Annotated in this window: 42 protein-coding genes (1 of these 42 cut by a window edge); 8 read left to right on the top strand and 34 right to left on the bottom strand. The window is 60.4% G+C overall.

All coding sequences use genetic code 11. The features are described from left to right. The 3 genes from CQR48_RS09265 to CQR48_RS01060 all read right to left on the bottom strand — a co-directional run. On the bottom strand, positions 1–354 hold a 354-nt coding region (locus CQR48_RS09265), incomplete at its 3' end, for a type IV pilin protein (protein ID WP_244898866.1). Between the two features lie 371 nt (positions 355–725). Further along, positions 726–1,169: a type IV pilin protein gene (locus CQR48_RS01065; protein ID WP_101451680.1), complete on the bottom strand. Its 444-nt coding sequence runs from the start codon at positions 1,167–1,169 to the stop codon at positions 726–728. A gap of 416 nt (positions 1,170–1,585) precedes the next feature. Continuing rightward, positions 1,586–2,026 carry a type IV pilin protein gene (locus CQR48_RS01060; protein ID WP_101451679.1) on the bottom strand — a complete coding sequence of 147 codons (441 nt, stop codon included), beginning with the start codon at positions 2,024–2,026 and terminating at the stop codon, positions 1,586–1,588. Positions 2,027–2,360: 334 nt separating this feature from the next. Here CQR48_RS01060 and CQR48_RS01055 point away from each other — a divergent pair, with 334 nt between their 5' ends. Continuing rightward, on the top strand, positions 2,361–2,774 hold the full coding sequence (locus tag CQR48_RS01055) for a YbaK/EbsC family protein (RefSeq protein ID WP_101451678.1): 414 nt from the start codon (positions 2,361–2,363) through the stop codon (positions 2,772–2,774). A gap of 181 nt (positions 2,775–2,955) precedes the next feature. Here CQR48_RS01055 and CQR48_RS01050 read toward each other — a convergent pair whose 3' ends face one another. The 10 genes from CQR48_RS01050 to CQR48_RS01005 form a co-directional block, all read right to left on the bottom strand. Further along, entirely contained in the window at positions 2,956–3,660 is a 705-nt protein-coding gene (locus CQR48_RS01050) for an ABC transporter ATP-binding protein (RefSeq protein ID WP_029576101.1), read from the bottom strand. Then, positions 3,653–4,510, bottom strand: coding sequence for an ABC transporter ATP-binding protein (locus CQR48_RS01045; RefSeq protein WP_101451677.1), 858 nt, complete (start codon positions 4,508–4,510; stop codon positions 3,653–3,655). The genes CQR48_RS01050 and CQR48_RS01045 overlap by 8 nt, the downstream gene beginning before the upstream one ends. Before the next feature lies 1 nt (position 4,511). After that, a complete protein-coding gene (locus CQR48_RS01040; protein ID WP_101451676.1) occupies positions 4,512–5,627 on the bottom strand; it encodes a branched-chain amino acid ABC transporter permease in 1,116 nt (371 codons plus the stop codon). A 2-nt stretch (positions 5,628–5,629) separates the two neighbouring features. Next, a complete protein-coding gene (locus CQR48_RS01035; protein WP_015449691.1) occupies positions 5,630–6,553 on the bottom strand; it encodes a branched-chain amino acid ABC transporter permease in 924 nt (307 codons plus the stop codon). A 293-nt stretch (positions 6,554–6,846) separates the two neighbouring features. Then, a complete protein-coding gene (locus tag CQR48_RS01030; protein WP_101451675.1) occupies positions 6,847–8,043 on the bottom strand; it encodes an ABC transporter substrate-binding protein in 1,197 nt (398 codons plus the stop codon). A 1,632-nt stretch (positions 8,044–9,675) separates the two neighbouring features. Next, positions 9,676–11,109 (bottom strand): Fic family protein, encoded by a 1,434-nt coding sequence (locus tag CQR48_RS01025; protein ID WP_101451674.1) that lies wholly within the window; start codon positions 11,107–11,109, stop codon positions 9,676–9,678. A 681-nt stretch (positions 11,110–11,790) separates the two neighbouring features. Next, positions 11,791–13,665, bottom strand: coding sequence for an ABC transporter ATP-binding protein (locus CQR48_RS01020; RefSeq protein WP_180334494.1), 1,875 nt, complete (start codon positions 13,663–13,665; stop codon positions 11,791–11,793). Positions 13,666–13,755: 90 nt separating this feature from the next. After that, positions 13,756–15,651: an ABC transporter ATP-binding protein gene (locus CQR48_RS01015; RefSeq protein ID WP_101451672.1), complete on the bottom strand. Its 1,896-nt coding sequence runs from the start codon at positions 15,649–15,651 to the stop codon at positions 13,756–13,758. Positions 15,652–15,867: 216 nt separating this feature from the next. After that, the gene (locus CQR48_RS01010) at positions 15,868–16,497 is read right to left on the bottom strand and encodes a MarR family winged helix-turn-helix transcriptional regulator (protein WP_015449684.1); all 630 of its coding nucleotides are present in this window, start codon (positions 16,495–16,497) and stop codon (positions 15,868–15,870) included. A gap of 1,045 nt (positions 16,498–17,542) precedes the next feature. Beyond that, on the bottom strand, positions 17,543–17,893 hold the full coding sequence (locus CQR48_RS01005) for a winged helix-turn-helix transcriptional regulator (RefSeq protein WP_244898865.1): 351 nt from the start codon (positions 17,891–17,893) through the stop codon (positions 17,543–17,545). Positions 17,894–18,133: 240 nt separating this feature from the next. Here CQR48_RS01005 and CQR48_RS01000 point away from each other — a divergent pair, with 240 nt between their 5' ends. Continuing rightward, entirely contained in the window at positions 18,134–18,709 is a 576-nt protein-coding gene (locus CQR48_RS01000) for an NADPH-dependent F420 reductase (protein ID WP_101451670.1), read from the top strand. Positions 18,710–18,878: 169 nt separating this feature from the next. Here CQR48_RS01000 and CQR48_RS00995 read toward each other — a convergent pair whose 3' ends face one another. The 4 genes from CQR48_RS00995 to CQR48_RS00980 form a co-directional block, all read right to left on the bottom strand. Beyond that, entirely contained in the window at positions 18,879–20,138 is a 1,260-nt protein-coding gene (locus CQR48_RS00995; protein WP_101451696.1) for an OFA family MFS transporter, read from the bottom strand. A gap of 538 nt (positions 20,139–20,676) precedes the next feature. Then, a complete protein-coding gene (locus CQR48_RS00990) occupies positions 20,677–21,681 on the bottom strand; it encodes an aldo/keto reductase (RefSeq protein WP_244898871.1) in 1,005 nt (334 codons plus the stop codon). A 264-nt stretch (positions 21,682–21,945) separates the two neighbouring features. Beyond that, positions 21,946–22,419 carry a PhzA/PhzB family protein gene (locus CQR48_RS00985; RefSeq protein ID WP_015449679.1) on the bottom strand — a complete coding sequence of 158 codons (474 nt, stop codon included), beginning with the start codon at positions 22,417–22,419 and terminating at the stop codon, positions 21,946–21,948. A 43-nt stretch (positions 22,420–22,462) separates the two neighbouring features. Further along, a complete protein-coding gene (locus CQR48_RS00980) occupies positions 22,463–23,647 on the bottom strand; it encodes an acyltransferase family protein (RefSeq protein ID WP_101451669.1) in 1,185 nt (394 codons plus the stop codon). Positions 23,648–24,289: 642 nt separating this feature from the next. On the opposite strand from CQR48_RS00980, the gene thiS reads away from it, so the two are divergent. The 3 genes from thiS (at position 24,290) to CQR48_RS00965 (ending at position 26,429) form a co-directional block, all read left to right on the top strand. Next, positions 24,290–24,484 carry a sulfur carrier protein ThiS gene (thiS, locus tag CQR48_RS00975; protein WP_044092658.1) on the top strand — a complete coding sequence of 65 codons (195 nt, stop codon included), beginning with the start codon at positions 24,290–24,292 and terminating at the stop codon, positions 24,482–24,484. Between the two features lie 238 nt (positions 24,485–24,722). Beyond that, complete coding sequence (gene thiF / locus CQR48_RS00970; RefSeq protein WP_029576120.1) at positions 24,723–25,436, top strand: sulfur carrier protein ThiS adenylyltransferase ThiF; 714 nt, start codon at positions 24,723–24,725, stop codon at positions 25,434–25,436. A 90-nt stretch (positions 25,437–25,526) separates the two neighbouring features. Then, complete coding sequence (locus CQR48_RS00965; RefSeq protein WP_101451668.1) at positions 25,527–26,429, top strand: thiazole synthase; 903 nt, start codon at positions 25,527–25,529, stop codon at positions 26,427–26,429. 895 nt (positions 26,430–27,324) lie between these two features. Here the strand turns inward: CQR48_RS00965 and CQR48_RS00960 are convergent. The 13 genes from CQR48_RS00960 to CQR48_RS00900 form a co-directional block, all read right to left on the bottom strand. Continuing rightward, complete coding sequence (locus CQR48_RS00960) at positions 27,325–28,968, bottom strand: amino acid permease (protein ID WP_244898864.1); 1,644 nt, start codon at positions 28,966–28,968, stop codon at positions 27,325–27,327. A 101-nt stretch (positions 28,969–29,069) separates the two neighbouring features. Further along, positions 29,070–29,387, bottom strand: a complete 318-nt coding sequence (locus CQR48_RS00955; protein WP_143252442.1) for a hypothetical protein — start codon at positions 29,385–29,387, stop codon at positions 29,070–29,072. Next, positions 29,374–29,898, bottom strand: a complete 525-nt coding sequence (locus CQR48_RS09425) for a helix-turn-helix domain-containing protein (RefSeq protein ID WP_101451666.1) — start codon at positions 29,896–29,898, stop codon at positions 29,374–29,376. Before CQR48_RS09425 ends, CQR48_RS00955 begins: the two co-directional genes overlap by 14 nt. 123 nt (positions 29,899–30,021) lie before the next feature. Then, positions 30,022–30,318, bottom strand: coding sequence for a hypothetical protein (locus CQR48_RS00945; protein ID WP_101451665.1), 297 nt, complete (start codon positions 30,316–30,318; stop codon positions 30,022–30,024). 15 nt (positions 30,319–30,333) lie between these two features. Further along, a complete protein-coding gene (locus CQR48_RS09075; RefSeq protein WP_180334481.1) occupies positions 30,334–30,471 on the bottom strand; it encodes a hypothetical protein in 138 nt (45 codons plus the stop codon). A gap of 43 nt (positions 30,472–30,514) precedes the next feature. Next, positions 30,515–30,916 carry a phage distal tail protein gene (locus CQR48_RS00940; protein WP_101451664.1) on the bottom strand — a complete coding sequence of 134 codons (402 nt, stop codon included), beginning with the start codon at positions 30,914–30,916 and terminating at the stop codon, positions 30,515–30,517. Positions 30,917–31,121: 205 nt separating this feature from the next. Continuing rightward, positions 31,122–31,886, bottom strand: a complete 765-nt coding sequence (locus CQR48_RS00935) for a hypothetical protein (RefSeq protein ID WP_218971653.1) — start codon at positions 31,884–31,886, stop codon at positions 31,122–31,124. A 3-nt stretch (positions 31,887–31,889) separates the two neighbouring features. Further along, complete coding sequence (locus CQR48_RS00930) at positions 31,890–32,267, bottom strand: hypothetical protein (RefSeq protein WP_101451663.1); 378 nt, start codon at positions 32,265–32,267, stop codon at positions 31,890–31,892. A gap of 223 nt (positions 32,268–32,490) precedes the next feature. Then, complete coding sequence (locus tag CQR48_RS00925; RefSeq protein WP_101451662.1) at positions 32,491–34,107, bottom strand: coiled-coil domain-containing protein; 1,617 nt, start codon at positions 34,105–34,107, stop codon at positions 32,491–32,493. After that, positions 34,104–35,153, bottom strand: coding sequence for a hypothetical protein (locus CQR48_RS00920; protein ID WP_143252441.1), 1,050 nt, complete (start codon positions 35,151–35,153; stop codon positions 34,104–34,106). Before CQR48_RS00920 ends, CQR48_RS00925 begins: the two co-directional genes overlap by 4 nt. 3 nt (positions 35,154–35,156) lie before the next feature. Beyond that, entirely contained in the window at positions 35,157–37,982 is a 2,826-nt protein-coding gene (locus tag CQR48_RS00915) for a DEAD/DEAH box helicase family protein (RefSeq protein WP_244898862.1), read from the bottom strand. Positions 37,983–37,986: 4 nt separating this feature from the next. After that, a complete protein-coding gene (locus CQR48_RS00910) occupies positions 37,987–38,190 on the bottom strand; it encodes a YlcI/YnfO family protein (protein WP_101451659.1) in 204 nt (67 codons plus the stop codon). Between the two features lie 1,157 nt (positions 38,191–39,347). Further along, complete coding sequence (locus CQR48_RS00900; RefSeq protein WP_143252440.1) at positions 39,348–40,343, bottom strand: hypothetical protein; 996 nt, start codon at positions 40,341–40,343, stop codon at positions 39,348–39,350. Between the two features lie 434 nt (positions 40,344–40,777). Between CQR48_RS00900 and CQR48_RS00890 the strand changes: the two genes are divergently transcribed. Further along, complete coding sequence (locus CQR48_RS00890) at positions 40,778–41,530, top strand: EcsC family protein (RefSeq protein ID WP_101451655.1); 753 nt, start codon at positions 40,778–40,780, stop codon at positions 41,528–41,530. A gap of 35 nt (positions 41,531–41,565) precedes the next feature. Here the strand turns inward: CQR48_RS00890 and CQR48_RS09070 are convergent, their stop codons facing one another. The 4 genes from CQR48_RS09070 to CQR48_RS00870 form a co-directional block, all read right to left on the bottom strand. Then, entirely contained in the window at positions 41,566–41,712 is a 147-nt protein-coding gene (locus CQR48_RS09070) for a hypothetical protein (RefSeq protein WP_180334480.1), read from the bottom strand. Between the two features lie 154 nt (positions 41,713–41,866). Then, the gene (locus CQR48_RS09220; RefSeq protein WP_218971652.1) at positions 41,867–42,031 is read right to left on the bottom strand and encodes a hypothetical protein; all 165 of its coding nucleotides are present in this window, start codon (positions 42,029–42,031) and stop codon (positions 41,867–41,869) included. 145 nt (positions 42,032–42,176) lie between these two features. After that, positions 42,177–43,196 carry an RNase H family protein gene (locus CQR48_RS00875; RefSeq protein WP_101451652.1) on the bottom strand — a complete coding sequence of 340 codons (1,020 nt, stop codon included), beginning with the start codon at positions 43,194–43,196 and terminating at the stop codon, positions 42,177–42,179. Beyond that, complete coding sequence (locus tag CQR48_RS00870; protein WP_101451651.1) at positions 43,193–44,401, bottom strand: hypothetical protein; 1,209 nt, start codon at positions 44,399–44,401, stop codon at positions 43,193–43,195. Before CQR48_RS00870 ends, CQR48_RS00875 begins: the two co-directional genes overlap by 4 nt. Positions 44,402–44,835: 434 nt before the next feature. Here CQR48_RS00870 and CQR48_RS08970 point away from each other — a divergent pair, with 434 nt between their 5' ends. Both CQR48_RS08970 and CQR48_RS00855 read left to right on the top strand, forming a co-directional pair. Further along, positions 44,836–45,240, top strand: coding sequence for a hypothetical protein (locus CQR48_RS08970; RefSeq protein ID WP_143252439.1), 405 nt, complete (start codon positions 44,836–44,838; stop codon positions 45,238–45,240). Between the two features lie 88 nt (positions 45,241–45,328). Next, positions 45,329–45,424: the start of a hypothetical protein gene (locus CQR48_RS00855; RefSeq protein ID WP_101451648.1), read on the top strand. It continues 597 nt past the right edge of the window; the window shows 96 of its 693 coding nt (coding positions 1–96); it begins with the start codon at positions 45,329–45,331; its stop codon lies beyond the right edge, outside the window.

Genomic DNA, 45,424 nt, shown 5'->3' with positions numbered 1-45,424 from the left:
CAGTCCGTTGTCCTTAGAAACAGTGATTGTCTCACCCGTTGTACCCCCAGTAGCCAACTCACCGGTGGTAGCATTGACGCTAATGACGCAAGACGGTGCGTTGCATGTCAGACCGCCGGTTGGGATCTTAATCTTGCCGTTGTTCTCAGTGGAAATGGTCTCCAGTGCGAGCGATGCGTTCTTCACATCGGACTGGACCGAGGAACGCCACGCGGACTTACGCTGGTTCAGGTAGATCGGGACGGCCACAGCGGCGAGGATGCCGATGATGATGACCACGACGAGCAGCTCCACGAGGGTGAAGCCCTTCTCGCCCTTCTTACGACGGTTCAGCGCGTTCTGAACACTCTTCATGATTCTCTCCTTACAATAAGGTCCTTCAACCTCTGCCTGTTCGTCAACGAACCTGCAAAGTAACTCCATCATACACCCTGACAATGCAAACGATTGCCGTTTCCTCACATCAAACGTTTGACGAAACGCTGCTTCCACTATGCGCGGCGTGTCGTGATGCTGGCGGGCAGCATACATATTTCGCCGGCGACCTTACTTGGCGACTGAGTCCGGCAACCGGATTCGGCGGCAATGCCGGTGACTGCAAAAGCCGACTAAATACAGTTTGGCCCAGCACGCCATAACACGTGCGGGGCCAAACCTCGGAATAAGGAGTGCTAGTCAGCGATACACATGTACCTCACATGGCTGCCGGACCAGCGGTATCAAAGTCAGGACAAAGAGCCGGTCGCGGAGTCGTAAGTCACATCGGGGTCACTGGCCGATCCACCAAGGTTGGTGTTCCAACCCTTGATTTCATAGGTGTTATCGCTCTTGAAATCAACGCTGATATGGTTGTCCTTGCTCACCGTGAACTCTTCGCCGGTGGCAGTAGAGCCATCCATAATTTGCGTCTTCGTCGTAGCATTCGGAATGTCTGTGAAGTTCTTGATCTGCCCATTCGCATTCGTTGAAGCAGTTTCAATGGCCAGCGATGCGTTCTTCACATCAGACTGCACCGAGGAACGCCACGCGGACTTACGCTGGTTCAGGTAGATCGGGACGGCCACCGCGGCGAGGATGCCGATGATGATGACCACAACGAGCAGCTCCACCAGGGTGAAGCCCTTCTCGCCCTTCTTACGACGGTTCAGCGCGTTCTGAACACTCTTCATTTTGCTCTCCCTAGAACAATTTCTCTTCTTGTCTTGGGCAATCCGCCATAGGATAACTCAAGATATAACTAAATATACTCCCATTGCCAGCTCGATACGAGCTAGAAACCCGCTGAATTGCCAATGGCATTTGTTAGACGAAACCCCTCGATACGGCAGAGGCACGGTCTCCCACAGCCACATAAGCTTACGAACGGTAGCGAATCGGTTGCCGATGCTACCGCTCGGCACTCGTGTTGCATGAAATGACTTGGCCTGCTCGCTATGCGGCGCACAGGCCAAGTCATATTTTCGGTTATTGATTACCTTGAATGAGAAATTGGATTTTGCGATGAATCTCTCGCAAAAAACCAACTCTCAATAAGGGTTTTACTTATGCGACAAACTGCCGCACACTCCAACCCAACTGAGGATTATCAGTTGTTGTTGGACAGCGTGCCACTGTCAGAGGAGTACGTCACATTCGGGCTGCCAGCACTTCCACCAAGATTCGTGTTCCACCCTTCGATGGTGTACTTGTTATTAGTCGCATCAATAGTAATCTTGAGATGGTTGTCCTTCGAGACTGTAATCGTCTCTGAGCCTACCGTGCAGTGCGGATTCGTGCAGTCAGTCTGGGCCCAGTTAGCGTCCAACGCTCCGTTGTGCTCGGTGGAAAGGGTCTCGAGTGCGAGCGACGCGTTCTTCACATCGGACTGGACCGAGGAACGCCACGCGGACTTACGCTGGTTCAGGTAAATCGGCACAGCCACAGCGGCCAGAATGCCGATGATGATGACCACGACGAGCAGCTCCACCAGCGTGAAGCCCTTCTCGCCCTTCTTACGACGATTCAGTGCGTTCTGAACACTCTTCATAATCTCTCCTTACAATAAGGTTCTTCGTTCTTCACTGGCTCACCAACGAACCTGCAAAGTAGTTCCATCATACACCCTTTGCATGCAAACGATTGCTTCTACCCCCTAAGTCAAACGTTTGACGAATTGAAAATCTTCACAAATAACGGATTCGCCGGCGTGTCTACAACAACATTCCGTTCACCGTGACTTTACACGACAGGCCAATTTTCGGCATACAACAGTATGTATGCAAACGGTTGCAGGCACGGGGGTATGCTCGGCCATCGCGCCGCACCCGACCGGCCACGCACCCAAGCACCCGGCACCACACAACCACAGACAAGGAGCAGGCATGTCTTTCGACAACGCGCACGACTATTTGGCATCACACGGGTACGGCGATCGAATCATCGTGCTGGAAGCCGCCAGCGGCACTGTCGCCGAAGCGGCACAGGCGCTCGGCACGCAACCCGAACGCATCGCGAAATCCTTGTCGTTCCTGCTTGACGGTCAGCCAATCATCATCGTCACCAAAGGCACCGCGCGCGTCGACAACCGCAAGTACAAGGCCACTTTCCACAGCAAGGCGAGCATGATCCCCTTCGGCATCAAGGACGGCGTGCGCGTCTACCTCGACCGCAGCCTGCGCGAATTCGACACCGTCTACCCCGCGGGCGGCGACGACCACAGCGCGGTGAAACTCACGCCTGACGAACTCTACGACGTCTCCGGCGCCGACGACTGGGTTGACGTGTGCAAGCAGTAGCGCGACGTGGTGCGACCGGGCAGTCACGCCACGGACAGAATCGGCAACCCCAACCGACCTCAACCGACCAAATACCCAAACAACCCCCAAACAACAGCAAAGGGGAGTAACCGGAACCCACGTTAGGATCCCCGTCACTCCCCCTCACACGCCTGCGCCTACCATCAAGCGCAAACGGCACTCACGCACCGAGATACGCCTTGCGCACCTTCTCGTCATGGAGCAGATCGCTGGCCTTGCCTTCCATGGTGATGCGGCCAGTTTCCAGCACATACGCGCGGTCGGCAATCGACAGAGCCATTTTCGCATTCTGCTCGACCAGCAACACAGTGATGCCTTCATCGTGCAGCTTTTCGATGATGCGGAAAATCTCCTTGACCAGCTTCGGCGACAAGCCCATCGACGGTTCGTCCATCAGAATGGTGTTCGGTCGGCTCATCATCGCCCTGCCCATCGCGACCATTTGCTGTTCACCGCCGGAAAGCGTGCCCGCCAGCTGGCGACGACGCTCCTTGAGCCGCGGGAAATACGTGTACACCTTGTCCAGATCCTCAGCCACATGCGAGGTGTCCTTGAGGCTGTACGCGCCCATCTCCAGGTTCTCCTGCACGCTCATGCGGGTGAACACGTGGCGGCCTTCAGGCACGTGCGCCATGCCGAGGGTCACAATCCTGTTCGCCTTGGTTTTCAGCAGGTCCTGACCGTTGAACATGATGCTGCCGGATTTGGCCGGCACCAGCCCGGTGATGGTGTGCAGGGTCGTGGTCTTGCCGGCGCCGTTCGCACCGATCAGCGACACGATCTCGCCGTCATCCACGTGCAGGCTGATGTCCTTGACCGCGTCGATGGCACCGTAGGATACGCTCAGGTTCTTGATATCAAGCATCGTGCTCCTCCTTGCCATCAGCCGCGTTACCGTCCGCAGCCGCATCGCCCTCAGCCTCATCAGCTGCGTCATCCTCATCCTCGTCACTGCCGAGGTAAGCGGAAATCACGCGCGGATTGTGCGCAATCTCCTCAGGCAGGCCGGATGCGATCGTGCGCCCGTAATCAAGCACCTGGATGCGCTGGCACACGTTCATCACGAGGCTCATATCATGCTCGATCAGCAGAATCGCAATGCCAAACCGGTCGCGAATCGTGTTGATGCATTCGAGCAGATCCTCGGTCTCGGTCGGGTTCATACCGGCAGCCGGCTCGTCAAGCAGCAGCAGCTTCATGCCGGTCGCAAGCGCACGCGCGATTTCGAGCTTGCGCTGGGCGCCGTACGGCAGGTTCGCCGCCTGCGTCTGGGCGAGGCCTTCGAGCTTGAAAATCCGCAGCAAATCAATGGCTTTCTGGTGCATCTCGCGTTCCTCGCGCCAGAAACGCGGGGTGCGGAAGATCGCGCCGCCCATATGGTAGCTGAAGGATTCGTTGAACGCGACAAGCACGTTCTCCTCGACGGTCATCTGCTTGAACAAGCGGATGTTCTGGAAGGTTCGGGCGATGCCGGCGCGCACGACCTGGTAGGTCTTCTTGCCGTTCATTTTCTCGCCGTCCAGCCAGAATTCGCCGTCGGTGGGCTTGTACACGCCGGTGAGCAGGTTGAACACGGTCGTCTTGCCGGCGCCGTTCGGGCCGATCAGGCCTACAAGCTCACCCTTGTTGATGGTCATGTTGAAATCGTCGACAGCGCGCAGGCCGCCGAAGGTGATACCGAGATGTTCGGCGCGCAGAATCGGTTGTTCAGCCATCTCACGCCTCCTTTCCGGCGGGTTCCGCGGTTTCCGTTGCGGCCGCTGTCGCAGTCACGTCGCCAGATTCCGCGGTTTCTGCCGCGATGGCCGCCTTCGCCGCACCGCCACGACCGTTGCGGTAGATGATGCGGTTGATGAGCTTCGGCAGCGAGAACTCCCACGAACCGAAGATGCCTTGCGGGCGGAAGATCATGAACACGACCAGCACCACCGAGTAGGCGAGCATGCGATAGTCGGAGAACGCGCGCAGCGCCTCCGGCAGAATCGTGAGCACGATAGCCGACAGGATCGAACCGGTGAGCGAACCCATGCCGCCGAACACGACCATGATCACGTAGTTCGTGGATTGCAGCCAGCCCGCGTACGCCGGGGTGAGCGAACCCATGTACTGCGCGTAAATGCCGCCGGCGAGCCCTGCGAAGAACGCGGAAATCGCGAACACGAGCACCTTGAGGTACGTAACGTTCAAACCGGATGCGCTGGCCGCGATCTCATCGTCACGAATCGCCTTGACCGCACGGCCATAGCGGGAACGCGCGAACATGAACAGCAGCACGACAGTAATCACGGTGATCCAGAACACCACGTACAGGTTGGCGATACGGTCGATGCCGATAAGCGCCTGACCGGCCTGGCCCTTATCAAGGCCGACACCGCCGGCGGCGGGGATGTTCTGCAGCACGACGCGGATAATCTCGCCGAAGCCGAGGGTGATAATCGCCAGGTAATCGCCATGCAGACGCAGCGCCGGAATACCGACCAGAATACCGAAAATGCAAGCGATTACAGCGCCCACGAAAATCGTGAGCAGGAAGCGAGCGGTCGGGTCCATCGCGATGCCCTTGGCGACAATCATTTTGCTGAGCAGGGCCGCGGAGTAGGCGCCGATCATCTCGAAGCCGCAGCAGCCGAGTGTCAGCTGGCCGAGCACGCCGACCGTCAGATTCAGCGATGTGGTCATGATGATCGCGATGCAGCAGGTCATCAGAATGCCCTTGATATACGTGTTCGCGGCCCCGGATTCGCATACCGCCATCAGCAGGCCGAACAGCACGGCGATACCCACAGCGCACACGATATAGGACTGTTTCATGGAAAGCGCGGATTTCTTCATCGTCACACCTTCTCCGTCTCAGGCTCGCCCATCAGGCCGGACGGGCGTACGAGCAGCACGATGATGAGGATCGCAAACACGATCGCGTCGGAGAACGCGGACGTGATCACGCCGCCGGTAATCGTGCCGATATAGGCTTTCGTCAGGCTTTCGATCAGGCCGATCGCCAAACCGCCGACCATGGCGCCAGGAATCGAACCGATGCCGCCGAGCACGGCCGCAACGAAGGCTTTCAGGCCGAGCATCATGCCCATTGTCGGGGAGACCTGCGGGTAGGACACGCAGTACATGAGCGCGGCGATGGCGGCGAGACCCGAGCCGATGGCGAAGGTCAGGGTAATCGTGCCGTTCACGTTGATGCCCATGAGCAGGGATGCTTCCTTGTCTTCGGACACCGCGCGCATGGCCTTGCCTTGCTTCGTGCGCTTGACGTACAGCTGCATGGCGACCATCATGATGACGCCGAGCACGATAGATACGATCGTCGCGCCGTCGATCTTCAGCTGGCCGATGGTCAGGGTCGGAATGGAAACGATAGTGGGGACGGTCTTGTAGTCAGCACCGAAAATCGCCTGTGAGCCGTTTTCAAGCAGCAAGCTCATGGCGATGGCGGTGATCAGGGCGGTCATGCTGTTGCCCTTCTCGCGCACCGGCTTGTATGCCAGGCGTTCGACGAGCACGCCGACCAGCGCGCAGACCAAGGTTGCGGGAATGACAGCCGTCCATGCGGGCAAGCCCATGACGGCGAGTGCTGGAATGCTGAGCATCAGCGTGTAGGCGCCGATCATGATGAAGTCGCCGTGGGCGAAGTTCAGCAGTCGGATGATGCCGTAGACCATCGTGTAGCCGAGCGCCACGAGCGCGTACACGCTGCCAATCTTCAGGCCGTTGAAAATCTGGCTGATGAACATGACGAAACCGCTCATCATTCCTCCTTTCGTGTGTGTGAATGTGTGTGAATGTGTGTGTATGTGTGTGTATGCGAATCAGTGGCTAAACCAATGACCGAACCAGCGATTCGCTGTGTGGGTTAAAAGAAAATGGATGTCCGCGTAACGCCACCTGAAAAGGCGGCTAGTACGCGAATGGAGAGGGCCGAAAACGACCCTCTCCTTCATACGGGATTACATGCCGTGCGACGCCTTGGAATCCCCGGATTCCACGGGCTCAGCAGAACCTGCAGAATCCGCAAGATCCCCGGTGCGCACAGCGGTCAGCCTCACTTGGTGGACGGCTGGATGGTGGTGCGGTACGTCGGCTTGCCATCCTTGAGCTCAAGGACGATAACGGACTTGTTCGGCGAACCCTTCTTATCAAGGGTGAACTTGCCAGTCACGCCGCTGAACGACATGCCGGCGATCGCGTTGCGAATCTGCTCGCGGGTCGGGTTCTTGCCGGCCTTCTCGTAAGCCTGCTTGAACATGTACACGGAATCGTACGCGAGTGCGGTGAAGGTGTTCGGCTCCTGATTGTTGTTGGCCTTCTTGTAGGACTTGATGAAGTCCTGCACCTTGCTGTTCGAGGTGTCGTCAGGCGAATAGTGCGTGGTGTACAGCACCTTGTCGTACTGGGACTTGTCGCCGGTGAGCTTCAGGCCGTCGTAGCCATCGGGGCCCATGACGTAGCCCTTGTAGCCGAGCGAACGAGCCTGCGGGATGATGTACGGGCCAGCGACCGAATAGTAGTACGGCGCATACAGGAACTCGGCGCCGGATGCCTGAATCTTCTGCAGCTGCGAGGAGTACTCGGTGTCGTCGGCGCTGGAGGAATTCTCCTCGTCAACCACGTCGAGGCCAGCCTTCTTGGCCGCCGCGGCAAAGGCCTTGCCCACGCCGGAGGAGTACGGATCGCCGGTGCCGTAGAGCACGGCGACCTTCTTGACCTTCAGAGTCTCGGCGGCGAACTTGGCCGCGATCTCGCCCTGGTAGGAATCCTTGAAGCAGGTGCGGAACAGGTAGCCGCCGGTGGCGATGGAGTCGGAGGTTGCGGCCGGCGCGATCGCCGGGAGCTTCGACTGGTCGGCCAGCGGGGCGACGGCCGCGGTGGTCGAGGAGATCGTCGGGCCGAGCACGGCGAGCACACTGTTGTCGCCGGCCAGCTTGTTGAAGGCGTTCGACGCTTCGGTGGCATCGCCCTTGTCATCCATGCTTTCCAGCTTGATCTTCTTGCCGTTCAGGCCGCCCTTGGCGTTGATCTCGCTGATGGCCAGCTTGAAGCCCTTGAGCTCAGCCTCGCCGTAGGCTGCGGCGGTGCCGGAATTCGTGGTGATGCTGCCGAGCGTGATCGTGTTGCCGCTGGCTGCGCCGGCGGAGTTGCTGGAATCATCCATGCTGCCGCCGGAGCAGGCCGCCATGGACATCATCATGGCCGCGGCCGCTGCGATAGCGGTCGTCTTACCGAAGAACTTTGCGTTCATCAGGAATCTTCCTCTCTACAAAAGATTCTGGGAATAATCGTGAGAATTCGTCAGAATGTTGCATGAAATGCTGATTCTGAATGCCACAGACGCGCGCGACACGTGATCGGGTGAATCCGTCAAACGCCGTCAGGCAAAGGTTCTTCGGGCTTTTGGCCTTACTCGAGTAAACCTCGTCTCAATCTATTGCTGGGTTCCTTTTATACGCGAGGATTGCGGATATGTAAATGGCTTGTCCTTATATTGAACTTTTCGATAACCTCATCCTGAGACGATTTATGTCCACAATGTGGACACCGTGGGCGAAATCGTTGGAATTGTGCGGGTTTGCTGGGTTGCTCTGAGGAGGTGTGAAGGTTTCGGGCGCGGGCTCTTCAGGTGACCATCATGTTGCCGGCGTATTGACGCGGGAGTACGTGCGGTTGTCGGCAACGCGGGCGTGGACGGGGTGCCACAACGACCGTCTCACCGACCAGACCACACGACCCGAACCATCAGCACCGCCACCGTGCGAGGAGATCCTCACACGATGACCCCTCCCGACAAGCCCAACCGCCGAACCCGACCACCCAACCCGCCAGATTGCGAGCAAATCCTCACACAACGGCTCTCGGCACAGGCAAACCGCACGATTGAAACCACCGGCACCGCCACAATGTGAGCCAATCCTCACATACTGCCCCCGGGCTTCTGCTCCGAGCCGGCATCAATGGCCGGGAGCGCCACCATGCGAGCAAATCCTCACACGATGACCCCCGACCAAACCAAAACACCAAACCTGAACCGCCCACCCCGCCAGATTGCGAGCCAATCCTCACATACCGACCCTTGAACCCTACTACGAACCGACATTAATGGTCAGAAGCGCCACCATGCGAGCCAATCCTCACACAACGCCCGGCACAACCAATGGCGGGCGAATCAGCTGGGTCCCGTATGTGCGGGCATGCACCATCCGACGGACCCCGTCATCGGCTGCGATATCAGACGCAATCCGGCACATCGCGCATGCCAAGACATACGCGACGTGCGGAATCCCATACCGATTGACTTCCAGTCCAGGACATCTGACGGGTTACGCATGCCAAGGCATACACGACTGGACAGAACCCCAACAACCAGCAAGCCACCAAGCACACACCCGGCAAATCACGCATGTCACGGCATACACAACTCGCAAGAAAAGTCCGCCAAGTAACCCCAGCTACGTACCATCCGCCTCGCCGCGTACGCCCCGACATACGCAACCTGACAGAACCACAACCACACCGCCATCCGGCATCAGCATTCGACACGCGACGCATGCAACGGCATACACAACGCGCGGAATCCCGCGCCCAATCGTTTCCAATCCAAGGCATTCGACAAGTTACGCATGCCCAGACATACACAACCAGACGGAAGGCGCAGAACAACTGCAGAATCTGCCGGCACCCGGCGGCTCACGCATGCCAAGACACACACAACACCACACTGACGGCATACACGGGCTGCCAGGCGCCGACTTCCGACACGCCTACGGCCGCAACGGCTACGGGGATAGACACGCCGCCAACCGTAAACGACTTCCGACACGCCTACGGCCGCAACTCCTACGGGAATGGTCAGCAACAACCGCAGACCGATACGCCCCTACTGCCGCCGAATCATCTCGGCGTATTCGTCCAGAGCATCCAGAACGCGACGCTCCTCCCAGACCCGCCCACGTTTGCCGCCAGACACTTCCACCAGCACCCCGGCGCGCTGAAGCTGGTCCACCGCACGCGTCGCCGAAGCTGCCGACACGCCCAAGACCCGCGCGACATACGGCACATTGACCACCGGCTGCTCCACCACCAGCGGCAACAGCCTCCAGCCAAGCGCGTTGCGCCGCAACGGCAGGCCATGCAGCCGGTCGGCATCATCATCGAGAATCGCGCTCAAGGTGTCGATAAGTTCCGTCCCCGTGTGCGCAGCGTATCGCGCGGCAGACGAGAAACACTCCAGAATCGGCCGCGCGTCGCCCTCCCGGTACGCAGTGAGCGCATCGAAATACCGCTCAGTATCATGCAAAATCCCGGCGGACACCGGCGGCGTTATGGTCGACGTCAAGCCCTTGCCGCGCAGCATAGCGTGAATCAGCGCCCTACCCACACGCCCGTTGCCATCAATGAACGGATGAATGGTCTCGAATTGCGCATGTGCGATGGCACATTGCGCGAGAATGGGCAAGTCGTCGCGGTCGATGAAGGCGACCAGGTCGGCCATACAATCCGGCACTTGGTCAGGCTGCGGGGCCACATGCGAGGCACCGCGCGGACCGGCGGAACTGACACCCACCCATACCAGCTGGTCGCGGTACCGGCCCGCGCGATCTTTCCACTCGTCGTTGCCGCCCAACAACGCGGAATGCATCGCAAGAATATTCGCTTCACTCAGATTCTGGGCGAATTCGAGCGCTGTTTCCATGGCCCGCACATTGCCCACCACCAGCGCGGCGTTGCCTCCCTGGGAGCCGTCAAGCGATTCTCGCGCAAGGCGTCGCGCACCCACGGTGAGGTTTTCTATACGCGACGATGACGTGGACTCGGTTCGCAGCAGCACCGCAGACAGCGGGCCCAAAGTACGCCCGCCAGCGCTGAACCGTTCGGCGGCGCGACTGTCGAATGCCACGAGCTGCTGCGTCGCTTCGTCGAGGTCGGCAGCAAGATCGGAGGGAATCGTCAGGCCGATTGCCGCGATACGCGCCGGACGGGTGGAATAGTAGTTTCCTGACGCTTTGCAACGCGCGGTGCGCGAATAGTATCCGTCATCCGATGGGGTCCAGTAGTGCCCTTCGAGCTCCACTGGGGGCACGCGGCACGGCTCCGGAGGAGCAGGTTGCGCAGCGTCCATCGGCGGTATGGTCTGCGCGATGTTCGCAGTAGGCATGGCATCCGCAGACGTCCCGGTGCTATCTGCATCACCAAAAGACAAGATGCTCTGAGCTTTGGTGTTCTGGGCCTTGATGCCCGGCTTCTTCACGGCGCCTGTCGTCGCGCGGTGCGATCCGTCGCCGGCGGGGCGGCTTGCATTGGTGGCAGTCATCGCATTCCTCTCGCCTGTGTTCACGCTACCTGTGTTCACACTATCGGTAGCGCCATTTCAGCGACATCCGATTCGCGCTCATTATCACTTATCCTGTAACTGATAATAATATCGTCCCTTATTATCACTTAGCGGCTAAGTGATAATAAGGGACGATGGAAACGACGTCAAATGCGAGACGCCGGGTAACACGCCAGACGCGACTGTCGGTCCGCCAATTCCGGGCGCCCAACCACCCACTTTGTGAGTGAATCCTCACACAACACGTCATCCGCGACTGTCAGACCGCCGATTCCGGACGCGCAACCCCCACTTTGTGAGCCAATCCTCACACAACACGTCATCCACACCCGCCAACCTGCCGGTTCCGGGCGCCCAACCACCCGGTTTGTGAGCCAATCCTCACACGGCGGTACCTGGACGAGCCGAATCGTCGTGTTGGTTCGATTGCACCCCCACTTTGTGAGCCAATCCTCACAAAGTGGGTGTTAGCGGGCGGGTTGTGGGTTAATTCGGCGGTTGTGGGTGCCGTTGTGTGAGTGGATCCTCACAAAGTGCGGTGCGTGGGATGTGTGGCGGGTTGATTTTCAGTCGCCAAGTGCGCATTGTGCAAGCGAATCCTCACACGGCAAGCGCCGGCGTCACGCGAGCCACTCAGCTCCGACGCCGGCCAGCCTCGCCTCACGCAACAAGCGAAGCGAACTGGCTGTTGTACAGGTCGGCGTAGAAGCCACCCTTGTCGAGCAGTTCCTGATGCGTACCACGTTCGATGATGTCGCCGTGGTTCATGACGAGAATCATGTCCGCGTTGCGAATCGTGCTCAGGCGGTGCGCGATCACGAAGCTCGTGCGGCCAACAGTCAACTGGTCCATGGCCTTCTGGATGAGCTCCTCGGTACGCGTATCCACCGACGATGTCGCCTCGTCGAGAATCAGAATCGGCGCATCCTGCACCATCGCGCGCGCAATCGTAAGCAGCTGCTTCTGTCCCGCAGACAACGCGGCCTTGTCGTCAAGCACCGTGTCGTAACCCTCAGGCAGCGACTCGATGAAGCGGTCAAGCCCCACAGCCTTCGCGGCGGCCCGTACCTGCTCGTCGGTCACGCCCTGCTTGTCGTACACGATGTTGTCGCGCACAGTGCCCTGGAACACCCAGGTGTCTTGCAACACCATGGAGAACTGGCGATGCACCTCGGATCGCGGGATGGACGCCGTCGGCACGCCGTCGATGCGGATTTCGCCGCCATCCAGCTCGTAGAAGCGCATAAGCAGGTTGACCATCGTGGTCTTGCCGGCGCCCGTCGGCCCAACGATTGCGACTTTCTGCCCGGCTTTCACGCTGGCGCTGAAATCATGGATGACCGGCTTGTCGGGCTTGTAGCCGAAGCGCACGTGGTCGAAGTCCACGTCGCCGCGAGCACGGTCGCCCAGCGCATCGCTCATATGCGCATGGCCTTGTGCCGCCTCGATTTGGGCACGATGCTCGGCGAAGCTGCCGGTCGCGTCGACACCCATTTCCGGCTCCCCGAGGAAGCCGAATACGCGCTCCGACGCCGCACCGCACCGCTGCAGGTTCTGCATGGCCTGCGCGAACTGGGCGAGCGGCTGCGTGAACAGGCGGATGTACATCATGAACGCCACGATGACGCCGAACTCGATGCGACCGTCCATCGCGAGCGCCGCGCCGACCACGCACACGGCCACGTAGCCGAGGTTGCCGATGAAGGTCATGAACGGCATCATGAGGCCCGACAGGAACTGCGATTTCCATCCGGATTCGTACAGGCTGTCGTTGTAGCGTTCGAACTGGCGGATCGAATCCGCTTCGCCGGAGTAGGCCTTGACGATCACGTGACCGGCGTACATCTCCTCCACGTGCCCGTTGGTCTGGCCGAGCGCGAGCTGCTGCTGGGCGAAGTACTTCTGCGAGAAGCGCATGATGAGCATCATGAGCACGAGACCGATGATGCTCACGCCGATGGCGGTCAGCGTCAGCGTGACGTTGTTGGCGAACATCATGACGAGCGCGCCGACGAACAGCGTGATCGACGTGACGAGCGCGCCGAGGCTCTGCCCCAGCGTCTGACCGATGGCGTCGACATCGTTGGTGATGCGGCTGAGCACGTCGCCGTAGCTCGTGTTGTCGAAGTAACGCAGCGGCAGGCGGTTGATCTTCTTGGAGATGTCGTCGCGCAGGCTTTGCGCGGTCCGCTGGCTGATGGTGGCCATGATCCAGCTTTGCGCGTAGCTGAGCAGCGCGTACCCGACGTACAGCGCGACCAGGGTGAACCCGATATGAGTGACGGCGTCCAGGTCGATGCTGTTGAGCACCGGCCTGCCGTGCACGATGGCGGGCAAGCCCTTGGTGATCTCGTTGGTGATGTCCTTGAGCTTGTCCGGTCCGACGATCTGGCAGACCGTGCCGAACGCGCCCAGAACGAGCGCGATGATGATGGCGGGCAGGTAGCGTTTGCTGTAGTGCGCGAGCTTGCCCATGACGGCATTGAAATCCTGCGGCTTTTCGGCCGCGCCCCGGGCTCCCGGCCCGTGACCCATTGGTCCTGGCATGTGAATGTTCCTTTCAGGAAAGCTAAGAAAGATAGCAGCTCCGGCGATTCGCGCCGGTTGTGCCACGCGCCGGCGGCGTCAGGAGGCGAGTTCGGCTTCGCTCAGCTGGCTTTCGGCGATCTGGCGGTAGACTTCGCAGTCACGCAGCAGTTCCTTGTGCGTGCCTTGGCCCACGACGCGCCCTTGGTCGAGCACGATGATCCGGTCGGCGTCCATGATCGTGCCGATGCGCTGGGCGACGATGAGTTTCGTCGCGTCCCCGGCCTCGTGGGCGAGCGCCTCGCGCACATCGTGGTCGGTGCGGAAATCAAGCGCGGAGAAGGAATCATCGAAGACGAGGATTTCAGGGTGCCGCCATACGGCCCGCGCGATCGACAGGCGCTGCTTCTGCCCGCCGGACACGTTCGTGCCGCCTTGGGCGATCGGCGCCTCGTAGGTGCCGTCCATGCGGGTGACGAATTCATCGGCCTTCGCGACGGCCACGGCCTGGCGTACGTCTTCCATCTGCGCCTCGCTCAGCGTAGTGCCGTGCTCGGATTCCGCGAGCAGCGCCTTTTCGCGTGCACGCCCCTGCGGGGTGGAGGTGTCGGCGATCTCGACGTCCGCCATGCTCTCGCCCGCCGGCAGTACGCCGGCCTGGCTTTTGTCACCGAACGCCACGTTCGAGGCGACGGTTCCCTTGAACATCACGGACTGCTGCGGCACATAGCCGATCTTGTCGCGTAGCGATTGCAAGGTGTAGTCCTTCACGTCCACGCCGTCGACGAGCACCTGGCCGTCGGTGGCGTCGTAGAAGCGCGGCACGAGGTTCACAAGCGTGGTCTTGCCGGAGCCGGTGGAGCCGATGAAGGCGACGGTCTGGCCGGGCTGTGCGGTGAAGCTCACGTGTTCGAGCATGGGTTCGCGCGCATCAGGGTAGGTGAAGCTCACGTCGCGGAATTCCACACGTCCGCGCACCAGTGTGCCGTCCGCGTTCTTCGCACCCTCCGTGCGCGTGCCGTCGGTGACATGCGGCTCGGTGTCGAGCACCTCGAGGATGCGCTTGGCCGAGACGTCCGCGCGCGGCCACAGCACGAACACCATGCTCATCATGAGGAAGCTCATGATGACCTGGATGGCGTAGCTGGAGAACACCACCATGTTGGAAAACAGCGTGAGCTTGTCCATGAGGCCGGCCGCGTCGATGAGGTACGCGCCGATCCAGTACACGGCGAGGGTCAGGCCGTTCATGACCGTGTTCATGAGCGGCATCATGATGGACATGGCACGGTTTGTGAACAGCTGGGTTTCGGTCAGGTCGCGGTTCGCCTTGTCGAACTTGCCCTGCTGGTAGTCCTCGGCATTGTAGGCGCGCACCACGCGCAGGCCGGTGAGGTTCTCGCGGGCCACACGGTTGATGTTGTCGGTCAGGGCCTGCATGCTGCGGAATTTCGGCATGACCATGGCCATGATGATGGCGACGGCGCCCATGACCAGCACGAGCGACACGCCTGTCGCGGCCGTCCATTCGACACCTTTGCCGGCGATCTTGGCGATTGCCCACACGGCCATGATCGGCGACTGCACGAGCATGAGCAGGCCCATAGTGAGGAACATCTGGATCTGGGTGACATCATTGGTGGAGCGGGTGATAAGGCTCGCAGTGGAGAAGCGGTTCAGCTCCTCGGGACCGAAGGACTCCACGCGGCGGAACTGCATGGAGCGCAGACGCTGGGTGAAGGATGCGGAGACGCGAGCCGTGATGAAACCGACGGCGACGGTCGTGAGCATGGCGCCGAGCGCCACGGCGAGCATCTTGCCGCCGGCGACCCACACGTCGTGCATTTCGCTGTTCGGGGTTTCCACGAGCCGGGTGATGTCGGCCATGTAGTCGGGCAGCTTGAGCTGGAGCCAGACGCCGGCGACGATGAACAGCAGGCCGACGAACAGCTGGAACCATTCGGCCTTGGAGAGGTATTTGCAGATTCGTATCACAATTGGTCCTTTCGGGGACGTTGGTTGGAAACGTGTGTTGCGGCTGGTGCGCCGGTTTGCGACGTAGCCGGAAAGCGGGAGGCCGTGATGCGGCAGGAGAGCCGGGCTGGACTGAGCCGAGCTGAGCGGATCTGACCGGCTGGGGCTGGGTGGGCGCGGGCAAGCGGGTCGGTCGCCCTGGCGTCTTGGTGTTCTGGTGTCCCGGCGTCTCGGCGCTTATGCGGAGACGCGAACGGTGTCCGCGGGGTCGTCGTCTGCAGCGGTATCGTCTGGCGTGTCACCCGGATGCGGTGCGGCAGCAGCGACGCGGGCGGTTTGGGCAGCTTGGGCAGCGACATTCACGCGGTCCGTCGCAGGGTCGTAGGGGATGCCGGCACGCTCGAAGGCTTTTGCGATGGCGGCCTCGCCTGGGACAGGATCGTCCGGCCCGCACAGGCTCATGTAGGTGATGAACCGTGTCAGCAGGTCAAGGAACTGCTCAGTGCGCCGTTCCCCCATCTGCCCGAACACCCAGCGCATGCGGTCGTCCATGGCTTGTTTGTGCAACTTGACGAGCCGTTTGCCTTCCGGCGTGATGCGCACGATGACATGCCTGCGGTTATCCGGGTCGATGGCGCGGGTGACGAGACCCTTCTTTTCCAGTGCCGACAGAATCGCAGAAATGCGGCCTGGACTGTTGCCGGTCGCATCGGCGAGCTGGCTGGGCGTGCACTCCCCTTTGATGGCGAGTACGCGCATAACCGCCGGTTCACCGCGATGGACACGATTCATGTTTTCCATCATGGCCGATTTGCCATCGGTCATGATTTTGTGCATTCGCTCGAATGCGTCATCTTCGAATGCCATCCGGTCTCCTTTCTGGCGTTGGTGCGGGTGTCTTTGCATTGACGCGGACACTATTGCGTGGGCAGGAGCGTCTCGACATCAATCTGCATCGTTTATACCCTTCATATTTTACGGTGTCAAATATTGACGCTAGCAAATATGCCTTAAGAGAAGCTGAGTGCGCAATTCGGGCGGGGAGCAGACGGCCGGGGCGCGCGGACGGGCAGGGCGCAGACGGGACAGAGAGCAAACGAGGACGGATCAAGTCCAAGCGGCAGAATGTGAGGATTCACTCACAAAGTGACAGCGCCAACCACCTAAACCAGCCAGCAGAAGGTGCTAGAGGATCATCATGTGAGGATTCACTCACAAAGTGGCCAGTCAAGCAGCTCAGAGAGGGAGTTTTCCCAGGAGGAAGGCCATCGTGCGAGGATTGGCTCACACACTGACGGCACAAGTGGCCCCGGGAGCGCGATTCGTGCAGGAAAGTCGCCATCGTGCGAGGATTGACTCACACATCGACACCCACAACCAACAGAACCAGCCAGCAGAAGGTGCTAGAGGATCATCATGTGAGGATTCACTCACAAAGTGGCCGGTCAAGCAGCCCAGAGAGGGAGTTTTCCTAGGAGGAAGGCCATCGTGCGAGGATTCACTCACACAACGATCTGCCGGACAGCCCAGAGAAGAAGAGTCGGCCGTGCCGGAGGTCATCGTGTGAGGATTCACTCACACACTGACGGCACAAGTGGCCCCGGGAGCGCGATTCGTGCAGGAAAGTCGCCATCGTGCGAGGATCGACTCACACATCGACACCCACAACCAACAGAACCAGCCAGCAGAAGCAGCCCAAGGGGCATCGTGCGAGGATCGACTCACACAGTGACCGGGAAGGCAGTCCAGAGGAAGGAGTCTGACCGGGAAGATGGTCATTGTGCGAGGAATTCCTCACACAATGGCGCCGGCAATCATGAAATTAGCTAACCGCACCATCCGACACCGCCGCACCACCCGGCGCAGCCACACCAGCCACCCCAGCCGACGAACCAGCTACATCATCCCCCGCCTACCGAGCATCGACGATTTCATCAAGCGCGAGATACAGACTGTCGAACAATTCCAAGCTCTGCCGGGCAATCTGGCGCCCCGGCTCGGTCAGCGAATACGTGCCGGCGGCGTCATCCTTGGCAATCAACCGATCCTCAGCGAGCGCACCCAACGTCGCGGACAGCATACGGTCGCTGATGCCATCAACCCGCTCACGAATCTGCCCGAAGCGCAACGACCCATCCAGCAGCGACGCGAGCACAAGGATGCTCCAGCGGCGCGTGACGTCATTCAATAGTTTGCGCGACGGGCACACCGCAGCAAAAACGTTGAAATGATGCGGATTCTTCGGGTTCTCAGAGGAAGTCATGCCATCCATTGTACCGACGACACGCCGTATGCGCTAACAAAAAGTTAGTGGTAGCATCATCTCAACGCTAACAAATTGTTAGTTGTTCCGCAGCATCACACACACGGATGCGATGGACACAAGCAACAACAAGCGAGCACAAGCAATGCGGCCAACACAGTGGACGCAAGACCACCGCGGACACACCGCAACCAGAAACACAGCGGGCGGCACACATCCGCCGACACGAAAGGAACCACCATGGCAACCATCACGATCTTCGGCACCGGCAACATGGGAACCGCAATCAAGAGCGTCTTCGAGGACGCCGGCGCAACCGTCCAGTCGCTCGATTCGCACTCCGAGAACCCGACCATCGAGGGCGACATCGTCGTGCTCGCCGTTCCCTACCCGGCCCTCGCGTCCATCGCCGAGCAGTACGGCGACCAGCTGGAAGGCAAGACCATCGTCGACATCACCAACCCGCTGGACTTCTCCACCTTCGATTCACTCGTCGTGCCGGCGGACAGCTCCGCCGCCGCCGAACTGCAAGCGAAACTCCCCAAGTCGCACGTGCTCAAAGCGTTCAACACCGTCTTCGCTGCGAATATCGCCTCCAAGAAGACCGGCGACACCCAGTCCACCGTGCTCGTCGCCGGCGATGACGACGCCGCCAAGACCGCGTTCATCGACCTGGTGAAAGCGGGCGGCCTCGACGCCATCGACACCGGCTCTCTGAAGCGCGCACGCGAACTCGAAGCCTTCGGATTCCTGCAGCTGGCCCTCGCCGTGCAGAAGAAGATCAGCTTCACCGCCGGTTTCGCCGTGTACCGCTGACACCGCTTGCGGTTTTCGCAGCCCAAACAGCGCGCGGAAAACGCTTCACATATTCGGCAGGCCGTCTGCATCCCGCAAAGTACGGGGTGCAGACGGCCTGTCTGTTGTTACCGGGCGAGCGCCGACGACCGCGAGCGGCCACCGGCGCCAGTTCGAGCATTCACACTATTCACACCGCAACGTTCACGACATCGCGGTCATCCGCGGATTTGCGATCACGCATGACCAGCAGGATTGCCACCAATGCGACCGCGTACAACACGGCGAGCACCGGAATCAGGCCAGCGTAGCGGTGCGATTGGTCGGCGGCGTGCGTGACCACGAAGGACGCCAGCTGATTGCCGGACAATCCGGCGAACGCCCATGCGCTCAACGCGAGCCCGTGCACCGTCGAAACCGAAGACATGCCGAAATGCTGCTCCAACAGCACCGGCAGCGTGGAGAAACCGCCGCCGTACCCCGCGTTGACCAAGAACAGCATCACGAGAATCATCCACAACGTGCCGTTGTCAATCGAATGGAACACCACTTGCAGCAGGCAGACGACGACCGACATCACGAAAATCACCACGTAGCTGGTTTCACGGCGACGGCAGTGGTCGGACAGCGTGGAGAAGCCCAGTCGGCCGACCGCGTTGAACACCGCGTCAACCGCCAGCACCGTGCTGATTACGCCGGCGGTCGCAGTCGCAAACGCAGCAGCATCAAGCCCGGCGAAGCGCGGCATCACCGCAAGCGCATCATGCAGAATGTCCTTTTCCTGCGAAATCAGCGCGAGGCCACACGTGATATTGAGATAGAAGGCAAGCCAGATCGCCCAGAACACGGGTCGACGCATCACCGTGCGACGCCTGACACGCGCGGCGGCGGAGTACACGTAGCCTGCGGGACGGCGAATCAGCAGGAATCCGGCGAACATCATGATCGCGTACACCACGGCAAGCACGTAGAACATGTTCACAAGACCGACGGAGGCGATGAGCCAGGTCATCACCGGGCTGGCGATCGCCTTGGCGAGGCCGAAGCCAGCGACCGCGATGCCCGTGGCCAGGCCTTTGTTGTCGGAGAACCACAGCATGAGGTTCTTGACCGGCGTGAGATATCCGACGCCCAGACCGACGCCCATAATCGCGCCATAGCAGATGAACACGCCGGGAAGCCAGCCGGCGGCGATACTTGCACCCGTGCCGGCGAATCCGGCGACAAAACAGACCAGGCTGATCAGTGCGGAGCGGCGGATGTCCTTTTCCACGACCGGTCCCAAGAACGCGGCGGACATGCCGAGGAAGAAGATTGCGAGCGAGAAGCCCCATTCGATGGTGCTCGGCGCGACGTGCATCTGGTCGGCGATAAGCTGTTTGAACACGCTCCAGCAGTAGACCGTGCCGATGGAGATGTGGATGAGCAGCGCGGGGACGACCGCGCGCATCCAACGATTGTCAAGGCGGCTCGGGGTGCGGGCCGCAGGATTCGGCGCGACGGGCGCGGCGCCGGACGGGCGGGTGGATGATGGTGAAATCAGCTGGGTGGTGGTTGCCATAACTTCCTCTCCGCAGCGAGTGCAGAGATGTTCGGTTAACACCTCCGCATCCCTGCCCGCACGACTGTATCAGGCTTTTTCCGCGGGCGCAGGAATGTGAGTGGCGTCACATGCGAACAATCGAAATGTTCGTTTCCGTGATGATTTCCGGACTGATTGTGCGGTGCTGCGCGGTTCCGACGAGCGATGATGTTCAGTTGCGATTGAGGGCGGCGTGTCCGGCAAACCGGCGGCCGACAGGCAGAACATCCCGATTTATACGGACTTATACACCGCTATACGGCGCTATACATTCCTATACACCGCTATACAACGCTATACACTGCGATACTTTTCTATACTCGTGGCAAATATGGCAGAAACACACCCATCAGTAAAGTCGCAGCATTCCCTCAGATTACGCACGACCGTGACTGGCAAACCAGCATCACATTCCAGCAGCCATCGCCTGCCGGCGGGCGGCGACAGAGGCGTTGAGGCGGGCAAGGTCGTCCGGGGTGAGTTCGAGCCGCGTGGCAGCGAAGGAATCGTGGATTTCCTGCGGGTTGCGGGCGCTGGGGATGGTGAACAGACGCGGATATTGCGCCAGCTCCCAGGCGAGCGTCACCCGCTGGTGGGAGACACCAAGTTTCGCGGCGACCTCGCGGAACGGGTCGTACGCATGCTGATCAACCGGGTCAAGAAACCCGCCGAGCGGGCTCCAGCACACGAACGCCAATCCAAGTTGTTCGCAGTATTCCAACGTATGTTCCGGGTCGGGGTGCGACGGCGAGAACTGATTTTGCACGGCGATCAGCTTGTCGCCAAGTATGGCACGCGCGATATCAATCTGCTCTCGGTTTACGCGCGAGATTCCGGCATATCTGATGACGCCCGCATCCAGCAAATCGCGCAGCGCTCCGACCTGGTCGGCGTACGGCACCGCCGGATCCGGGCCGTGCGAATACAACAAATCAAGCGCCTCTACACCGAGATGCGCCGCCGATTCCTTCGCGTCACGAATCATAGTTTCCGGCCGTGAATCCGCCATCCAACCGTAGCGACTGCCGACAGCCTGCAAATGCTGACGGGCCGGCTTCGCGGTGTTCTTCGCGTCGGGTGTTTCACGGGAAACATCAGCCGCGGAGGCCCCAGAAGCACCGGAAGCACCGGCCTTCCCGCCGGCCGCAACCGCCTCGCAGGTGCGCCGATACCCAGTTTTTGTGGCGACCAGAACGCGCTCACGCGGGCCATCCCACGAAGCGAGCGCGTCGCGAACCAACCGCTCGCCATACCCGAGGTCTTCCGGCTCGCCGGTTCCCGGACGGCTGGGCAGATAATATGACCACGCCGTGTCCAAATACCGGACACCTTCATCAAGCGCCGCATGGATTGTCTCAATGGCGGTCTCACGATCTGGACGCCCCTCGATCGCGAGCGCCATCGTCCCCATGCCAATGCGCGGAATCTCAAATCCCGCAAGCCGCCCGTCGCGTACGCTGCGCAGGTCACGTCCGCCGTTCGCGTCACGTTCACCCTTCGCGTTACGCACGCCGTCCACCGCACCCAAATCGCCAGTATCGCCCGAATCGCTCCGATTATCCATCTCGCCCATTCGCCTCACCTCGCCGTTCTTCCGCTGTTTCCGCGCCGCCTCCAAGCGCCGCCCGATGTCTCCCGGCGCCACGGCATTCCGCCGCCGTACGTTCCGTCCCGCTCAGTCGCTCGGGAAATCACCGAGTTCAATCGTTGGGGTCTGCATGCCCAGCGCCCGCATCTCGACAATCGGGTTCATGAACTCACGCTCGCGGTAAATCAGCCCGTCTCGCATTTCGAACGAATAAATGAAATGGTTGCGGTAGAACACCGGGTCATGGCCAGGCAGATTGATGTTGCCCTCGCCATCGCACTCGGCCCACACACGGTCGGGATCATCGGTTGTCCAAATAGTGATATTGCTCCATGCCCAATCAGGGAAATGCTCCGATGACCACACGTCGTATTTCGCGATATTCTCACGTCCCTGGGCGAAAACCGGCTCCCCGGAATCCGATGTCCACAATCCGGAAATTCCATCCTCGCAGAACAGCTCATGCCGGTGCAGCAGCGCGTCACCATGCCCGGAATGCAGGTACTTATCCACCACCGCGCGGTTGTGCTCGCGCCGGGTCTGATCGTCTTCGAAAGTCATACCACCACTGTCCACACCGCGCCGGACAAGCCAAGTAATCCCCTTATCGCCGAATGTTCACGCTGCCGAAAGACTGCCAGCGTACCGGACGCCTGATTATCACGGAATACAGCCACGACAATGCAAGCGACACCGCGATAACGATGGCCATATATGGCACGGAATCTATCAGGACCCCAACATCGAACTTGGCAATCACCACTTGCACGGCAAGCATAGCCGGACGGTGAATGAGATAGAAATACGGGCTCAACGCAGCCAAGAACATCATCATGCGGCTGTCGAGCATCTGGGTCATTGCACCCTGCGTATGCGCAAACGACCAGATGAGCAATCCGGCGGTCATCGTAAACGGCAACAGCTCCGAATACCAAACGCCGTCATGCATGATCCGGTACCCAACCCAGTCATCTTTACCATGATGGGCAATCTCGAACAGCAGGTTCGCCAGCATCATCAGCACCACTGCAAACAGTTGCATCATGCTGGACTGCATATACCCGTCACGCACACTCTCATGTGGCGATTCCTGCGTTCTGACGAACAGATACCCCAACGCACACCCAATCATAAAATCAGGGATACGTGCCGGCGGGAAAATATACATGAACCAGAATCCGAGCGTTTCTCCCCCGACCGGGTGAGGGAAACAAGTGCTCAGCAACCCGAAGATGACTTCCACAGCCAACATCACAGTGATAACCGCCATCGCGCGACGACGTGTCTGCCGCAACGGCAGCTCCGACTGCCGTTCAAACCAGCGTAGAATCCACGGAAACAGAAAATACAGGAACAACAAATCGCTCAGAAACCATGACACCGAATTCGCGCCCCAGAACGTACTCCGGACAGGAACCCACGACTGGACCAACAGCATACTAGCAGGAATCGCTGCGATATCCTCCGGATGCAACTGGTTCGGAGGAATTCTCATAATCACCACCATCAGGCAGATCATCGCGACATGCAACGGGTACAGCCTCCACAGCTTATGCACCGCGAATCGAACGTTCGCAACTAACGACGGTTCAGCCAACCTGTGCTTGCCAAGATACTGATATACCAGCACGAAGCCGGACAGCATGAAGAATATCGTGACAGCGGACGACCCCAAAGCATCCAACCCATCGATCAAGGTATGGGTAAGGAACACTCCGGCGCACGCCACTGCACGCAACACTTGCAATCCCGGCAATTGGCACCGATGACCGGAACAATCGTTCGTCATGGAATCCACTTTCCTCACACGTCCTCGTCTCTCAGCCGAATCCTATCTGCAAGCGGTCACAATCATCTACCAACGACCGAGAGCAAAATAAGCACGGGCAGACGCGACAGATGGACAGCACCGCGGATGCAATGCACTCACAACACACACCGCCGGACAAGCTGTTCCGTCTTGTCCGGCATCTTGGCCAGCGCTTGTCCGGGGGCGTTGCCTAGGATGGCCTCACAACCGAACGGGAGCCCGCAAGGGCTGAGAGGAAGCCACGACTTCGACCGTCAACTTGATGCGGGTAATGCCGCCGTAAGTATGCGATTGTTCGTTCCGTGATTTTCCCTTGGCGTTTGCCCAATCCCCGATGATTCGACCGACGGTCGGACGGCGTGCGTACGCTTCCTTCCCCGTCGCGAGCGCGGCGCCATCATCATCGTGCCGAACGCGAATCAGACGGATCCTGTTCGCGACAATAAACACATAACAGAACAAGCATGACCGGGTCATGAAGGAGCGCACCGCCCAATAGGTACGATTTCTTCAGTGACCCGTTTTTTATTGCCTTTCGAGGCCAGGATGCCGGTTTGCGGACGCGCTTGCGCCCGGTCGGCGGACAGCCACGGACGAGCAGCACCAACGGGAAGGATCATCATGATCGTCAACGGACAGCAGGAGACGCTCGACACGCCAATCAGCGTCACCGAGCTCATCGAGCAGCGCGGACTGCGCCCCGAGCGCGTGGCAATCGAACTTAACGGCGATATCGTGCCACGCAACAAACGCAGCGAAGTCATGCTGCACGACGGCGACACCGTCGAAATCGTCACCTTCGTGCAAGGCGGCTGAGCGGGTCGGGCGCCAACTAGCCGTCAAACCAGCCATCAGGCTTGTCGCCAGACTTGACGCCAGACTTGACGCCAAGCGGGTTACCAAGCCTATCGCAAGCTGTGGCTACGGCCAGTCATCAAATCCGGCAGCCACAGACCGCAGCAACCGCGACCACCGCTCCCAAATCACCATCGCCAATCCCAAACCAAGATCACCCCAATCACACAGCCAAACCACCAGACCACCAGAGCACACCATGACATTCACACCATCAGCAACCCCCGAACAAACCGCCGCACGACAGCAAGCCTTCGATGGCCTGCCCGACCCGACCACGCTCGTCAGCCGCGAGGAGATTCGTGCGGCCCTGCTCGACCGGCACACCGCCGCCACGCAAGACAAACTCGACGCCGCGCATGTGGCGATTTGCGGACTCGGCGGGCTCGGCTCGACCATCGCCGTCGCCTTGACGCGCATCGGCGTCGGACACCTGCACCTCATTGATTTCGACCGCGTCGACATGACCAACCTCAACCGCCAACAGTACTTCCTCAAGGATCTCGGCCAGTACAAAACCGAAGCGCTGCGAGCAAACCTCAAGCAGATCAACCCATTCACCGACATCACCATCGACACCGTAAAAGTCACCGACGAAAACGTGCCGACGCTGTTCGAGCACGAGGACATCATCTGCGAGGCGTTCGATGTGCCGGAAAACAAGACTCTGCTCGTCAACGCGGTGCTCGAAAATCTGCCGGACAAGAAACTCGTGTCCGCGAGCGGCATGGCAGGTTACCGCAGCTCGAACCTCGTGCGCACCAAGCGGGTGTCCAGGAACTTCTACTTCTGCGGTGACGGCGAAACCGCACCCAAGCCGGGGGCCGGACTCATGGCACCGCGCGTCGGCGTGGTCGCCTGCCATGAGGCCAACATGATCACGCGGCTAATCCTCGGCGAAGAGGACGCATAATCGCGGCCTGTACGCGTGTCTGCCGGTTCGTCACAAACGGCACACCGACGGGCACGCATACACCACCAACTCACACACAGGAGCACACTCATGAGTACTACAACCGACAACGCAACAGCGCAAAACAACGCTGAACCCAGCCTCGACGAACTAGTCGGAACCGCGACCAACACCGCGATTCTGCCCGAGCCGGACGCGCACGCCTATGATTCCATCGCCACCGGCGAATCCGACCCGTTGATCCTCGGCGGGCACAAGTTCACCAGCCGGTTCATCCTGGGATCGGGACGGTACGATCTGAATCTCATCAAGGCGACCATCGAGAACGCAGGCACGCAGATTGTCACCATGGCGTTGCGCCGCTGCCGCACCACCGACAACAACCTGCTCGACTACATTCCCAAGGACATCACGATGCTGCCGAACACGTCCGGCGCGCGTAACGCAAAAGACGCGGTGCGCATCGCCCGGCTCGCCCGCGAAGTATGCCAGACGGATTTCGTGAAAATCGAAATCGAACATGAGACGAAATACCTGTTGCCGGACAACCGCGAAACCATCAAAGCCACGGAAATCCTCGCCAACGAAGGATTCGTCGTCATGCCATACATGTTCCCCGACCCGATTGCCGCACGGCAACTCGAGGAGGCGGGTGCCGCATGCGTCATGCCGCTCGGCTCGCTGATCGGCTCGAACAAGGGGCTGCGGATGCGCGATTTCATCGAAGTGATCATCGCCAACGCGCACGTGCCGGTGATTATCGACGCCGGTATCGGCCGGCCGAGTCAGGCCGCCGAAGCGATGGAAATGGGCGCGGACGCGGTGATGGCATACACGGCCATCGCGAGCGCCGGGAATATTCCGCTCATGGCGAGGGCGTTCAAGCATGCAATCGAGGCGGGGCGCGAGGCGTACCTGTCCGGGCTGGGCACGGTGACCGAAGGCCATGCCGTACCGTCAAGCCCGACGAACGCAGCGGATTACCTGCACTGAGCGCGCCGCTCAGGCATGTGGCGGTGGCAGTCACTCAACGCTGATTGTCCGCCACCGCCGCATGCAGAATCATGCCTTTGCCCATCCGGTTCAGGAAGTTGCGCTTGGCAGGCACCACAGATACGCGAGATACCCGTCAATCACTGAGTGCATTTATGTAAATCGTGGGTTAGGACCTATGTAAATCGTGGGTTAGGGTTTATGCAAATCATGGGTTAGGACTTATGCAAATCGTGGGTTAAGGTTAACGCAGATTGCCGGCTGGGACCGCCGACCGCATACATTCCACTCGACACAGCCGGCAAGTCGCAGTACGGTTTCTCATCGATTGCCGATTCACAACAGCGAGAACAGACCGGGCTGACAGACGTCAGCAGACAAGAAATTCCCGCACGAAGCATACGCGGCCGATGCCATCGGGCCATATGCCCGACTGAACTCACATGGACTGCGGGAGAACGTCCATCAGCCTGTCGCCAGAAGAACAACTCCCGGTTTTTCGTGGGAGATTATCACGAATACGCGAATCCGATGGTGTTCTCCCATATAGCTATTTCAGGGCAAATTCAAGAACCGCGGAATTCCAACATTCTCATTTGGGAGATATTGCCCAGAAGCACGCAATGCTCACAAACTCCCGGATTCGAGTGGGAAAACATCGGCGAATCGCAATATCCGCAACTTCTTCCGGGAGAACACCGCCCAAAAAATCGGACCGGCCTGAACTCCCAGATTCCAACGGAAAACATCATTCATTCAGCCGTCCGGTCAACCCAAATCAGCCCACCGGCACCGCCCGCAAGCCGCACCACGACCGCCTACCGCAGCGCCTCCTCCTGTGAGAGTGAGGTGGGCTGGCCGTGTTGCAGACGCCCGCAAGCCGCACCGCAACCGCCTACCGCAGCGCCTCCTGCAAGTCGCGATTCTGGTAGCGCTCGTGCAGCAGGCAGTATCCGCCGAACACCAGCAGCCACACCAGTCCGGCGATGGCCGGGCCGCGCGTGTCCGCAGCAAGGAACAGCGTCACATACACGAACACGAAGAACGCAATCGCGAGCGCATCGGTGAACCGGTAGGCGGGCATCAGGAAGCCGTCGACGATGAAGTCCGGCGAGCGACGATACCGTTCGTGCGCGATCATCGTGAGGATGTAGATGAAGATGATCACCGCGCTGGATGCGCTGGCGAACAGCACGAACGCACTGGACATCTTCGGGAACGCGTTGATGATCGGCGACAGGAGAATCAGCGCGGCGGATACCAGGATCGCACGGGCGGGCACGCGGCGGCTTGAGACGACACCAAGCTTGTTGAGCTGCGGCGACGGCGAGTCCACGGCGAGCTGGTACAGGTGGCGTCCGGCCGAGTAGAGCAGCGAGTTGAGCGCACTGGACGCGGCGGTGATCACGACGAAGAACACGAGCGCGGCGGCCCAGTCGAGGCCCGCGTAGCGGAACACCATGATGAACGGCGAGGCGAAGGAGCCGTCGGCGTTGGGCTTGAAGCTGCGCCACGGCACGATTACCATGATCGCCAGCAGCGCGCCCACGTAGAAGATAAGCACGCGCATGATGATCTCGTTGATTGCCTTCGGCAGCACTTTACGCGGGTTCTGGGTTTCGGAAACGGTGACGCCGACGAATTCGATCATTTCGTAGGCGAAGAACACCATCTGGAAGCTCATGAGAAAGGCCAGCCAGCCGTTGGGCGCGAAGGAGAAGCCGTTCCACAGGTTGTCGAAGCCGGCATGCCCGGCGGGGCTGACACCGTCCGAGCCAGGGATGTGGACGGACGGGTAGTGGTAGTGGATGACCACCATGACGACGGCGGTGACGATCATCGCGACGATAAGCGTGATCTTGATCATCGAGAACCAGAATTCCGCTTCGCCGAACGCTTTGACGGCGATGAGGTTGATGGTGGTGAGCGCCGCAAGGAAGCACAGCTCGATCAGCCATTTCCACGCACCCAGCTCGATACCGAAGGTGCGGAAGAACGTGACGAAATACGTGCTGACCGCTGTAATTTCGGTCATGCCGATGAGCACGAGAACGATCCAGTACGACCAGCCGGCGAATCTGCCCCAGCCGCGGCCGAGATACCGGTCGATGAAGTTGATGAAGGTGTGCTGGCTGGGGTCGCGGTACATCATTTCGCCGATGGCGCGCATGAGCAGGAACATGATCGCGCCGACCGCGATGTACACGAGGACGATGCTCGGGCCGGTGAGTGCGATGGATTTGCCGGAGCCGAGGAACAGGCCCGTGCCGATGGTGCCGCCGATGGCGATGAACTGCACGTGGCGGTTGGTCAGCCCGCGTTCCATCTCGTTGCCCTTGTCCAGGCTTTCGACGGAGGCGATGCGGGCGTTGTCGCGGGGCTCGGATTCAGTACCCGCCGGGCGGCTGGAAGCGCTGGCGGTGTGCGTGCTGCTAGGTTGCGTATGAGCGGTTTTCGCGCCGCTGGCCTGTGCAGCGTCCGCCTTCGCGCCGCCGACGTTCGCGTTGCTCTCAGAAGAGGAATGTTCAGAAGAAGTCATAATGTTCTCAACCCTACTCCTGTCCAACGGCAACCATACGCGCAACGATGCGTAACGGCGAATAATCGCATATGCAACGGCAAGCGCGCCATCGTGCATCATTACACAACGCTGCGGCGGTGCGGCTTTCCCTGGCGCATACCGCCGCGCAGCTGTGCGAAGGTCTGCTCAAGCTCGATAATGCGCCTGGCCTGACGCGCGATAACCTGACCGGAAACATCCGTGTGATGCGAAGCTTCATCGTCCTGTTGGGACGCCGGAGCGGCGCCATCGTGTTCATCCGCCGATGCCGTGTCAGCGGGCTGTTTCACCCCGAGTGTGTCAGCAAGTTGGCTGAGATTACGGTCAAGCCGTTGCCGGACGACCAGCGCGCGCTCGTACCGTTCGACAAGGCAGGCGATGATATCACGGTCGCTCATACGTTTGCCCGCTTGCGCCGATTTCATAGCGTCCGCTTTCCATCGGGCAACGCAACACTCGTGGCTTGGGGCGTTTGAGGCGGTGGGTGGCCATCTGCTGGGCGCGGTGCGGCCCGTACACGCCGCTGATGTCGTCGGCGTTGCGGCGCAGCTCGCGGCTGATGGTGCTGGGCGCCCTGCCGAGGGCCCGGGCGATGGCGCGGACGCCGCTGCCGGCGCGGTGCATGCCGGCGATGGCGATGCGCTCGTCCATGCACAGGCATCCGGCGTCGGTCCGCCTGGACTTGTCCATGTCACCACGGCACCGGTCCGAGAGCGGCCGCTCGTTGCGGCCGGTGGGACGTGTCCTGCCGTTACGCCAGACCTTCCCGGTGCGTTTGGACACACCGACCGCGCGGGCGGCCCGGGTGAAGTTCATGCCGCCGCGCACCAGGTCCAGGCACTTCACGCATCTCGCCGCCCGCATGTCCCGCAGATTCCCGTACTTGGTCCCGTCGAACTCGTACACCATGTTACGATTCCTTCCGAATCCCAGGATGTTGCGACGTTCACCAGAACCCGCCCCCTCCACCGCCCCGGTGGGGGGGGGAGGAGGAGAGGAGGAGGGCGATGGCGAGCCTCACGACCCTGCCGCTCAGACCTCGCAGGAGCACTCGAGTTCTCCATCCCACACCGACTTGACGAAATACACCGACTCGACGCGTCGGAGCGCCGCGAGCGCGTTCGTGTGGTAGAGGAGCGCCCCACGCCTGGCGTCGCCCACGCCGACCTCGCCGGGCGACCAGCGCGTGTGTGAGAGCACCGCGGCCATCGCCTGCGCGGCGGTCCTGCTCGCCAGCTGTTCCTCCTCCACGTAGTCGCGCAGGAGCTCGCAGAGCGACGACTCCGCGTACACGCGGCACGAGCCGTCCTCGGCCTCGTTGGTGCGCACGATCTCGTGCTCGCGCTAGGCGCCGGTCTCGGGGTCGCGCCACACGATCCGGTCGCCCTTGCCGGGCGCCTTCGCGCATGCCAACTCTAACGTGTCCTCGCCGCCCAGCTCCTCGACGTGCGTCACCGAGCCCAGGATGACGAGCACGCCCACGCGCTCGTCCCGGCGGTCGAACAGGTACAGGGTCGGAACCCCATCACGCCCACCTCTCCCGCCAAGAAGCCAGGTGAGAAGAGCAGCCCTCGAACGCCAGCGCGGCGCGCCCCGGCGCGAGGCCGAAGAAGTCGCTCCCCAGGGTCACGTCGGCCGTCGCGTCGGCGCCGTTCACCGCGGTCGTCTGGGTGCCGCAGTCGATGCGGACCAGGTCGCCCGCCGCGAGCGCGCGCGCCACCTCCAGGCCGGTGGCGCACTTCTCCATGTAATTCGTCACCCTGAAGTCGCCTATCGCGTAGCCGCCCACACGCCCCTCGCCGAACTCGACGAACGCCTCGGCGGCGGCGCAGCAGGCGCGCGCCCAGGCCTCGAGGTCGGCGGTCTCCAGGCCGTCGTCCGCGGCCCCGCCGCACAACTCGCGCACACACCTCAGGACGGCGGGCATGGCCTCCGAGAAGGACGCCGCGTCGAGGGAACCGCCGTACGAGTCCTGGTAGAAGGCGAAGGAGGGGGCCGGCCGCGGCAGCCCCGCCCACGACGCCCGATGCCTGCGGGAACACCATGGCGCTACGCCGCCGGTGCCGCGCTCACGGCCACGCCCGCGAGCTTGTTGTCCATGAGCTCCACGATGCCGTACTTGCGGCACTTCATCATGAAGCTGTCCAGGTTCTCCAGCTCGTCCGGGCTGAAGACCCTGCTCGCGACGTGCTTGTCGAACTTGATGACCGCGGACTTCTCCACGACCATGAAGTTGATGGCGCGCCCGTCCGCCGCCTTCGCGTAGCCGAACTTCTCAGAGTCGCCGGAGTTGAGGCTGATCTTCGTGTAGAAGCGCACCTGCGGCTGCTCATGTTCGGGTTCGCGAGCGAGTAGTCGTCGAGCACGCCCTTGAGCGTCGGCGTGATGAACAGGTAGCGCGATCCCGGCGTCACCTGGGCCTCGTCCATCGTGTTCGTCACTTTGCGCAGTGCCCCCAGCACGTCCGTCGTCTTGGCCTTCGAGAGGTCGGCCTCGGTCACCGAGACGCCCTCGTGCGAGGCGATGGTCGCGTAGGTGAAGGCATCGGCCTCCGGCGCCACCTGCGTGCGCTCAAGCTCGGCGCCCGCCTGCACGAAGCAGTCCAGGACGCCAGCCTCCTCGACGTCCATCACGTCGGCGAAGAGCTTGATGCCGCGGTCATAGTTGAAGGCCTTCGTCTCGTAGGCGAAGTCGATTGAGCCCGTCTTGTAGCCCACGTTGCGCGTGTAGTCGCCCAGGCCCGAGACGGAGATCTTCGGGATCATGATCTCCTTCGCGTTGCGCCCCGCGCGTGCCATGCGTGCGGGCGAGTTCAGGCACGAGCTCGTCGCCTCCCGCTGGTAGACGCGGTCGAGGATGGTCGCGTAGTTCTTGATAGCTGCGATGTTGTTGGCCATGCCTTAGCCCTCCTTGCCCTTGTCGGCGAGGCCTGCGATCCTCTCCCAGCGCTTCATGTACTGGTCGTCAGAGCCACCGGATGCGCCGGCCGGCTCCAGACCGGTGGCGCCGCCCTTGCCCGAGCCTCCGGCGTCGAAGAGCCACGGCTCGGCCTTCACGAGCGCGGCGACGTCGCCGTCGCGCTCCGCCAGGAGCGCCTTCGCGGCGGTGACGGAGCGGACGCCCGCGCTTCTGAGCGCGAACTCCGTGCGCTCTTCGGCGAGATGGGCCTTGAGGTCGGCAATCTCCTTGCCGAGCTTCTCCGTCGCCTGGAGCGCCTCGATCTCGGTGTCCTTGGCCTTGAGCTGTGCGACGTAGTCGGTGCCGTCGCCCCCGCTCACTTGGTCCTTCTGGGGCGCATGCTGGCCCTGCTTCTGCTGCGTGTCGACGTTCTGCTCCTACCCGTTCTGCTGCTGGTTCTCGCCCTGCTCGACCTGGCCCTGCGCCTGCTGCACGCCACTGGACTCACCCTCCATTGCGACCGCCTTTCCGCGTCGTGCGGACAAAGAGAAATGCCCGCACCTTCTAGGTACGGGCATTGTCTTGGGGTGTCACAAGAAGAGGTCAGCTGTTCAACTTGACCCCGAAGCAGGCGACCTTGGCCAGGAAACGTTCGTTGTCGTGGTCGGAAAGCAGCTTGTTCTGAGCGTAGCCAGTGTAGTCGATGTTGTTGATGCCCTCGCGCCCGCGGTACTTTCCAACCTCCTCGCCCTTGAGTGTGGCGCTAAAAATCACCTGGTTCGGAAGGTCGATGAACAGAGGCAGGGTCCTTTCCTCACGGCCGGTTGATAGCTCCTCGGCGCGGAATGAGTCGATAACAATGGGCATGCCATGATGAACGTGCGTGGCAAGCGAATAGGTTCGTGCAAGGTAGAACTCGGAGGATTCGCTACCGATATAGGGGTTCGCAGCAGTCGTGAAGAGGCCGGTGTATTCCTCAGCGGTGGGTTCATCGTTTATGGTACGGCGTACCACATTCATGGTTCCAAGCACGGAATCCCTGAAGGCTGCCCTGTCCTCAGAGAGCTGCCTGTCTACCTCTTTTGCCTCTTTTAGCTGCTCGTCGATGTCATCAATCTGATCGGAGACCTCGCTGAGCTCTCGATCTACCTCTTCGATATCGGCATAGTCTGTACGAGCGGCATAGATATCCTCCAAGGTCAGCTCTCTGGAGTCGGCCAGCATGTTGAACTGCCTCTGGAGCTCGCGAATCTCGCGGTCAAGGTCATCAATCTGTTGTTGGTAGGCGTCAATCTTTTGCTGGACACTCGCGAGGATCTGGGATCTCATCTCGCTCGTGGTGATGTCGAAGACAAAGTCCGAGCCCGGGAGCTTGTAGCCAATTGCCTCGGAGCCGCAGTTCAGACAGACCACGGAGCCGACCTCTATCTTACGGTTTAGAGACCTAAGCTCCTTTAGGACGGCCTGATTTTTGGCGCGACGTGAGTAGGCGTGACTGCGCTCGTTCATTAGACTGGTGATGGAGTTCTTCAGAGTGTTGAGCCGTTCGACAAAACGGGCGGTCTCCTCCCTGTCGGCTGTCGGACTGACCGCGGCAAGCGAGGTGCCGATCTTCCTTAGAGACGCCGCCTGCTTGTTCAGCTCGCCTTTCCGGGTCCTGAGAGCGCTCTTTCTGGACTTGAGCTCGGCGATAGCCTTTGGATCCAAAGTTCGAGCATTCAGCCCTTCGATGGAATAAACCATCTCCATGAAGTCATCTTTGTTGTAGTAACTCGTAGTGGTACGTGCAGTGTTTCTGCCTGCTTGTGGGACGAAGGACATCTGCGTGTAGAGAGGAAGCCCTACCAACCTTGGGCTGCCGTCCTTGATGATGGTCGGAAGAGGCGAGATGCGCTCGTTCCAGAAGACGTCGAAATCGCCCTTACCTTCAATTGGGGCGACTGCTCCATTATCGAGAACGACGAAGTAATCCTTGTTTCTAAGGATAGATACCTCACGCCCATCGACCTCAAGGTCAACAATGAAGACGTAGAGCTTGCTCTTGAAACTGGCCGGGAACTGCGCATCGGCACCCATCGCATACATGATGGCCTGCATGACGATGGTTTTGCCGACATGGTTCTCGTCGCTGGTGATGATGTTCACTCCGTTGCTGGTGAATCCGTCCTGTATGTAGGATTCTGTTTCGTTGCCTATGTAAACTGCTTTGATGTTGATCATGGGCGAAGTCCATCCTTGATAGTTGCAATGAAGTACAAATGCGATCGGCGAGTGAGGCGGGTGCAGGAGGCCAAGGTGTCATTGTCGATTCGGCTATAAACATCCTGGATATCGGCATCGGGTTCATCCTGTAAGACGGTCACAACCTTGTCCAGAAGCCGCCAGAAGGCGTCCTTGTTGTTCTTATCGAAGTACTGGAGATTAAGCTCGTTTCGACAATCCTCTTCAACATCCTCGGATCGCATTTCTGGTGGAAGCGAGTTGAGGTAGGGACGAAAGCTATCGGGAGAATCCTTCGTCAGGAAGTCCATGTTGAGAAGGCGCTGAATTACCAGCAGCCTTATTTGACGGGCCGACATGATGCGCCCAAAGTCCATGACGGCATCAGGCCTTCCTATGACCTTTCCCGCGATGCCCTTCCGATTCTTAAGAGATGACTGTTGGTCGCGTATCTGCCCGAAGATGTTTAATAGTGTCCTTCGGTCAGGCAAGATGGCGGAAGAGTTGTGGGCAAGGGCCCTGATGTATTCAGTTTCATCTTTCTTTGCGATGACAAATCTTACCCGGCTGAGGAAGTCATCGATATTGTCGTCGTTAATGAGCTCGTCGGGAATGTCATTATCCCTTTTCCGACAAGCCCGTTCTAGGTGGTCACGGACGCTGGCTTGGGCCTTAGGCTGAAGGTGGTGGAAGACGAACTCGGTAAGCGTAGGATCTTGGAGTGTTGTGGAGGATACGCCCCCTATGAATAACGTGAGTGTGACAAAGTACTGCGAGAACTCGCTCACGCAATTCTCGAAGAGCGTAGCGAGGTACTCACCTAGCTTGCCCGGGGTTATGTTTGTTCCAGCCTTTGATTGAACGTCATGCAGGGTAATGCAGGGGTTATCCATGCCCGTGACATCGTTGAAGCAGTCGATTGCAAACTGGTCGATTTGGTTGCATTCGGGGGCAAAGCACATCAAATGCAACAAGGCACAAGTCTCTGCCCTGTTGCCATCGGGCGTGCCCTTCTCTGTGGAGATAAATCGATACCCCATACTCATTCGCTAGTCTTTCGTCTGCTCAGGCGGCTCATACGGCTTTCCCTCCCGGTTGTACGTCAGATTGAATACCAGGTCAGAGAGCCATTTCTTGAATGATGGGTTGTCCTGGTATTGCTTGAACAGCTCGATGTTGTCGCCCATGATGTCGAGGATCACCTGAAGAAGGGCGCGGTCGCTCTCCATGCGGGCGCTCTGCTCGTCGGAGTTGCGCATGGCGTTCTGGTACTTCTCGTCGCGGGAGACCATCGCCGGAATCTCGAGGATCTGCCTGCGTACGTTGTCAGCGTCGTTCCAGTCAATGTTGCCAAAGAGGTCGTTGAAGTCGCTGAGTATCACGGACAGGGGGTCCATCTCGGGTACGTCGATGTGGGCACCGTTGCCCGTCGGCACGGGGTCTATTTCGGCATCCTCGTCGGCGAGCTTAATTGCAATGGACTCGCGCGCCTCGTTGCGGTAGCTCTCGAGATCAACTGCCTCGAGGATTCCCTCCGAGAGATCGTCTTCCCTCGGCGACGGCAGCTTCGGGATAAGGAGGTTCAAGAAGATAGAGAGCCGCTCCCAGTCGGCGTTGCCGTAGGGAAGGATGGCCCCGAGGAACCCGTAAGTACGAACGAAAGCCTTTGCGGCGCTTTTGAACTCAATCTGGTCGTCGATCTCGAGCTGCTTGTAGAGTACCGTGCAGGCATCGAGGACGGGATCGAGCCTATCTCGTTCTGCCCCTCCTAGGAACAAGTCCACAACGGTCCTAACGTCATCGTCGTTGAAGACCTGGTATTCGTCCATGGCAGCCACGAGGTCATAGAGCTTGTTGGGGTCGGTCTGACTGGAGAGGATGGTTGTGCGGTAGTAGGGCTCGAAAGCACGCTGGATGTCCTCGGGCTTATTAGCGAAGTCGAGCACGAAGGTGTCGAGCTTACCAGGATAGGCCCTGTTGAGGCGTGAGAGCGTCTGCACGGCATTGATGCCGGCGAGAACCTTGTCAACGTACATGGTGTGCAACAGGGGCTCGTCGAAGCCGGTCTGGAACATGTCTGCTACAACGAGGATGCGGTAGGGGTCCTGCTTGAACATCTTCGGTATCTTGCCGTCGGGGAAGCCGTTGAGTTCCGCCGAAGTCACGGCGGGCTCCTGGCCGTTGTATCGGTGCTCGCCCGAAAAGGCGACGATGATCTTGTAGGGGCTGTGTCGCTTCGCGAGCTCCTTGTTGATGGCGTAGTAGTACTCGATGCAGCGCGGAATGCTCGCGGTGACGACCATGGCCCGCGCTTGCCCGCCAATCTTCCCCTTGGCTATGACCTGCTCGTGGAAGTGATCCACGATGATGCCGGCCTTTTTGCCAATCGTGAAGCTGTTGCCCTCGACGAAGCTGCGAAGCTTCTTCTGAGCGCGCTTCTTGTCGAACATGGGGTCGTCTTCGACGGTCTTCATGAGCTTGTAGTAGCTATCGATGGTCGTGTAGTGAGCAAGCACATCCAGGATGAAGCCCTCCTGGATGGCCTGCTTCATTGTATAGACGTGGAAGGGGCGGAACTTGGTCTCGCCTCCGTCCTCGAATGGCGTCCCGAAGGTCTCAAGTGTCTTGTTCTTTGGCGTGGCAGTAAAGGCGAAGTAGCTCGCGTTGGTGAGGAGCTTGCGCCCCTCCATCATCGCGTTGATCTTGTCCTCGTTATCCATATCGTCATCGGAAGCGAGCCCGGATAGGGCGAGATTCATCTCCGCCGAGTTCTTGCCGCTCTGGCCGGAGTGCGCCTCGTCGATGATGATGGCGAATTTCCTGCCCTTGTGCTCCTCGCCGAGCTTGGGCAGCGCGTAGGGGAACTTCTCGATGGTGGTCACGATGATGCGCTTGCCCTCCGTGATGGCCTGCGAGAGCTCGCCGGAGCGCTCCGCCCATACGACCGTGTTTCGTACCTGCATGAACTGCTTGATGGTGTCACGTATCTGCTTGTCCAGGATGCGCCGGTCGGTGACGACGATCACCGAGTCGATCATGGGTCGCCCGAAACGCTCGAGCGTGATGAGCTGGTGCGCGAGCCAGGCGATGGAGTTCGACTTGCCACTGCCTGCGCTGTGCTGGATTAGGTAGCGCTTGCCGATACCGTTCTGGCTCACGTCCCCGAGAAGAGACTCGACGCAATCGAGCTGGTGGTAGCGCGGGAAGATTTGTTTCACGGTCTTTTTGCCAGTATCGGGATCCACGTCAGTCACGACCTGGGCGTAATTCTCGATGATTCGAGCGAGCTTTCGCTTGGTGAGGATGTCCTTCCAAAGGTAGTCGGTCATGAGCCCGTCAGGATTGGGTGGGTTTCCGGCGCCGTCGTTGTAGCCTTTGTTGAACGGGAGGAACCAGCTGTCCTTCTTCGCGAGCTTCGTGCAGAACTGAATCGTGGCGTCATCGACGGCGAAGTGCACCATGCACCGCTTGAAGCTGAAGAGCGTCTCGTGCGGGTCGCAATCCGCCATGTACTGCGCCACGGCATCATCGGTGTTCTGCTTGGTGAGCTGGTTCTTGAGCTCCATGGTTATCACGGGGAGCCCGTTGATGAAGATGCACATGTCCAGCGCGAGCTTGCTGGCGTCCTGCGAGTAGCGGAGCTGTCTCGTCACGCTGAAGATGTTCTTGTCAAAGAGCTCAGCGGCCTTGGCGTTGTTCGGGCTTGGCGTCAGGTAGAACATGACAAGGATTACGTCACGATATTTTCCCCGTACGTATACATCGCGAAGGCAGTCGTCCGCAATGCCCCAAATGAAGCTGACGATTTCCGAATGGACACGGCTGATCTCGCTGGGAGTGAGCTTTACAACTGCGCAATCATTTTGTTCGGACATGTAACTAGTCCCTTCCGGCGAGTTCATTGATGATGCACGACCGCACGAAAGCAGAGAAGCTGATGCCGGGCAGTCGGGCCGTCTCGGCCGCCACATCCTTGAGGTTCTTGGGAACCCGTAGCGTAATAGGGGTGGGGTCACCCTCTGCGAGGAAGTCCTGGCGTTGGGACGTGCTTGCACCGCCCCCGATAAGCTCAGCGTACTTCATTCGGCTCCTCACAAACCTAGGCGAAATGAAATAAAAGTGCATAAATTCCACCATTAGGTTAGCACGTAAACGTAACGCTGGTTCATCAGAGGATGAGCAGCAAAATTCGCCAGATGTAGCCATTAGGAGAATCGTGGAGGGCGGTACCACTCGCCGAATAAGGTCCCTCTGCCAGAGCGAGAGAGAAAAACCACTCAACGAGCCGGAGATGCTATGGACAGATCAATGCGAGAACAACAGTTAGCCCGCTGTGAGAGAGAAGAACGTTTTGGACTACCACCGCTCGCCGCAGTGTGCGTCGACTACTGACTCAGACCCTGTAGCCTTGACAAACCAAACCACTAAGGTCAAGGGGGCAGCAACATGGGGATGAGAAGTACCTACACATTCGAGTACGGCGATGAGACCGGGACGCTAGAGTATGGTCGTCTCGACACAGGAGAGGCATTCGTGAAGGAGACCGGCAGTGGCGACATCACGCAGTTCTGCTACGACGCGCCCGCCCGTGAGACGACCATCACGTTCCGCGAGACCGAGGACTACTCTCTCGAGGACGTGGCCGACACGCTTCGCGGGGATGCGGAGAACCTGTTCATCGGTGACATCGCGGAGATCCTCGGATTCTGGAATGTTCCCTACGTGAAGGACGAGAAGAGCCATTTCCCACCCCACCATCCCGCACGCCAGGTGGTGACGTCGTCGGGGCGCCGCAGTCACGTCCGCTACGGGCGTTCCGCCGGGGCGCGCGTGCCACGGGCCTCCGCGCGCCGGAGAGTCGCACGGGGCGGCCGGGGACTCCTCCGCGGGCATGGCTTCGCGTGCGGGCCTACGGCAGCCAGGCTCCGCGCAGGTGGCGCTCCCGCGACTGCGGCTCGGGCCTCGGTGCCAGTGGCGTGCGGGATGGTGGGGTGGGACGGCCGACAGCGAGTCGCTGGACCTGGGAGTCCGCCTTGCCTACACCGGCGTCGCCAAGCTCCAGACGAGACTCCTCCAGGCTCGCGTCCCAGATGGACCTGCGACCCTCTGTCGCAGGGTTCTCGTTCCCGGGAGGTCCGCCACGGCTCTCACAGCGCACGCCGCACGAGCCATAAGGTCTCTCGCTCTCGTCCGCGTCGACCGGGATGACGCCGCCTTCCGCGAGGCGCTCGCCCTGTCCCCTACGCCCCGTCCCCGTACCACTTCCTGCGGTACTTCTCGCGCGTCATCAGGCCTTCCGAAACCTGGTCCATGTCCTGCCGCTTCTCGGAGGCGGTGTCCTGCACGATGGAGTCGTCGTATATCACGGATACGACGCCCTCGTCGGGGAGTCCCTCGCCCATGTGCCGCGCGCAGGCGAGAAGGGCGTGCGCGACGCCCGCGAGCGCGCCCTCCAGCGCGTTCTCGTTCTTGCGGACGTTGCGTATGAGGGCGCTGTTGTCGCTCGAGACCTCCGTGGCCGTCTTCACGTAGCCCACGTTGTCCAGGTCGAAGTAGTTCGTCCCCAGGCCCACCAGGTCGCCCAGCACCTGCAGCGCCAGGCGGAACGCCTTGCCCTGCGCCTCGGTGCGCAGCGCCGGCGCGAACTCCTGGATCGTGTCCTCCGTGCTCATCACCTTGCGGAGCACCGTGCAGTCGCCCTTGCCAAAGGGGATGGGCACGCGCCTCCCGTCCTTCGTCCTCTTCTGGTCGAACATCACGTCGGAAAGGAACACCCGCATCTTGCCCGCGTCCACCTCGTTGATGAGCGCGTCGTAGGCAAGGTCCACCGACTGCACCGCATCGACGGCGTCGGCGAACGCGCTCTGCCCATAAGGCGAGAAGTCCACCCGCGTGTTCGGCACCGCCGGCCGCACGATTCCGAACGTCGGGCCCACGGAGCCCGTCGCCACGTCCGCAGCCACGCCCGGCACCGCCACCTCGCGCCCGTCGCCGTCGAAGCAGACCGTGCGGGTCCGGTAGGCCCCGTCGTTGCCCACCACGTGCATCTGCAGCTGGTCGAGAAGCGCACCGCGCGAGAAGCACCTCGTGACGAAGGCACACTCACGCACGCCCTCCGCGTCCCAGGACAGCGACACCACCATTCGCGCGTCGTAGTGCCTCACGCGCACCAGGCGCCGCCCCACGTCCAGCCACACGGCAAACGCGCCCGTTCCCAGCCCGAACGCCCGGACCACCGTCCCTGGGCCCTTCCCCAGAAGTTCGTGGACGAGAGGAGCGAGTCCAGCCAGTCCGTGCACGCCTGGCTCTCGCACGCCACCACGGTCTTCTCGTCCAGGAGCAGAGACCCCCACTCGCGGCACACCCGCATCGCCGGCATGATCGTGCGCCGGTGCACCTGGTACACTCTGCCAAAACCGTCCGTGTCCCGGTAGTCGTAGAACTCCCCAACGGCCCTCATCCAGCGGTCCCACTCGCGAACGTGCGGCTCCACATCCTCCAGCGCCCGCGTCGAGTACCCCGCGCCCCACAGGTACGCCCTCACACACTCCGGCATTCAGTACCCGTCCCCGCCCGACAGGTCCTTCTCCATGTATCCTCTGTCCTATAAGATTGGTTGAGGAGATTATCCATCCCGGTCACAGCCGGCAATCCAGTCAGGGGGTTCGACGTGGGAGAGAAGGGCAATGGCAAGGGGAAGTCACCGCTTACCCAGGAGACGGCAGCACAGGTGCTCGACGCCGTGTATCGCGCGGTGATCCAGGGCATCCCAAAGGTCAGCAAGCCCGTCGGCGAGTTCGCCGAAGACTACATCGACAGGCACAGCACGCGGAGGGGAGCGGCGAACGACCTCGTGCGGTGGCAGGTGGCCAAGTGCGGGACATCCGGCTTTGTGACGGGACTCGGCGGCTTCATCACCATGCCCGTGGCGATACCGGCGAATCTCTCCAGTGTCCTCTACGTGCAGCTGCGCATGGTGGCCGCAATCGCGTACATGGGCGGCTACGACGTCAACTCCGACCAGGTGCAGACCCTCTGCTACATGGCCCTCGCCGGTGACGCCGTGGCAGACGTCGCCAGGCAGGTGGGGAAGAACGTCGGAGAGAAGATGCTCATCAACGCCATCAAGAAGATCCCCGGGGAGGCGCTCGTGAAGATCAACCAGCGCGTGGGCTTCCGCCTCCTCACCAAGTTCGGCGAGAAGGGCGCGATCAACTTGGTCGACATGCTCCCCGTGGTCGGCGGGGTCGTGGGCGGCGTCTTCGACGTCGCGACCACGCAGGTGATAGCAAAGAACGCACTGGAGATCTTCCTTCCCAAGCCAGCGCCCATCAAGGTCGAGGTCCAGGTTGTGGATGAGAAGGACGACCCGCCGTCGAAGGGTACCGCATCGGGCCCCAACGACGAAGCCGTCATCGAATAGCCTGGCAGAAGTACCTCCCTCCGTCGAGAATCCCCCTACGCACCCCTCGGCACGTCGTCCATCACCGCATACCTCACCGCGTCGATCGAGTGGTCGTTCCCGTCCGGGATCTCGTCCACCCACGTGCCGTCGCGGTCGCGCTCGAACTCCTTCAGCCGGAACTCCTCGTAGGCGAGGGACACCGCACGGGATCTATCACGATCTCGTGCAGCCCGGCCAGCCACTCGTAGCTCAGGCGCCTCATGTTGCTCTTCCTGGCGGGACGTCCCCTCAGCCCCAGCTCGCGATGCCCCGCCGCCATCGACTGCTTCCCGTCCGGCGTGTCGTCCGCACAGATCAGCTCGTCGTGCTGGTAGGGGTCTCGTCGGGCTCGTCCGCGTACGTCAGCGCCTCGGCCACCATGGCCCCGGTCTCGGCCGGCGTCTTCCTGTTGGCCGACAGCTCCTGGAACAGGAACAGCCGCCGCCCCCGGGCACCCACCCGCACCGCACGAAGCGCCACGGGTCCGGGAACCACCATTACATTGGTTAGTGGGTCCCGCGCCACGGGGCCCACTAACCAATGTAATGGGGAGGTCGTGAGTCAGCCGGAGGGCGGGACGATCGGATGGTCTGGATGGGGCAGTCGGACGGGTTGATCAGTCGGATCAGATCAGTGTTTCGACCAGTTCACGAATGACTCGGGCGAGGGATTCCTGGCGTTTCGCCGCCTTTTTGAGATTGTCTTCGGCATCAGCCACGCGCGCAGAGGGCGGGATGCTCGCCGCCTTTGCATAACGCTCGGCGGCATCTTGCTGCGCATGCGTCGCCTTGCGTAGCGTGGCGGTGAGGCCGTACAGCAACTGTGCTTGCAGGAGTCCTTCCTGCAAGTCCGCAGAAGGTTGCGAGTTCACAGAACGCTCTGAGCTCACAACTCGCTGCGCGTGCGTCGCAGCGGCGGTATCTATGGCGGCGGCATCCGCGGTGTGGGTATCCGCGGTATCGCCTGCCGTGGGGCTGTACGCGTCATGATTGTCGTCCGTGCCCGGCGTGTGGCGAACCGTCACGGGAACGACCCCCACGGTATTGGCGTCGGCCTTGGCGGCGGCGGAATTGTCGGGGTCGAGCGCCTGCATCATGTCATCGGTGCCGGTTTGAATCACACGCCCTGCCAGTTGCAGCGGCACGCGCATCAGGTCTATCTGCGCTTCGGAGGGAATCTTCGACGGCGCGTGGAAGTCGCGGCACATCGTGGCGTATCCGCGCGCAAACTGGTCGGCCTGCTCATTGAATTTGTCGCCCGCGTGTCCCTTGACCCAGACGAAGTCGATCGAGCCTTCGCGTTCCTCCATCTCCATGTGGATGGCACGGATCACCGAAAGGAAGTATGGCGCGGGATTGCCGTTGTCCTTCAACCAACCGGTTTGGGACCATGTGCTTTCGCGCTTCGTGGAATACTCAATCGCGTCGCGCGAATCCGATTCGATCACCAGTTTTTCGGCGCCTGGATGCGAACGCAATGCTTGCAAGATCGCGCATAACTCGCCCAGCTGGATATTGCCGCCGAGGGAACCGCCGCAATCATGCAGCCCGGTGATGTGGTCCACCCATGCCCAGCCGGTCACGGGGCGGGCCCCGAGTAGAAAGCTGCCGTCAGTGGAGATATGGATGGTATGCGCGCCTGTCATTGGTTCCACCTCGCGGCATGCAGGGATTCCTGGGCAGAAACGCTGTCGGTATCCCCATAGCTGTTGAGGAATTGTTCCAGCTCTTCCGCGGCTTTCTCGTATTCCAATGCCGCGGCTTTCGTGTGCTTGCGAGCCTTGCGCAGCGGCTTCTCAGCCAGCGGCGTGATAGGGTTGCCGTCAAGTCCAGGCGTGGCATCCTTGGCGCGCTTGAGTGCGGAATCATACGCCTGCGCCGTGGCCTGCAACGCTTTCGCGCTGGAACGAAGATTGCGCACGGTGCTGTGCAACAGTTCGAGCAGTTGCGATTCCTGAGGTTCGTCCACTTCCGTTTCGACGGCCGCGTGACGCGGGCGAGGCGGTGCCGGTACCTCGGGGACAGGCTTGGGGGCAGGCTCGCTGAGTGCCGGGTTGGGCTGGTGGGGCGCCGGCGTGGGCGTTTCTGAACCTTGTGATGACGCCGCATGGGCCGCATGGATTGGCGCAGGGGCGCTCGATGTCACGTTGCTGGACGTGACATTGTTGCGCGATGCCACGGCGTCATTCGCCGTTTTGCCGTCGCGGATGGTGCTGGCATTGTTCTTGCCGACGTTTGGTAGCGTCTCAGTTTGTTTGGTGAGCTTGTTGTTTTGCTTGGTCGCGTTTTGCTTGGTCGTAGGTTTGTTGGCCCGTGCCGGTTTGCCGGTTTGTTGTTGGTTCAACGCCTTCGCGTTCTGCTGGGCTTTCGCAATCGATTCTTTCGAGATGAGGCGACGGCGAATCATCACGTCCATCGTTTCGCGCGGAATTCCCGTCGGCGCGTGTTTGGGGTTGGTGACGAAGGTCTGCAGTTGCTGTTGGGCAAACAGCCGAGCGGTTTTCAGCGCCATCACAGGCGTTTCTTCGTCAATGTCATGGAAAGACACAGGGGCGTTGTGGTGGCTGATTTCGTCAAGCACCGCTTGGATGAGGGGGAAGTTCTTGCGGCTGGATGGCGTCGTCGGTTTATGTCCCGATCGTGCGGCTTCGATTGCGACGATCGCCTGATGGCAGTCGGTTTTGATGGCGAGGCGCTGAGAGCCGGTGTGGGAGCGGAGCGCCTGCAGGATTCCGGTGAGGGCGCCTAGGTAGACGGTGCCGCGGGGGGCGCCGCCATATTTGTGAGTGTTTTCATCCGCCCATGCCCATCCCATGGCCTGGGCGACGCCGTTGCCCTCGGCGTGTATCACAATGATTGTCTTGTCGGTGCTTTTCGTTTCGGACCGTCCTTCCCCACCGTGAGCCGCGCAACGCGCGGGGCATTCAGCGTCTCAGTCTACCCATTGCCCTAGAGCAGCGCTGATGAGCATGAGGGGCGTAGATGGCCATCAGTAAGTAAAACGTTTGACTTTACTGATGAGCCTTAACTGATGAATCTTATTACTGTTCGAAGAAAGCATCGATAGGAACGCCAAGATCCCCGACCTTACATGTGAAGCTGTTCGATGATATTCTGAAAACAGGGAATCACATAAAAGCTGGCGAACATATGGCGTTCGGGCTCATCGCCGACGGTCGCGCTCGTTGCGCAGTTCCGCCGGATATCAGCCAAGGGGTAGCTGCGACAGCCGTCATAAAACCGTAATGAGGCGGTAGACATGATGGTGAAAAGGAGGCGCGCCACTTGTCTGAAGCCGTGCGAAAGCGTGCTACTCGAACCTGCTTCTGGGCGCACCATTCAGATATCCAGGCAATCCGGCGGTACATCATTTCATCGGGATGCACCGATCAGACCGCCCCAAGGTTCCAGCTGGAATCCCCATCCGTCCTGGAAGGCTACGTTTCGGCAGAAACCAGTGCATTCCTGATGAAACGCACGTTCATTCGCGAAAACACCTCTCCGACGACATTGATCATGCACACCACGGTCTTTCTTCCCCCACATGGCGACGAGATGCCCCTGAGCGTCTGTGCCGCTGATCTTGCCCAATCTGCAGACCCGAGGGAAAGCAATGCCAGACTCGACATGCTTGGCTCGCTATTGCGCGATTTCAACAGAAAGGACAACCATGCCGTTGCCGTCAGTTGACATACCACATTCCACGCCGTGAAAAACCGTATTCGGCCCTGCACAGCTCACCGATGACCCGCATACGTGGATGCTGACAGGCGGTCTGATGACGCAACTTCATGCGCTGATGCATCACGTCGACATCCGCCCGACCACAGACGCCGATTTCCTCATCAACGTGCTCTCATACGAGCACTCGGTG

The organism is Bifidobacterium thermophilum, assembly GCF_002846655.1.
Lineage (GTDB): Bacteria > Actinomycetota > Actinomycetes > Actinomycetales > Bifidobacteriaceae > Bifidobacterium > Bifidobacterium thermophilum.
This window is presented reverse-complemented; position numbering and strand designations above follow the sequence as displayed.

Coding starts and splice junctions, on each gene's coding strand:
- CQR48_RS01065 (WP_101451680.1), bottom strand. CDS start 1,169: ATGAAGAGTGTTCAGAACGCGCTGAACCGTCGTAAGAAGGGCGAGAAG.
- CQR48_RS01060 (WP_101451679.1), bottom strand. CDS start 2,026: ATGAAGAGTGTTCAGAACGCACTGAATCGTCGTAAGAAGGGCGAGAAG.
- CQR48_RS01055 (WP_101451678.1), top strand. CDS start 2,361: ATGTCTTTCGACAACGCGCACGACTATTTGGCATCACACGGGTACGGC.
- CQR48_RS01050 (WP_029576101.1), bottom strand. CDS start 3,660: ATGCTTGATATCAAGAACCTGAGCGTATCCTACGGTGCCATCGACGCG.
- CQR48_RS01045 (WP_101451677.1), bottom strand. CDS start 4,510: ATGGCTGAACAACCGATTCTGCGCGCCGAACATCTCGGTATCACCTTC.
- CQR48_RS01040 (WP_101451676.1), bottom strand. CDS start 5,627: ATGAAGAAATCCGCGCTTTCCATGAAACAGTCCTATATCGTGTGCGCT.
- CQR48_RS01035 (WP_015449691.1), bottom strand. CDS start 6,553: ATGAGCGGTTTCGTCATGTTCATCAGCCAGATTTTCAACGGCCTGAAG.
- CQR48_RS01030 (WP_101451675.1), bottom strand. CDS start 8,043: ATGAACGCAAAGTTCTTCGGTAAGACGACCGCTATCGCAGCGGCCGCG.
- CQR48_RS01025 (WP_101451674.1), bottom strand. CDS start 11,109: ATGACTGCCACCAATGCAAGCCGCCCCGCCGGCGACGGATCGCACCGC.
- CQR48_RS01020 (WP_180334494.1), bottom strand. CDS start 13,665: ATGGGTCACGGGCCGGGAGCCCGGGGCGCGGCCGAAAAGCCGCAGGAT.
- CQR48_RS01010 (WP_015449684.1), bottom strand. CDS start 16,497: ATGGCATTCGAAGATGACGCATTCGAGCGAATGCACAAAATCATGACC.
- CQR48_RS01005 (WP_244898865.1), bottom strand. CDS start 17,893: ATGACTTCCTCTGAGAACCCGAAGAATCCGCATCATTTCAACGTTTTT.
- CQR48_RS01000 (WP_101451670.1), top strand. CDS start 18,134: ATGGCAACCATCACGATCTTCGGCACCGGCAACATGGGAACCGCAATC.
- CQR48_RS00995 (WP_101451696.1), bottom strand. CDS start 20,138: ATGCGCGCGGTCGTCCCCGCGCTGCTCATCCACATCTCCATCGGCACG.
- CQR48_RS00990 (WP_244898871.1), bottom strand. CDS start 21,681: ATGGGGACGATGGCGCTCGCGATCGAGGGGCGTCCAGATCGTGAGACC.
- CQR48_RS00985 (WP_015449679.1), bottom strand. CDS start 22,419: ATGACTTTCGAAGACGATCAGACCCGGCGCGAGCACAACCGCGCGGTG.
- CQR48_RS00980 (WP_101451669.1), bottom strand. CDS start 23,647: ATGACGAACGATTGTTCCGGTCATCGGTGCCAATTGCCGGGATTGCAA.
- thiS (WP_044092658.1), top strand. CDS start 24,290: ATGATCGTCAACGGACAGCAGGAGACGCTCGACACGCCAATCAGCGTC.
- thiF (WP_029576120.1), top strand. CDS start 24,723: ATGACATTCACACCATCAGCAACCCCCGAACAAACCGCCGCACGACAG.
- CQR48_RS00965 (WP_101451668.1), top strand. CDS start 25,527: ATGAGTACTACAACCGACAACGCAACAGCGCAAAACAACGCTGAACCC.
- CQR48_RS00960 (WP_244898864.1), bottom strand. CDS start 28,968: ATGACTTCTTCTGAACATTCCTCTTCTGAGAGCAACGCGAACGTCGGC.
- CQR48_RS00955 (WP_143252442.1), bottom strand. CDS start 29,387: ATGAGCGACCGTGATATCATCGCCTGCCTTGTCGAACGGTACGAGCGC.
- CQR48_RS09425 (WP_101451666.1), bottom strand. CDS start 29,898: ATGGTGTACGAGTTCGACGGGACCAAGTACGGGAATCTGCGGGACATG.
- CQR48_RS00940 (WP_101451664.1), bottom strand. CDS start 30,916: ATGCCCGCCGTCCTGAGGTGTGTGCGCGAGTTGTGCGGCGGGGCCGCG.
- CQR48_RS00935 (WP_218971653.1), bottom strand. CDS start 31,886: ATGGCCAACAACATCGCAGCTATCAAGAACTACGCGACCATCCTCGAC.
- CQR48_RS00925 (WP_101451662.1), bottom strand. CDS start 34,107: ATGATCAACATCAAAGCAGTTTACATAGGCAACGAAACAGAATCCTAC.
- CQR48_RS00920 (WP_143252441.1), bottom strand. CDS start 35,153: ATGAGTATGGGGTATCGATTTATCTCCACAGAGAAGGGCACGCCCGAT.
- CQR48_RS00915 (WP_244898862.1), bottom strand. CDS start 37,982: ATGTCCGAACAAAATGATTGCGCAGTTGTAAAGCTCACTCCCAGCGAG.
- CQR48_RS00910 (WP_101451659.1), bottom strand. CDS start 38,190: ATGAAGTACGCTGAGCTTATCGGGGGCGGTGCAAGCACGTCCCAACGC.
- CQR48_RS00875 (WP_101451652.1), bottom strand. CDS start 43,196: ATGACAGGCGCGCATACCATCCATATCTCCACTGACGGCAGCTTTCTA.